The sequence below is a fragment of the Actinoalloteichus hoggarensis genome, assembly GCF_002234535.1.
GTDB lineage: Bacteria > Actinomycetota > Actinomycetes > Mycobacteriales > Pseudonocardiaceae > Actinoalloteichus_A > Actinoalloteichus_A hoggarensis.
This window is the reverse complement of record NZ_CP022521.1, coordinates 3051390-3109060: the sequence shown is the minus strand read 5'-3', so window position 1 is coordinate 3109060 and position 57671 is coordinate 3051390. Positions and strand designations below refer to the sequence as shown.

Here is a 57671-nt window from a genome sequence, read left to right as displayed (position 1 = left end):
ATGAGCAGGATGATGTTCTTCGGCCCGTCGACCTGGGCCGCGGCAGGACCCGCCACGGCCAGCGTCAGACCGACCATGGTGATGCCTGCGCCTGCCAGGGACAGCAGGCGTCTGGGAGTGCGTTTCGTCATCGTCTCGTTCCTGTCGGAAGCCTCCGAGGGGCCCGCACCCGGTGGGTGCCGGCCGGAACAGAGCCAATCGGCCGAACCGAGCGAGGACGTGAACCCTCGAAGACGCGGATGAGAAATCGGGGCGACTTTCCCTTCCTGACTACCCGATCACCAGGGCGAAGGGAACACCGCGCTGCCGTTCGGCCACGGTCCGTCGAGACGCGACCAGTATTCCCGCCGAGACGTCAATGTCGTGTCAAGACAGGCGGACCAGACCGGCCGGGCCTCGAATTCGGCCGGAGCGCGGTTCGGGCGGGGTGAGCCCGAGGCCCCGACGGCGCGGCGAACAGTGCCGCACCGCCGGATCGATCCGCCGCGAACGGCGCCGCCCGGCTCGACGACGTCCGCGGGCGGCGGACGGTGAGACCGGGCGAGGCCGATCGTCCGTGTCGGGAACGCCCGACGCCGAGGCCTGCGGCCGTACCTCTGGACTCAGCCCCCGAACATGGACGTCTCGGACCGCGTGAGCCCGGGGACGACAGCCGGTCTGGGCGTGCCCACGCCCTCGGGTCTCCCGCCCCAGAAGCCGAACATCGTGCCTGCGACGTCGACGTTGTCCAGATAGGCGCCGCGCACCGGGTCGACCCCGGTGGCCGAGGCGGCGAGGACCTCGGAGCCCGCGCCCTTGGCGAACAGCGGAACCAGCTGGTTGGTGTGGTCGATGGAGAACCACTTCTGATCGGGGAGCTGCCCCTGCTCACCGGTGATGGGAGTCCACGTCGGATTCGAACGGCTGCCGTCGAGGTACCCGGTCTCGTGGTCGGCGGTCACGATGACGAGGGTCTCGTCCCAGCTGCTCTCGGTCTCCACCCAGTCCACGACGGTCTCGACCGTCCGGTTGAAGTCGACGGTCTCCTCGATGTCGCGGGCGATCTGGTTCGCGTGTCCCGCCCAGTCGATCGCGCCGCCCTCGACCATCAGGAAGAGGCCGTCCTCGTTCTGCGACAGGACGTTGAGCGCGCCCTGGGTCAGCGTCGGCAGGTCCGGGACGTCGTTGGCCGGGACCTCGAACGGCAGCACCCCGTCCACATCGCCCGACCGAGCCTGCTGGAGGGTGAAGGCGACCTGCGTCAGGCCGAGGTACTTCTCCGGCAGCCGCTCGCCCGACGCGACCGCCTCGAAGTCGGCCTTGTCCTCGATCAGCTCGAAGGCGGTCTCGCCGTCACGCAGCCGATCCCAGCTGGCCGCGCTCAGATACAGGTGTCGCGGCTCGTCGAGGAGCTCGTTGTCATCACCGTACAGCGGATGGCCCGCGCCGACGATCACGTCGAGCGAGCTGTCGATCATCTGATCGGAGATCGCATGCAGATCGCCGCGATCGGCGCTGTGCGCTCCCCAGGCCGCGGGAGTGGCATCGGAGAACATCACCGACGTCACCACCCCGGTGGCCTTGCCGATCTCGGCCGCCCGCTCCGCGACATTGGTCACGACGGAGCCGTCGGGGGCGAGCCCCACCGTGCCGTTGTTCGTCTTCACGCCCGTGGCCAGCGCTGTGCCCGCCGCGGCCGAGTCGGTCGCCCCCGAGGCGACCCAGTCGAAGTCCGACCAGGCGGCCACGGGGTCGTACTCCGCGCGCCCGTTGGCGGAGTGCGTGGACATCGCGACCTGGACGGGGAACGACTCGAACACCTGCGACGCGGTGCCGGGCAGGTGTTCGACGGAGCCCGTCGCCGGGTCCACAACCACCTGATGGTTGCTCGTGCCGTGCTCGTAGAGGCTCGCGGCATCGACATGGTTGTAACCCATGCCGTCACCGATGAGCAGGATGATGTTCTTCGGCCCGTCGACCTGGGCCGCGGCAGGACCCGCCACGCTCAGCGTCAGACCGGTCATGAGGACACCCGCCGCCGCGAGGGCGGGCAGACGTCGGAACACTCGATTCGTCATCGTCTCGTTTCTGTCGACAAGGCCCCCACGAGACGAGCGTCCGCCGCCGCACCGACCCAGCGGGCCGGGATCGAGCACGAGCGCCGTCCCCGAGGGCACGGGCGGACGGTGTCGGTGACTTCTCGATCATCACTACCGGCTCGCGGTGCGAAAGGGAACAGTGCACGTCCGGCACCGCTACGCGGAACCGCCCGCCCCGACGACGACGACGGCCGCTGACCAGCGAGCACGCGGCGACGGCGCGCCGGTTCGGATCGCCGACGCGGTCGGCGTCTCCGGTGTGAACGACCGTCACCGGAGTACACGGGGATGCCTCGGCGTCCGTCTGGTCGTCTCGCGACCGCGACGCGAATCAGGGCGACGCCCGGGTTCGGCGGGCGGCGTGCCGCCACGGTGTTCGACAGGGCCGCGTACGTCCCCGGCGCCGCGCCTAGCCCGCGCCCAAGCGGAGGCGGCCGAGCGCCCGACACCGTGCGCTCAGCGCCTCCACCCGCGCGGTCAGGCTGCCGACGTCCTGACCGGACCCCGCGTCCGTCTTCGTGATCTCGCCGAGCAGCTCCGTGTAGTCCGACGCCACCTGCCGGTACCGCTGGGCGAACTCGCGACGCACGGCCGCGGTCCGCCGAGACATCCGGGCACCGCGGCGCCCGGTCCTCGTCGTGACGAGCGAGTACTTCCCGTCGAGCGCGATGATCTGCTGTGCGAGCACGCCTGCGGCGGCGCTCAGCTCGATCCGGGCGTCGTCGAGCGTGTCCCGTTCGGCACGTCGAACGGCGGTCGACCGGCCTGCCCGATAGGCGGTCACGTACATCAACGACGAACCGGCGACCACGGCCAGCAGCGCCGCGCCCGCGATGAGGTAGCGGGGCAGCGACGGGCTGATGGTGCGGGCCCCGTCGGGCACGGTCCCCGCCTTCACCAGTCCGTCGTAGTTGATCGCGATCAGCTTCATCGCCTCCAGCGGCTGATCGACGAACGGGTCGATGCCGCTGCCGATGACCGTCTCCGCGACGGCGGCCCGGCCGAAGTTCTCGTCGTCGGCACCGGGCAGCAGCGCGCAGCCGTAGGTGTCGAACTCGGCTCCGTTTCTGCTGATCATCAACGCCACGGTGCCGTCGGCGGCCCGGCGCACCCCGTCGCAGCCGCTTCGCAGATCCGCGCCGGGTTCGAGGAACGCCACGGTCACCCGGCGATTGCCGATGATCCGTTCCGCCGCCGCCTCGTCGAGCTCGACGCCGGGAGCCGCGTAGACGGCGGACGTACGGAGGTCCCTGGCCACCGGGCCGTCCAGGATGCCCGCGGAGAACGACGCCCAGCCCGCGAGGATCAGGCAGCCCAGGACGGCACGGCCGAAGGGCGAGGTGAACAACGACCGTAGAAGCCTCATGCCTGCCTGCCCTGGAGACGGAGGTGGGGGCGGTAGTCGGCTCGACCCATCGCCGAGGCCGTGGCGTCGAGTTCGGCCTCGGCCTCGTCCAGCAGTTCGTGGACGTGGGCGGCGGGCAGGTTTCGCCACAACGCCGAACGGGCGGCCTGCAGACCACTGATCGCTCTGGTCAGCCCGGGATCGCTCGTCTCGTCGGTGAGCGCGGACATCTCCACGGCCAACGAGGTCAGGCCCGCCAGCCTGCCGGGCGGTGCCGTGTGCCGGACTCGGCCGCCCCCGGCGGACTCGACCGAGGGCGGGCGCAGCAGCGACCGCGTCGACAGCGCCAGGAAGGCCAGGACGCAGGCGGCGAAGAGCCACGGCAGAGCGGGCAGCGCGACGCGCAGCGGGTCGAAGGGCAGGTATGGCAGCGGACGTTCGAACAGTCCCGCATACCGCACGTCCGTCACCCGGTTGAGGTAGACGAAGAGGATGTTGTCCTGCGGGTACGCATAGGTGCCGATGCGTTCTTGGAACCGGCTGTAGACGCTCGTCGCGACCACCTCGGCGAAGTTCTCCGCACCAGGGCCGTGGTATTCGATCCAGTAGCCGTACATCACCACGATCGAGGTGTCCGGGAACAGCTCGGCGAGAGCGGGTCCGTACCGCACCATCGGCTCGCCGAACGGCTGCCGCGGCAGGGCGACGTACAGCGCGCCGTCCGGGAACGCCGACGCGGCGGCCTCCTGCGGGACGTCGGTCAGCGTCGCGCCCTCGGCCACGTGGACACCGGTCTCCCGCAGATCGGCCACCACCTCGGTCAGTTCCGCCTCATCGGGACCACGCCGCGCGAGCGGGCCGTCGGCATCCTCGAGATCCGAGTCCTCGAGACCCGACTGCTCGGGATCCGGTTCCTCCCGTAACGCGGCGATCAGGGCGGTCAGCATTTCCGTCACGTCGCCGGTGGCGAACCGCGCCTGCCATTCCGGAAGGGTGGTGCTCGACACGCCGTAGAACCCGCCGCTCACCTCGGTGCCGACCACCCGGATCGTCGCGCCTTCGACGTCGCGTACCCGGTCGCGCTCCTCCTCATCGAGGCCGGGTGGCGCCACGAGAATGCGGACGTCGGAGTCGCCGATCGCCTCCTGCACGCGATCCTCGTCCCACTCCGCGATCGCGCCGGGCAGGCGCACCACCGGATCGGCTGCCACCAGCGCCGCCATCTCCTCGACCGACGGCACGCTCGCCTCGGCGAGTTCACCCGCCGAACCCTCCGGTACGCCGGTCGTCGCGGCGGGCGACCGTCCGTAGCTGACGTCGATGCTCTGCCGCTGCGCGAGAAGGAAGATCAGCAGGATGATCGCGGCCACGGCGAGCGCTCCCCATCGGAGCCATTGGTACCACCGGGAGATCAGGCGTTCGATCAAGGCCGTGCCTCCCGCCACAACCGGTCCGCACGCCGAGCCTGTTCGGTCGCCGCCGCGGCCGCCGCCACGCCACCGCGCGCCCCCGCGGTCAGTTCCGCACGAGCCAGCAGTTCCGCCGCCTCCGGAACGTCGGCGACACAGGCGTCTCGACTGACCGAGGCGGCGGCGATCGCCGCCCGCGCGGTGGACCAGGCAAGCAGCCGCCGCCGCCTCCTCGCCCGTGCCCGCGGCAGCAACGCCGAGAGGAAGCCGGCCACGACGAGCACCGCTCCCCCGACCGGCCAGACCCACCAGTTCACGTCATCCACCCCAGGAATCCGGCAGCGCAACGCGGTGCGTCCGCGCCCGATCGATCTCGCGATCGGCCCGACGTCCTCCGCGGAGGACGACAGGCGGTTCGCACGCCGACGACGCCCGAGTCGTGGCGGAGCGCGGCACCTGACCTGCGCTCAGGCAGGAGAATGCCACGGGCCGCCTGTCGAGCACCTCGTCTCGAACCGAATCGATGGCGGCCCGTGTCCTTGCGCGCTGTCAGCGGGCGGTTCGCAGGCCCTGGGGAGGCGCGTCGGCCGGGTCGCCCACCGTCGGAGCCGTCGCGCGGAGCCGCGCACGCCGCCTCACGCGACGTCGACACGTCGACGCCCGATGAGCGCGCCGGGAGCCGGTCGTCCGCGGATCGGTGGAGCGGCGATCAGCGGCCCGTACACGCCTGAACCGCGCCGGTCATCCCTCGGCCGCCATCGACGACGGCCGGCGGCCGGGGAAGTCGTCCACCGACCGAACGGCCGGCAGGAGTCCGTCGAGCAGCCGCAGCCGGTGGGCGTCAGCGCTCTCCGGTGCGGCGGTGAAGGCCATCAACACCGGCCCGGGACGACCGGGCAGCGGATAGGCGTCCCAGTCCAGGGTCAGGCGGCCGACCATCGGATGTCGAAAGGTCTTGACGCCGCTGGTCTTCTCCCGGACGTCGTGCCGAGCCCACAGCCGTCGGAAGTCCTGGCTGCGGACGCTGAGCTCGCCGACGAGGCTGCGCGCCCTCGGGTGATCCGGCTCCGCGGCGACCGAGGCCCGCAGCATCCCGATGTACTCGATGGCACTGGCCTCCCAGTCCGGACAGAGCTCCCGCGCGTCCGGATGGTGGAACAACGCCGACAGCACGTTCCGCTCGTGGTCCTCAAGATCGTCCAGGCCGCCGAAGAGCACTCCGGCCTGCCGATTCCAGGCGAGGACGTCGAGGTGGCGGCCCAGGACCATCGCGGGCCCGCTCAGGGTGTGCAGCAGCCTGCGGGTCGTCTCGGGGACCCGCTCCGGCGTGGCACCCCGACCCTTCGGACGACTCGGGCGTCGGACGGCGCGGGCGAGGGTGTGCAGGTGCCGAGTCTCGTCCCCGGTCAGGGCCAGTGCCCTGGCCAACCCGTCGAGCACCTCGTCGGAGGGACGCAGATGACGCCCCTGCTCCATGCGCTGGTAGTAGTCGGTGCTCACCCCGGCCAGCAGGGCCAGCTCCTCACGACGCAGGCCCGTGACCTTTCGACGCGAGCCCGGTTCCAGCCCGACGTCCTCCGGGCGCAGCCGGGCGCGCCGCGCCCGAAGGAACTCCGCGAACTCACGGGAATGACTGTCGTCCACCGCACCAGTCTGCGCCGAGCGGCACCCGGTGGGTAGGTCTGGGATTCCCAGGCAACACGTGACGACCCGGATTCACCGACCAGCTCGCAGAGTCGACGTCGAGGCCGCGAACCGCTCTCGGTCTGTCCGTTCACCTCATATCAATGGAGACTGTCGTGACTCTTCCCCCGCTCGCCGCCCCGCGACCCCGTCCCGCGTTCCTCGATGAGGGCCCGCTCGGGCTGTTCATCGGCGGACGCCTGCGGCAGGCACAGGACCAGGCGACTCTCGCGACGATCGATCCCACCACCGAGACGATTCTGACCGAGGTCGCGGCCGCGGGCGTCGCCGACGTGGACGCCGCCGTCGCGTCGGCACGGGCCGCCTTCGAAGCCCCGTCGTGGTCCGAGATCAGTCCCCAGGCACGCGCCGGCCTGCTGTACCAGGTCGCCGACGTCGTCGAAGCCCACCGTGAGGAGCTGGCGACGCTGGACACCCTCGACATGGGCGCCCCGCTCGCGGGAAGCCGGTTGATGGTGGACCACGCGGTCGAGGTCTTCCGGCACTACGCGGGCTGGCCCACCAAGATCTACGGCCAGACGGGACCGAGCGACGGTTCCCGGCTGGACTACGTTCTTCGCGAGCCGCTCGGGGTCGTGGGGGCGATCATCGCGTGGAACGGCCCCATGCTCCAGGCGTCGTGGAAGCTCGCGGCCGCGTTGGCCACCGGCAACACCGTGGTCCTGAAGCCCGCCGAGCAGAGCCCGTTGAGCGCGCTGCGGCTCGCCTCGCTGCTCGCCGAGACGGACCTGCCCGCCGGCGTGATCAACGTCGTGACCGGCACGGGCCCCGTCACCGGTGCTGCCCTGGCCGGGCACCCCGACGTGAACAAGGTGTCCTTCACGGGATCCGGACGGATCGGCAGGCGTGTCCTGCGCGGCTCGGCCGACACCCTGGCCCGGGTCACCCTCGAACTCGGCGGGAAGTCGCCGACCATCGTGTTCGCCGACGCGGATCTCCCCGCCGCCGCGGCGGCCGCGGCGGCGGCCTTCTGCGCGGGCAGCGGACAGGGCTGTGTCGCGGGGACCCGCATCCTCGTCCAGGAGTCGATCCGCGAGGAGTTCGGTGCGCTCCTGACCGCGGAGCTGAGTCGATACGTGCCCGGCGATCCCTTCCACCCGCACACCGTCATGGGACCGCTGGCCTACCGGGAGCATTTCGACCGGGTCCTCTCCTATCTCGACGTGGCTCGCGAGGAAGGCGCCGAGATCATGCTCGGCGGCAGGCCACTCGGCGACAGCGGGTTGTTCGTGCCGCCGACGCTGATCGACAACGTCACCAACGACATGCGCATCGCGCAGGAGGAGGTGTTCGGCCCGGTGGCGGCGATCATGTCCTTCACCGACGTCGAGGATGCCGTCCGGCTGGGTGACGACACGGTGTACGGGCTCGCCGCATCCGTCTGGACCAGAGACGTGTCCACCGCCCACCGCACCGCCGCCGCGCTGCGCGCGGGCACGGTATGGGTGAACACCTGGGGAGAGATGAGCAGCGGGACACTGCCCTTCGGCGGTGTCAAGGAGTCCGGCATCGGTCGTGAACACGGCACCGACGTCCTGGACGCCTACACCGAGGCGAAGACGGTGATGGTCCGCCTCTAGAAGGCTCTGGCGCTGAAACGGCTCGACGCCCGAACGGATCGGCCGGGTGGGGCGGAACCCGTACCGGTCTCCGCTTCCATCAACCGCCATCGCGCGGGTCCGTTCGGCGGTCCGGCGACGCTGCGCCGTCCACCCCATGGGGACAGGCGGCTCCCTGGTCGAGAAGGTCAGGGGGCCGCGGGCGTACCGGGTTTCATGTCCCGCGCGGCCTGCGCGGGCGCGGGGCGGGTCCCGTCGTTGAGTCGTCGATCCCACTGGGCGTCGACCTGCCGTCGTATCGAGTCCTCGTTCTCGACGGGCAGCACATGCCGGTAGCGGGTGTCCTCGCCCAGCAGCACGCGCACCGTCGCCTCGAACACCGGCTCCGGGTCGAACTGCTCGTGAGGGAAGGCCAACGTCGAGTGGTCCACCAGCCGGTCCGACGGATCGTCACGCCAGGTCTTCCATGCCTCGAACATCGTGTCGTTGAACCCGGTGAGGAACGGCCCCGGGTTGATCGTCGCCACGGTGACGCCGAACTCCGCGAGTTCCTGATCGAGTGCATCGGCGAAGGCCTCGAGAGCGTGCTTCGACCCGGAGTACGCTCCGGTGAACGGATCGGTCATCAGCCCGGCGACCGAGGACATGAAGACGATCCGACCACCGCCCTTCCGAGCCATCCGCTTGGCGATGCCCTGGGTGAGCAGGACGGGCCCGAAGACGTTGACCTCGAACTGTCTGCGTAGGCGTTCGGCCGGGATGTCCACCGTCGCGCCGCCTTCCGCGATGCCCGCGTTGTTGAGCAGCACGTCGACATCGAACCGCACCGCGCGTTCCCGATCCCCGGGATCGGTCACGTCCAGGCGCTCCACCCGCAGTGCCACGCCGCGATCCCGCGCGGCGTCGCGCAGGGCCGCGACCTGCGCGACGATCTCCACTCCGGCGATCACGTCATGGCCGCCCGCCGCCAGCCGCAGGGCGACCTCTCTGCCGAAGCCGGTGCCCGCACCGGTCACGAGGATGGTGTCCGTCATCGTGCTGCTCCTCTCGGTGTTCCTGCCTGGGTACTCGTCGGTTCGCGTACTCGTCCGGTTCGCGAGGTCCACGCGGCGCCCGCATGCGTCGACGGTCGCGACCGCGCCGAGCCGACGCCGCCGAGAAGCCCGCGGACGGGTGGTGGACGCGGGGCGACGACCAGACACTCCGGCGCCCCGCGTCGTCGGTCACGGCTGGAACAGCACCTTGACGGCACCGTCCTGCTTCTTCTGAAACATCTCGTAGGCCTGTGGTGCGGCGGCGAGCGGAACGTGATGCGTCGCGAAGGAGTCGACGCCGAGCGGATCGTCGTCGTCGAGCAGCGGCAGCAGATCCTCGACCCAGCGATGGACGTTGGCCTGCCCCATGTGCAGTCGGATCTGCTTGTCGAACAAGGTCAGCATCGGCATCGGGTCGGCCATCCCGCCGTAGACGCCCGACAACGAGATCGTCCCGCCCCGTCGCACGACGTCCACGGCCTGATAGAGCGCGTGCATCCGGTCCAGCCCGGCGGTCTGCATCAGCTTCTGCGCCACCGGAGCGGGCAGTCGGCCCACGAGACGCTGGGCGATCCCGGCCACGGGCGAGCCGTGCGCCTCCATCCCCACCGCGTCGATCACCGAGTCCGGCCCGCGCCCGTCGGTCAGATCCCGCACGGCGTCGGCGAGGTCGTCGTCGTGATCGCGCAGGTCGATGGTGTGCACTCCCCTGCCGCGTGCCCTGGCCAGCCGGACGGGCACCCGGTCCACGCCGATGACCAGCCCCGCCCCGCGATGCAGCGCGATCCGGGCGGCCATGTCTCCGATCGGGCCGAGCCCGAGTACGACGACGCTGCCGCCGTCGGGGATGTCCGCGTACTCGACGGCCTGCCAGGCGGTCGGCAACACGTCCGACAGGAAGAGGAAACGGTCGTCGGCAGGGCCTTGCGGCACCGGGATCGGCAGAGCGTTGCCGAAAGGAACGCGCAGGTACTCGGCCTGCCCACCGGGGACCTGACCGTACAGCTTCGTGTAGCCGAACAACGACCCGCCCATCCCCGCCCCGCGCACCTGGGTGGTCTCGCACTGAGAGTGCAGGCCGCCCGCGCACATGTGACAGGTGCCGCACGAGACGTTGAAGGGCACCACCACCCGGTCGCCGGGTCGCACCGCCGTGACGCCGGAGCCGACCTCCTCGACCACGCCCATCGGCTCGTGTCCCAGGATGTCACCGGGTTCCAGGAACGGGCCGAGCACCTCGTACAGATGCAGGTCCGAGCCGCACAGGCCGGTGGAGGTGACGCGCACGATCACGTCGTCCGGCTCACGCAGCACCGGGTCGGGCACCGTCTCGACTCGCACGTCTCGTCTGCCGTGCCAGGTCACTGCCTTCATGGCGCTCCTCCGTTCTCGGGTCCGGACCCCGACGTCACCGGCGACGGCGTATCGGGCTCGACGGCGGCGATCCTGGCCGCCGCCAGCTTGAAGACGGGTTGCTTGGACACCGGGTCCCAGTCGGTGCGGGTCAGCTCGTTGGCCGCCCGGTGGCCGCCCTCGGGCTCCGACACGTCCCAGTAGCCGTAGTGGAAGGGGAGGCGGACGCCGGGACGGATCTCGCCGATCCGGACGGTCGCGCGGGCCATGCCCCGAGGGGTGGTGATCTCGGCGAGCCGTCCGTCGTCGAAGCCGAAGGCGGCCGCGTCGGAGGCCGCGACCCCCACCCAGACGTCCGGAGCGGCCCGGTCCAGTTCGGGCACGCGGGCGGTCTTGGTGCGGGTGTGGAACTGGTAGAGGCTGCGTCCGGTGATCAACGAGAACGGGTGGTCGGCCGACGCGCCCTCCGGGGCGGAGACGTACGGCCTCGCACGGATCATCGCCCGTCCGTCCGAGTTGTACGCCCGGTGACGTTCGACTTCGATCGGCGTCCCGCTGATCAGGTCGTGGCCGTAGTTCTCGCAGTGCTCCGGTCGCGCGGAGAATCGCCCGTCGGCGTCCAGCCGTTCCGTGCCGTCGGGGTGTCTGTCGTCGCAAAACCACTGCACCGGGCCGGTGGACCGGAGCCGCTCGTGTGTGAGCCCGGTGTAGTCGCACGGCCGTCCCGCGCCGGCCGCCTTCCAGGCCTCGAAGGCCGACTCGGAGTCATGCCAGTCGGGGAAGGGATCGCCCGCCTGGTCACGCAGGTCCAGCCTGCGGACGAAGTCGAGGAGGATGTCCAGGTCCGACCGGGCCGAACCGGGCGGTTCCACCGCCTTGCCGGAGAAGTGGACCGTACGGGCGGCGTTGGTGAAGACTCCGGTCTTCTCATCCCACAACGCGGCGGGCAGGACCACGTCGGCGAGGTCGGCGGTCTCGGTGGGGAAGCCGTCCTGGACCACCAGGGACAGGCTCTCGCCTCGGAGTATCCGGCGGACCCGCCGCGGCTCCGGAAGCGAGACCGCCGGGTTCGTGGCCGAGACCCACAACAGGCCGAGCGTGCCCTCCTCGGCGTACTGCGACATCTTCATCGCGTGGGCGGGGGGCTTGCCGTGATCGAGCTTCGCCCGGTCCATCTTCCACAGTGCGGCCAGCTCGTCGATGTGCTTCGGATTCGCCCAGCCGCGGAAGCCGGTGAGATCACCGTCGGCGCCGCACTCCCTCGCGTTCTGGGCGGTCGGCTGGCCGTTCATCTGCAGTACGCCCGCTCCCGGTCTGCCGAGCGTCCCGCGAATGAGATGGAGAGTGTTCACCTGGACCGCCAGTGTCGCGGCCTTGGCGGCGGGGGTCGTCCTGGGGTCGACGCACAGCAGCGCCGGGGGATTCGGCCCGGCCAGTCGGTCCAGGATGCGCGACCACAACACCGCCTGCGTCGCCGCGACATTATGCCCGAACAGCGCGATCGTGTCCGCATGGTCGACGTCGGTGTAGGAGCCCGGCTGCCCGTCACAGCCGAACGACTCCTTCACGGAAGCCGCCGTGGCCGTGCACGGCCTGGTGATGTTGCCGTCAAGGTGACTCGTGCCCGGTCCACCCCGTGCGATCGCCGCCAGTGTGTAGTACTCCTCGGCGAAGAGCTGACCGCTGGTGTGGAAACCGATCGCGCTCGGGCCGCGCTCGGCGAGCAGTTCGGTGGTGCGCCGCACGATGCGATCCATGGCCTCGTCCCAGGTGGCCTCCACGAGTTCGCCCGCCTCACGGACGAGTGGAACGGTGAGTCGGTCGCGGGAGCCGTTGGCCTGCCAGCCGTAGAGGCCCTTCGGGTCGAGCCTGCCGTGGTTGACGCGGTCGTCGGCGCGCCCTCGGACACCGACGATGCGACCGCGGGCGACTCCCAGCTGCATTCCGTCGCCGTTGGAGTGCAGGACGGCGACGGTCGGAATCCACCGCTCCACGTGCTCCTGCCGCACCCCGTCGACGAGATGGGCGTCCACGCGGACAGGCCACCGCTCGCCCGGACCGTACGGGGTCCGTTCGCCCCACGACTGATCGATCCCTGCCTGGCCGGCCATCGATCTCCCCTCGTCGTCGCGGCGGCGCCATCCGACACGCGAGCTGATCAGCACTGGGCCTACCCGGCGTCCCACCGACCAAACCCGCGGCGCGGGACGGATCTCGGGCGTGGCCGGACCGGCGGACGACGGCGGACAAGTCGATCGGAGGGCCCGCCGGGCGGTTGTCGACCGAGTCAGGCTCGCCACCAGCGGTTCGGTGACGCGGCTGCCTCGAGGCGGAGCGCCGAGCACCGGCACGGTCACAGGGTCCGATGTCGTGCCGTGCCCGGACCGGTGCGGATCAGGAACGACGTCTGCGCAGTGCCTGCGGTCGGTGCACGGCGTCCCGGCCGCTCTTGGCGCTGCGAACGCGATACTGGGGCTCCTCCGCCGAGGCACGGACGGTGCGCCCCGCCGCCTCGGTGTCGTGGGTGATCTTCTCCCGCACCTCTCCTCGGGCGGTGCTGCCGTGGCTGCTCCACTCGACGGCGTCGCCGGGTGTGAACTCTTCTCGTGCCATCATCCGTCCTTCCTCGATCACCTCGACGCCCGCTCGACGCCGCCGGTCGGCGGCGTCGGGTGTATCCGGACGCCGCGGTGCCGTGGCGGGTCGCCTGCCCTGGCGGCAGGGGGCGCGTCGACGGGACTCTGCCGGCGGGACCGGTCAGCGCGCCGTCGCGCCCTCGTCATGCACCGGATGTATGCCCTCGGCGAACTCCTCGACGATCTTCGCGCAGAAGGCGGGCAGGTCGCCGGGGCTCCGGCTGGAGACCAGGCCCTGGTCCGTCGCCACCTCTCGATCGACGACGACCGCACCGGCATTCCGCAGGTCGGTGCGAATGCTCGGGAATGAGGTGAGCGTGCGGCCGCGTGCGACGTCGGCCTCGATCAGGGTGATCGGACCGTGGCAGATCACGCCGACCGGCTTGCCCGCCCGGAAGAAGTCCCGCACGAATCCGACGGCGGCCTCGTCCTGCCGCAGCTTGTCCGGATTCACCGTGCCACCGGGCAGGATCAAGGCGTCGTAGTCGTCGGCGGTCGCCGTGCTGACCACGCGGTCCACCGCGAATGTGTCGGCGGGCTCGATGTCGGAGTTCATCGCCTGGATCTCGCCGGAGGCCACCGAGAGCAACGTGGTCCGCGCGCCCTCCGCCTCGACCGCCTCTCGGGGCTGCACGAGCTCGACCTGTTCGACTCCGTCCGCGGCGAGAATGGCGACCCGATGTCCGTCCAGTCGTCGTCCCATAGTCCTTCCTTCTCCGTTCGGGTGAACTGTCGTCCTCTCGGCGTACCCGGCGCGCGCGGCGACGAATCAGAACCCCACGCCGCCGGGCGGCCGCCGACACACCGCTGTCCTGACGGCCGACGTCTGCCGCCGGACGCGGTTTCCGGCGCGGCCCGGGGAGGCGAGCCTCTGGAGAAGGCGGAGACGAGCCGGGGAGCCGGAGTCTGCAGAGTCCGGGTATGAAGAGTCGGAGTCCGGCGAGACCGGAACCGGACGTCCGCCCGCCGGTTCTCGGCGGCCGTGCCACGGCACGGCACGGCGACGGAGCCGTATCCGAAGAAGAAACACATCTGACATCACCCGGTCGAATCCCCCGACCGAGGGATGACACGACATCAGCGCGACGACTAACTTGTGCATTGCCTGACTTACGCATGGGGAAGCCCATTAATCGAAGACATCTTTCATTCTAGTATCGCCGTTCTTCCGAGGAGCGATCGCCGTGTCACCGGCCTCGACCGCCGGGACGACACGGCCGCCTTCGCGGTCCGAGCGCGATGCCGTGCTGCCCGGTCGCCCACCATGACGTGCGCCGATCCGCGAGCACTTGCCCGGAACACCCGGAGTGTCCAGCCGAACCGACAGCGGCGACCAGGGCCGCCTTTGCACGCCATCTCTCCGTTCCCGGATGTCAGGCGCCACCGAATCGGCGGCTCGACGCATTCACCGCCGTGCCGAGCATGCACGGAGACCGCCGCCCGACCGCGCACAAAGAAAGGCACACCCGTGTCCGATTCATCGACCGGCATTTACTCGGCACAGACCACCCTCCCCAGCCCTCGCACCGTCGCCCCGGTCCGCCCGCTCCCGCCGGACGACGTGTTGGACGGCCACGAGATCTGGCGACATATCCAGCGCGGACTGATCCACCCGTCGCCGTACGCCCTGTTCGCCACCTTCTGGCGGCAGGCGGGCGGCGTCCCGATCAGCCGGGCGCTGCTGTCCAGGGTGATGTCCTCGATCCAGGAGACGATCCAGGAGCGTCATGCCGACGCCAACACGACCGCGGTCGTCGGCGTCGGCTTCCCGCTGTGGCGTGAGATCTGCGAACAGGAGGGCATCGCGCTACCGACGGGCATGGCCCTCCTCTTCCCGGCGGAGTCGGCCGAGGACCCGGCTGCCGGGCTGGTCTCCGCGGTGTTCGAGCGCTCCCATGGCACCTTCGCCGACTCGCAGGCCGATCTGTGGTTCCACCTGAAGTCGGACCGCGACGGCGACTGTCGGGCGGTGTTCGACCTCTTGTCGGAACTGCTGGCGGCGGAGGACTGCGTCGACGCCTCACGGACGGTCTCCCAGGACGCGGCGACCAAGTCGGTGCGCCCGGACAAGCTGGGCGGCAAGGTGCTCGGCTGTCGATTCTCCGAGAACCTCAACAACCCGACGGACCCGGTGACCATCGAGGGTCACACGATCGTCGGCAACGAAGACCCTCCGTACGCGGGCTCCTCCTTCGTCCTGGCCCAGCGCTTCGCCTTCAACTGGGAACACATCCTCAACATGGGCCCGGACCAGATCGAGGACCTGGTGGGGCGTACGGCCGAGGACGTCATCGTGCCGTCCAGGGACGAGCGCAGCCACATCAAGTGCTCGCGGGCGCAGGACGACGCGGGCGACACGATGCGCATCCTGCGGCTCGGTCTGCCCTACGGCACGTCGAGCGCCGTCCACAGCGACGATCTCCGGCACAAGGGCGCGAGCCTGCGCGACGAGCAGGGCGTCTACTTCGCCGGATACGCCAAGAACGTCCGGGTCCTGGAGTCGGTCATGGCCACGCAGGTGGGCGACCGGCCCGGATACATGGCCGATCGGCTGCTCACCTCCGCACACGCCGACATCGGCGGCTTCTATTTCGTTCCCAACCAGACCATGCTGGAGCTGGAGCCGACCACGCTGGCGAACCTCGCCGACGTGGGCTGGGACGAGGTCCCCGGAATGGACTGGAACCGTCTCGATCGCCACTTCACCGAGCGTTCCGGCAACGGCTACCAGTACTACAACCATCGCGACTATCTGTTCCACATGGCGACGATGTCGGGTGCGGAACGCCTGCGGTCCCTGCCGCCGTCCAAGCGGGTGCTCCGCCTGCTGAGCAAGACCTTCTCCCGTTGGCAGGACAACTGGTACTTCGACCGGGTTCAGCCGGAGCCGGGTCATCTCGCCGAACTCCTGGAACGCGAGTTCGATCGTGAACGCGCGATGGAGATCATGAGTCGGCCCGTGATGGAGCGCATGGGCTGGGCCGTGAAGCTCAGTCTCGGCAGCGTGTTCGCCTCCACGGAGTACGGCTTCCGTGGGCGTCGGCGTGATGCCGAGGGCAACTGGGTCAACGGAGCCGACACCTACCACCTCGATCCCCTGGAGATCATCGTCGGCGGCATGCCCAGTCTGGGTCTCGGCCAGGGCAAGTACGTCGTCGACTACACCCGCGACGACGAGAAGCTCGGTCACTTCTTCCAGAATCTCAGCCACGCCTCCGGCGTCGGCCATGTGGTCCCCGACTATCAACGACTGCTCGACCACGGCATCAGCGGCCTCATCGACGACGTCGCGGGCCGACTGGCGGCCGCCGCCGACGAGCAGAAGCGGCAGTTCTATCTGGCCACTCGGCTGGCTCTGGAGGGGGTCCAGGCGCACTGCCTCGCCTTCGCCGACCTGGCGGCCGACACGGCGGCCGGGCTTCCCGCGTCATCGGAGGTCGAGCAGCGCAATCTAGCCGATGTCGAGGCGAGGATGCGCAAGCTGGCGGACGGCCCGCCCGAGACCCTCGCCGAGGCGACGCAGTTGATCTTCACTCTGCACTCGTGCCTGCACCTGATCGGCGAGCCGACGGCGATCGGCAGGCTCGACCAGCTTCTTCAGCCCTTCTACGATCGCGATCTCGCGCTCGGCGAGATCGACGACGACCAGGCGCAGGAGATCATCGACTGCCTGTGGGTCAAGCTCGGCGAGAACGTGTTGTGGAACCGGGGTTTCGTCGATGACAACCAGCCCTTCGGCAACATGGCGATGGGCGGGGCGAGCGGCAGCTATCCGCAGGGTGGGTCCAACAATCAATGGGTGCAGCAGATCACCGTCGGCGGCACGGTCGCCGACGACACGCCCGGCAGCGGCAGGCCTGCCTACAACCGCCTGACCATGCTCTGCCTTCGGGCTGCCCGCAGGCTGCCCTTGAACGCCCCGTGCCTCTCGCTACGGGTACGACCGGACATCCCGCAGGAGTACCTGGACGAGTCGGCACGCGCCCTCCTCAGCGGTGGCGCCCATCCGATCCTGATCAACGACGAGAAGGTCATCCCCGGGCTCGTTCGCAGTGGTGAGGACATCGGCTCGGGCAGCGGACCGACGGAATTCACGCCGGTCGCGGAGAAAGCAGGTGAGCGGTGGCGCAGCACCGTGCCGCTCAGCGTAGCCCGCGACTACGCATGTGACGGCTGTTACGAGCCGCAGTTCGTCGGGAAGAACTGGTTCACCCTCGGCAACGTCAACACGCTCCAGGTGTTGGAGGCCACGCTCAATCAGGGGAAGTCCTGGCTGACGGCGGGACCGATGTACTTCCGGGGCCAACGAGTGTCGTTCACCTCCCCTAAACCGACCCGGATCTCCTCTTTCGACGAGGTGCAGGACCTGTTCTTCACGCACCTGTCCTGGATGTACGCCAAGCAGGCCGACGGCGTGCTGGGGCTGTACGGGAGGATGAGCGAGGTGTGCCCGTCGCCGCTGTTGTCGGTCTTCGTCGACGACTGCGTCGAGAAGGGCATGGACTACTACGCGGGCGGCGCCCGGTACAACGTCCTCGCGCCGTGCTTCACGGGTCTGTCCAACACCATCAACTCGCTGTACGCCGTGCGTCACCTCGTCTTCGATCCGGCCACGGCGGTGACCTCCCTTCCGGAGCTGGTCGAGGCGTTGATGTGCGACTGGGGCGAGTCGATGGTGGAGCCGTTCACGAGCAGCCTGGCGGGCGCGGGCCGGGTCGCCGCCCGCGCCGAGCGCTTCCGTGACCTGCGCGAGGCCGCGCTGGCGCTGCCGAAGTACGGGCGGGGCCACCCCGAGATCGACGCCTTCGGGAACGACTTCCTGCAACGGATGTCCACCACGGTGCTCAGCGTGTTCACCGATCCCGCCGCTCCGACCGCACGCACCATGGTGGAACTGGCCCGGCGATACGGCACCGCGGAACACCCGTTCGGTCTGCAGCTGCAACCAGGAGTCGGCACCTTCGAGAACTACCTGGAGTTCGGTGCCCAGGTGGGCGCGTCGGCGGAGGGACGCCGATCGGGTGAACCGCTGGCCACCGACCTCAGCCCCACACCCAGTCCGGGCGACCGGCCCGTCGATCACCAGGAGGTCGACTTCCTGGCAGCCTTGCGGAGCCTCAGCGGCGCGGGCACGGCCGACTTCTGGGATACCGCGCCCACCGACTTCAACATCCGGGAGGAGTTCGATTTCACCGCGCTCACCGAGATACTCCGGGCCTTCTGTCAGGGTGCCGGATCGAATCTGCTGACGGTGACGTGCGCGAACCCGGAGACGTTCGCGGCGGCTTGCCGTGATCCGGAGAAATACGATCTGCTCCGGGTCCGTATGGGCGGCTGGTCGGAGTTCTTCATCTCGATGTTCCCGGGCCACCAGCGCACTCACGAACGCAGGCCCTTCAGCGTCGAGCCGAAGCGGTAGCCGAGGGGCGGTGTTCGCACGGACACCGCCCCTCGGAACTCCCGTCAGCTCACTCGTCAGCCGCGACGAGCTGGCCGGCGCCGCGGACCCGGGCAGCTCGGCTGACGCATCGGGCCGAACGAGACGACGGGAGCACCGTGGGCGTGATCCGAGCACCAGGCCGAACCGGCGGTAGGGCGGCGACGAACGGCCGAGCGGCTACGACCGGGCGTACGGCCGTCGGGCACGGCCGTCGGGCAGTCGCCTGGCCGGTCACATGGTGCGGCACCGCCTGCGCCGGAGCCGGATCGGGTGCCCGGCATCGGAGGTGGCGATCGGCGCCACGACCATCTCGTCCGCCGTCAGATTCGAGCGCGCAGCTCGGCGACCAACGCGTCGTTGAAGTCAGACCACGCACGGACCGCCCACCGGCCGAAGACGCGGTCGGTCAGGGCGATGCAGGAGACCTTCAGGACGGGGTCCACCCAGAGGAACGTGCCGGACTGGCCGAAATGACCGAAGGTCGACGGAGAGGTGAGTGTCCCGGTCCAGTGCGGCTCCTTGCCGTCGCGGAGTTCGAAGCCGAGGCCCCAGTCGTTGGGACGCTGCATTCCATAGCCGGGCAGCACGCCGTCCCGGTCGGGGAACGCCACGGTGGTCGCCTCGCGCAGCAGCTCGGGTGACATCAGCCGCGGTGTCTGCAGCTCGGCGGCGAACCGGACGAGATCGGCGCCGCTGGCGACGGCTCCCGCCGCCGGGCTGCCCTCAAGCCTCGTGTTCGACATTCCCAGCGGATCCAGCACCGCCTCGGTCAGGTAGGTCGGGAAGGAGATCCCGGACGCCTCTTCCAGCGTCGCCGTGAGCAGATCGAAACCGCCGTTGGAGTAGACCCGCTTGGCACCGACCTCGGCGACGGTCGAGCCGCCGTCGAACGCGAGCCCCGAGGTGTGGGCGATCAGATGCCGCAGCGTCGAGCCCGCCGGCCCCGCCGGACGGTCCCACTCCACCGCGCCCTCCTCGACGGCGATCAGCACCGCGTAGGACGTCAGCAGTTTGGTGACCGAGGCGAGCGCGTAGACACGATCGAGGTCGCCGTGTTGCCCCAGCAGCGTGCCGTCGGCGCCGACCACCGCGATCGCCGCGTGTTCCACCGGCCACTCGGCCGCGATCTTCGGGCTCGTCAACTGCTCCACGCGACAGACCCTACGAGACCCGATCGGCTTCGACCGGCCGACCCCCGACGGCCGTGCGCACCACACGACCGCTCCCCCTCCGGAATCTCCGGATCTCCGGACCGCCGCCCGGTGCGGCGTGCGGATCGGCGGGCTCGGCGTGAGCCCGCCGACGACGGATGCCCGGCCGCACGACGGAGCGGGCCCCCGCTGGTCCTGCGTCCTCCTACCCGACACCGTTTCGATGTGGCGCCGCCGACAGGTCGTCTTCCGTCGTCGCCGGGGCGAACACCTGCGCGGCGCCGCCGGTCACCCGCGACACCGGTTCCTCGTCGACGGCGTTCGAGGCGGGAACGTCCTGCTCCGTCGGTGTCGCGAGCCGGTCATCCGGTCGGGATCGCGTCAGCGCGGCCGACTCTGTCAGAACCGGCCGTCCTCGCCACCGAGGCAGAGGCGGTCCTCGTGCCCGCCCGTCACGCGCGTAGCGGGCACCGCCGCGCCGCCGGGCAGCGAGGGAGCGACATGGTCCGTGCCGTCGGGCCCGAGCCGGCGACGCGCCGCACGGCCCTCCGCCTGGTGTGTGGGAACGGATCAGGCCGTCTCCGTCGAGCGTCGCGCCCCCTCGGCGCACCGATGCGGGTAGCCGCCCGTTTGGGGGCGCTGATTCGGCGAACGGCCGACGGTCAGCCGAACCACCCGTCGAGGAGATCGTTGCGGAACCGCCGCGTCGGATCGTGCTTCTCGAGCAGCGCACGGAAGTCGTCCCACCGCGCGTATCGGCCGCGCAGCACCTCCGGGGACGCCGCGAACAGCTTCCCCCAATGCGGGCGCGGTGCCCACGGGGCGAGTGCTTCCTCGATGCGCAGCACGGCCGCCCCCACCGCTGCGGCGTCGGGCCGCCAGGTGAAGTGCACCGCCACGCTCGGACGTCGGTACGTCGGGCTCAGCCAGTGCTCGTCGGCGTCGATGGTCCGAATCTCCGAGGTCAGCAGCACCGGGGCGAGATCGTCGCGCAGCCCGGCCAACGCCCGCAGCGCCTCGGCGGCGTGCTCACGGGCGACGAAGTACTCCGACTGGAGTTCCGCTCCCACACTGGGGGTGAAGTCAGCGCGGAAGTGCGGCAGCCGTTCGTGCCACGGTCCGGGCTCCCCCAGCTGCGTGGTGCAGTGGTGTGCGGGCTGGCCGGGCACGGGGTGCCGTGCGGTCGTCGCCGTGCGGGCACCGGTCCAGCTCAGGTCCGCGGCCGGAGCGTCGGTGCGGCCCTTCGTCCAGACTTCGGCGGTGCCCTGCCAGGTGGTGAAGACGCTGACGCTGTAGGCACAGGTGAGCACCGCGTCGAGGTTCGCCGTCACCGCGTCCCACGGCATGTCCTGGAAGACGCGCTGCGTCACGTCGAACGTCGGGCACACCGCCAGCTCCATCGCCACGACGACACCCAGCGCGCCGAAGGACACCACCGCGCCCGTGAGGTCCTCGTGCGACGTGTCCAACCGCAGCACCGAGCCGTCGGCCGTGACGACGTCCAGTGATCGAACCAGGCCCGCGAGCGAGCCGATCGTCGCACCGGAGCCGTGCGTCGCGGTGGCGCAGGCGCCCGCCACGGTGATGTGCGGCAGGGAAGGCAGCGCGGGCAGCGCCAGGCCGCGGGCGTGCAGGCGGGAGGCCAGCTCGGCGAGCCGCATGCCCCCGCCCACGCGCACGGTGTCGGCGCGGAGATCGAAGACCGTCGGCAGGCTGTCGAGCGAGATCAACGTCCCGAAGGTGTCGGCGATCCGGTTGAACGAGTGTCCCGCGCCCACCACATGTGCCGAGCGGGAGGTGAGCACCAGCTCCCGGACCTGGTCGACGGAACGAGGCGATAAGACCCGGTCGGCGGCGAAGGTGACGCTGCCGGACCAGTTGGTGCGCGGGGTGAGGGTCACCGCCGTGATTGTGCCGGGTGGCGGGCGGCCGGTCGAGAGGCGCAGGCCAGCGGGAACGGCGACGGCTCGCCGGTCCAGGCAAGGAGCAGGCGGTCGCGCGGTCGCGTGCAGATCAAAGGCAGCAGGCTCGGTCCTCGATCCGCGTCCGCCTGCCGAGGCCGCGACGAGCCGGTCCATGCCGGGCACGATGACGGACGCCGACGGCCACGACTCGATCCCGCTACTCCGCACTCGCGATCAGCGCGGGTCTGGCCACGTTCTCCACCGCCGACCGGAACGACGTCTCGAAGTCATGTCCGATCGCGTGCCCGGCGGCCTCGTACTCGGCGAACCCGGCGGCCAGCGAGTTCACCGAGATCCAGAGCGGGACGGGATCCACCGCGGGTTCGGACGTCCGGCAGGCACGCTCCACGACCAGAAAGGGATGCAGGGTCGCCACGTCTCGGCCCGCGGCGAGCCGAATCACCGGCACCGCGTTCGGGTGCGCGCGGTAGGCGCGGTACAGCGCGCGGGCCTGGGCGATGACCGTCTCGTACGGCGATCGCTCGGCCTCGGCGAGTCGGGCCTCGCTCAAGACGATCTCGGCGACGCCGTCGACGAGATCCTGTCGGTCGGCCACGTGGTTGTACAACGCCATCGGTGTGACGCCCAGCCGCGCGGCCAGGCGCCGTACGCCCAGCGCCGAGGCGCCCTCGGCGTCGATCAGTCGCAGCGCCTCGGTGAGAACTCGCCGTCGAGAGAGAGTCGGTCGGCCCACTGTCATATGTACACTGTATATATGAGCGTGCTGAACGAGCTGCTTGCGGTCGAGAAGCGACTTGCCCACGGCAGCGGCGATGACTACGCCGAGGTCCTCCATGACGACGCACTCGTGATCGTCCCCGGCGCCGTGCTCGACAGAGCACAGTGCATCGCGGCGATGAACTCCTCGCCGGGTTGGGACGAGACGGCCTTCTCCGACACACGGCTGATCGAGACCGTGCATACCGCCACCGTCGCCTACACCTTCACCGGGCGACGCGACGATGCGACCTACTCCGCCACGCTGGCCAGCACCTACCTGCGGCGGGACGGCGACTGGCGCCTGCTCGTCCACCAGCAGACACCCCGCTGAGCCGTCAACCCCGGCCCGCCACGCCGCGAGGACCAGGTGTGGCGGCGACGCAGGGGCCGTCTCGGCCCGAAGGCGGCTGACGAGGTCGACAGGGCGGCAGGATCGCCCACGCGACTCGCGTCGCGTGGTAGAGCGAACCGCTGGTTCGGCGCTCGCGGAGGCACGACCACGCCGCACCTCGCAGGCGGCTCCGCGAACCCCGCGCTTCCCGTCGGCATGGCCGGTGCCGCCCACGGCCGGTCATCACGATCGAGGCGTGCCGATCCGGCAGGCCAGGCCGGCGACCTCACGGCGGCACGGCCCGTGACGACATTCGCCCTCCCGCGCCGCGTCGCGGGCAGTGCGCCGTGCTCGGCCTGTCCGCGACGCCGCGATGGCGAAGCCGGCACGCCGTGGTGGGGGGCCGCGTCGAGGAGGTTCGTCTGCCGTCGGCGGCGGCCATGCCCAGTGCCCGACGCGCGACGATGAGCCCCGCCGCCGGGACGCCGGGACGCCGACGCACCGAGTGACCGGTCGATGATCTCCGACACGGGCGTTCCACCGCGACCGCCCGCACGCCGCTGCGTGCGCTCGCCGGGACGTCGGCGTCTCCAGCCGCCGCGGTCTGGCGGTGTGGACCGGTCCGTGGTCAGCGGACGGCTGCCGTCCGGTCAATGTGACGAACCCCGGCTCGCGCGATCACGGAGACCGCCCGAACCGGGGATTCATCGTCGAGACGCGTCGGCCTCGCACCGGTACGGTCCGAGGGAAGGCGCGCTCAGCCCCGGCCGACGAGCCCCGGTGCGTCGGCGATGAAGACGTCCAGCACGCCGTCGGCGATCTTGATCGACCCCTGCGGTCGGGTCGTGCCGGGAATGGTCTGGATCGCCGCCGCCTCATCGGCCAGTTCCGCCGCGTGGGCGAACGCACGGTCGGCGCCCGCCGGATCGTCCTCGGCCTTGTCGATGCCGTCGACCGCGGCCTCCAGCGCACGGCCCCACAGAGCCAGCGCGTCGAGCCAGGGCCTGGTCTGCGCGGCGAACTCCGGATCGTCGACTCCGGCGCGGATCTGCTCCGACGCGGCGGCCAGCAGCGTCGCGCGTTCCCGGAGCCGGTCGAGCGGCTCACCGTGCGGCTGCCCCCGCACCGCGTCGATCTCGGCGGCCAGCGCGGGCGACTGCGGCTGCCACGGCGCCTCCCCGAAGGTCGGCGCCAGGTGCGAGGTGTCGAAGAACGCGAGCAGCGCACGGGTGGTGGCCGGGTCGCCGGCTGCCAGGTAGTCGGCGGCCGCCCGCCAGGCGGTGTCGGCGTCGTAGCCCCGGCTGTTCCAGGCGAATGCCGCACCGCCGAACAACGCGACCTTGCTCGGGGCCGCCTGGTTCATCGGGTTGAGCACCACGCCGCTGAGCGCCGAGTCCAGCCCGGCCTCCCGCTTGTCGTAGGGCGCGAGAAGCAGCCTGCCCGTGGTCTGGCCGAAGTCGTTCACCGGGTAGTTGTCCCAGAGGTACACCTTGCGGCCCCAGACCCGCGCGGCCTGTTCCGCGTCCGCCACGCTGATCGAGGACGGCACGACGTCGGTGCCGGTCCACTGGATGACGATCCGCTCGTCGAGCGTCTCGCGCAGGACTCGCTTGTACGGCGAGTCCTCGACGTCGGAGTACTCGGTGGGCACCATCTGCAGCGGCCTGGCGTCGGGCAGGGTGTCGAGATATCCGCGTTGGACGGCGTTGAGCAGCTCCGCCTGCGCTCGACCTGCCGCCTCCCGGCCGGGCTCGCCGTAGTGCTCCCGATCACCGGCGCAGTTCCACTCGGTGTAGTCGATGTCGTCGAAGGCGACGTAGAAGCTGCGGACGCCGCGCTGATAGAGCGAGTCCAGCTTGTCGGTGAGGCTCCGGAGGTCGGCCGGATCGCTGTAGCAGACGGACAGTCCCGGCGAGAGGGCGTAGGTGAACTGCACGTGGTGGGTGGTCGCCGCGGTGACGAGTTCCTCAAGCTGGTCCAGTTCCGCGGCCGGGTACGGCTCACGCCACCGTTCCCGGAGGTAGAGGTCGTCCTTCGGCGTGTAGACGTAGGTGTTCGCCTTGACGTCGCCGTAGAAGGCCAGCTGATCGAGGCGGTCCTCGTGGGACCACGGAGCGCCGTAGAAGCCCTCGATGCTCCCGCGTAAGGCCATCGAGGGGTGGTCGACGACGGACACGGCCGCGAGCGCCCCGTCCAGGCCGAGCTGGCGGAAGGTCTGCGCGGCGTAGTACACGCCGTCGCCGTCGTTGCCCGCCAAGGCGACGAGTCCGCCGCGCCCGCGAGCCGTGCTCGCCAGCGAATAGCCCTCGGGGACGAGTTCGTCGGGCCGTTCGCCGCCCGCGTCCGTCAGGGCCCTGGCGACCACCGGCTCGTCGATCCCGCCGACCACCACGGTCAGCGCGCCGCGACCATCGGTGCGGATCTGACGGGCTCCGGCCTTCCGGAGGGTGTCGCGCACGATGTCCTCGGTCGGCTGGTCGACGTCGGCGCCGAGGACGAGCGACACCGTGTGCGGCACGGAGACGTCGCGTCCGTTGGGCGTGATCTGCTGAGGCGTCGGAGTCACGATCGGCACGGTGGACACGGGGGCCTCCTCACCCGCCGTCGCCGCTGCGGACGCGGACAGTCCGAAGGCGGACAGCAGCGCGAACAGGGCGACGGTACGAGACGAACGTGGGAACACGGGACCTCCTGGAGAGTTGGTCCAGACCAAACTCCAGATCAGCACAGCCGCTCGTTCCGGGTCAAGAGCACGTCCTTCAGCCTCGTTCGATGCGGTCGCCCCGTGCTCCCGTTCCGACGGTGGCGACGGCCGTCGCCCGACCGCGCGACATCGGCGCCGTGGACGGCCCCGAACGGTTCGGCGCGCCGTCCTGTCCTTCACCGGACGGCGTGTGGGCAGCGTCGTCACCGCGCCCACGTCACCACCGTCGCCGGCACCGCTGCGCGCGATTCGACGGTGACTTCAGCGGACGGCGCCACCGGTCGAATCGGGCTGCCACAGGCGGACGGACCCGCGGCGGAGAAAGCGGTTCGGCTCGAACCCGCCGGGGATGACAGGATCGGCCGATGTCGACGACCCGAGCCGAGCTGCTGCGCTGGCAGTTCGATCTGACCTGGGCGCTCACCGAATTCCATCTGACCCGGCTGACCTCGGAGGACTTCGACTGGGAACCCGCACAACCCTGCTGGACGGTCCGGCGTGGAGCGGACGGCCGGTGGGTGGCGGACTTCGCCGAGGTCGAGCCCGATCCGGTGCCCGCGCTGACGATCGCGTGGCTCACCTGGCATGTGGGCTGGTGGTGGAGCGTGACGATCGATCACGTTCGGGGCAGACGGCCGCGGGAACGCACCGAGATCGAATGGCCCGGCCCGGGGGAGCCGACGATCGCCTGGCTGCGTGCGCTGCGCGACGAGTGGGCCGTCGTCTCGGCGGAGCTCACCGACGCCGACCTGGACGGCCGAGCGCCGTTTCCCTGGCCGGACAGTCCGGAGTTGACGGTCGCCCACATGCTCGCCTGGGTCAACACCGAGCTGATGAAGAACGTCGCCGAGATCGGTCAGCTTCGGATGCTGCGGGCGGTGGCAGGCGCGGCGCCCGCGGCAGCCGGCTCGTCGAGTCCGCCGCGGTGACGCGGGCGGCCTCGCTCCACGACGGGCGACACTGCCCGCGGGATGCGCGGCGCCCGCGCCACCGGATTCCACGCGCGCGTCGGCCACGATCGACGTCCGACCCGGTCGACACCGGTCAGGACCCGGCGGGACGGAGCCGACGGCGCACCGGCGGTGCCGTTCCGAGCACCGCCGGGCAGGCCGGGCGGGCGGATCAGCAGACGTTGTATCCGCTGTTGACCCGGGTGATGTTGCGGAAGACGATGTTGCGGCCGTTGCAGGGGTTCTCCGTGACGGCGGAGTTCGTCACGGTCAGGTTCTGGATCGTGATGTCGGAGTTGGGGGCGAACTGGGTCCGCGCCGCGAGTCGGATGTCGCCGGGCCCGCGCACGCTGCCGCTCTGGGCGGCGATGGTCACGTTGTGGCAGTTCTCGATCAGGATGGCGTTGTTGCCGGTGTCGGCGATGTCCACGCGGTCGATGACCGCTCCGCCGCTCTCGGAGACACAGAAGATCCCCCGGCCGCCGCCGCGCGCGACGACCTCGCCGACGCGGATGTTCGTCGGGTATCCGCCGTTGACGAAGCCGTTCCGGTTGGCCATCCGGAAGGCCGCGTATCCGGTGCCCGTCCCGGCGCCCTGGCCGTCCACTCTGCCCACGGTGGCGTTGATGGTGTCGTTGAGCAGCAGCCCGGACCCGCCGGTGTCACGGGCCGTGACGGTGCCGATGGTCAGGCCGTCGACGCCGTAGGTCTCGACGGCGTGCGTGCCTGCCCCGGAGACGAAGACGTCGTCGATCCGGATGTTCCTGCTACGCACGCTGGTGTCGCCGCGGTTGTCGATGCGGATGCCGAGGCCGCCGGACAGGCGCATGTCGATCTGGCGGAGGTGGACGTTGGTGACGTTACGCATGAAGACGCCGTACAACGGCGAGCCGGTGACGCTCAGGTTCTGCACCTCCACATCGGTGGTGCCCCTGGAGTAGACGGGCGCCTGGTCGCCCGATCCAGAGCCGGAGACGTGGATGGTGCCGCAGACGTCGAGCGTCGTGTAGCTGGGCAGCGAGATCCGGGTTCCGGCGCTGATCGTTCCGGAACTCCACACCACGACGCGCTCCTTGGTGGTGCGTCCCGGGGAGAGGCTGCCGATGGCCGCCTGCACGGCGGCCCGCATGTCGTTGCCGGTGTAGACGGTGGAGCCGGCCCGGCGCGCGACCCAGTTGCCGCCGTCCAGGTAGGCCTCGGCGTGGAACGAGCCGCCGCCGCACTGGGTGGGGACGTTCCCACTCGGATCCGCTGCGGCGGCGGAAGCCGGTGCGGCGGCCGAGGCCGAGGGCGGTGTGAGCATCGGGCCCACGCCTGCGAGAGTCGCCGTCGCGACCATGGCGGCACCGAGGAGAAGGCGCAGCCTGCGTGATGTCGTCGGTCTGGTCATGGGGTCTCCTTCGCGTGTCGAGTCCGCCGAGGACCCGTGGACGGGCGGCGGATCGGGCGGAGAACTGTCGTCGTGGATCCGGCCGGCCGGGCGTCCGGCCGGATGTCGACGAAAGGCGCGGCCTCGGGACGGGCCTCGCCGAGCGGCGGGCCTGCCGGCGCCGCCACGTGATGTCACCGGAGGGCCGCTGCGGACAGGGCCTCCGTCAGGCGGTCGTGCTCGGTGCGGGTGATCGGCAGGACCGTGCCGTGTCGGGGCGAAGCAGGCAGCTCGTAGCCGCTGGACATCGTCCATCGGCCCTCGGCGAGGTCGGTGGTCTCGAAGGGCACGTAGCCTCGACCGCCGAACTCGTCGATGAACAGGTACCACCTGTCCTCGGTGTTCGACTTGAACACGGTCGGTCCCTCGCCCCGTTCGATGCCGGGGCCGTCCGGAGTCGGCCGCCCGATGCATTCGGCGACCAGTTCCCAGGCCGGGTCGAGAAGGTCCTGGGCGCGTTCGGCGACGAGGTACTCCCCGCACGGGCTGCCCGCGCTCGCGTCGCGCTCGTCCTTGGTGAACCGGTAGTACGTGCCATGGTGTTCGATCAGCGTGGAGTCGATCACCGAGTGTCCTGGGTCCACCCACACCGCGGGTTCGCTGAACTCGACGAAGTCTCGCGTCGTGGCGTAGAGCATCCGGTGGTGGCTGTCACCGACGTGGTCCGGGTCGTCCACCGAATAGAGTTTCGACGCCCAGAAGACGAAGTAGACCTCTCGAACGGGGTCCCAGATCGCCTCGGGCGCCCAGGTGTTGCCCGCCGTCGGCGGGGAGACCTCCACCATCCGTTGATCGGACCAGGTCACCAGGTCCTCGGACTCCCAGATCATGATCGACCGGCTGCCGTGTCGTTGGGCGCGGTCCCAGTCCCCGTCGGCGTGTATCCGGAGGTCCGTCGCGATCAGGAAGAATCGATCGCCTGCGGGCGATCGGATGAGGAAGGGATCACGGACGCCCTGCTCGCCGAGGCCCGAGGTCAGCACCGGTCGACCGCCGCCCAGTTCGTCGAAGGCGAGCGGATCGTCGCCTCGACTCGCCGCGAGGTAGACCTGTTCCCCGTCCGCGGTGTCCTCTCCCGTGAAGTACACGAAGACGTAGCCCGCGTAAGGCTCTTCGGTCGCCGTCGTGGCGGGGGCGGCCGGCGCGAGCACGCCGGTTCCGGTGGCGAGTACGGCGGCCGCCGCGACGGCGGCTCCCCGCCCTCGCCGTGTGCGGCGCGTCGTCGCTGACGAACCGGACATCACAGGTCCCTTCCGCCGACGTCCGCCCACCGAGGGCCGGCTGCTCGACGTCGGCTGTGAATCGTGATCGTGGTCGTGCCTACCGCACACCGTGCGGAGCGGCGTGTACAGCCTCCGGCGGCCTGCCGAGGCCGCCCGAGCGCGAGCCGCCGTACCGACAGCTCGGGGCAGGTGCCGTACCGCTGATCCGGACCGCGCACCGGATCGGGTGCCTCGGTCGATTCGCGGGGTCGTCGCCGGAACCGGTGCGGTGAGCGACGGAACGGCCTGCCGAGGTCGCAGGCGCCGCCGGTTGGATCGGCCCGTCGCGGTCCCGGGGCGTACGAGGGTCGACGACGCGGACCGTGGTCCTCCTCGCCGCACACGGACCAGACGGCGCCCCGCCGATCCGGCCGGGACCCGGGATGCGGCGGCGCCGAGTCACACCGGACACAGGGTCGTCCGTCCACCGGTCGCGGGGCGGGGTCATCCATGACGTCCGAGGCACCGTTGCCTCCCTTTGACGTTCGGTATGTCGAATTTTGATCCTACGGAAAGCGCTTCCAGAAACCGTAATAGGAGAGGGAACATCCGTCAACCATCGGCATCGACCGTTGACAGTCGCCCTGTACAGCGCGGAGAACAGTCGATGCCACACCCTTACTCATCGACCAGTAGAAAATCACCTGCGACGTCACTATTCGATATTTCGAATCGAATTCGCTATCTCGCTGTTTCGGGACGCCCCTCGATGCCGTGCCCCTTCTCCCTCCCGGCTGTCTCAGGCCAGCAGCGCGACGGTCAGGAACAGCACGGGCAGGCTCAAGATCGTCGTGGTGAGCGCGGACTCCCTCGCCAAGGTGACGCCCTGATCGAAACGCACGGCATACCCGAACACGTTCTGCGCCGAAGGCAGCGCCGCACAGACCACGACGGCCAGCAGCGCGTGGCCCTCCAGCCCCAGCAGCAGCCCCAGCAGTAGTGCCAGCAGCGGATGGACGATGTTCTTGATCAGCACCACGGCAGCCAGCGACGGGATGGTCTCCTTGGACCGCCCAGGCAGGGCTGCCCCGTGCAACGAGATGCCGAAGGCCAGCAGCATCCCCGGCACGGCGAGATTCGCCAGCAGCTCGATCGGCGCCAGCACCGCGGCAGGCGGGACCACGCCGGTCGCCGACACGATCAGCCCCGCGGCGGTGGCGACCGCGATCGGGTTCCGCAGCGGCGCGGTCATCGTGCGCAGCAGCGGCGGCCGCGTGCCTTCGGCCCGTTCCGAGAGGATGTCCAGGACGGTGGTGAAGACCGGCGTGAGCACGCCGAGCTGGAACAGCAGGATCGGCGCCATCTCCGCCGCGTCGCCGAGCGCGTAGGCGGCGATCGGCAGGCCGAGGTTGCCTGCGTTGACGTAACCCGCGGCCATCGACCCGATCGCGGTCTCACCGGCGGGCCTGCGCCGCAGCATGCCGACCGGGATGTAGAGCAGACAGGCCAGAGAGCTGGTCACGCCCGTCACGAGCAGCGCGGAGGAGAGCACGGCGCCGACGTCGGCATGAGCCAGTGTGACGAAGAGGAGCGCGGGAGTCGCGACGAAGAACGCCGTCCTGGAGAGCACCTGAGTGGCCGACGGTCCGAGTACGCCGGTCCGCCCGACGAGATAGCCCACCAGGATGACGGCTCCGATGACGAAGAAGCCCTCGATCACGCCGTTCATGCGACAGTCACGTCATGCCACCGTAGGACTGTGACCCCCGTTAAACCGAGTCGGGTGTCCCGTCCAGGAAAACCGTTCACTGAGTGAGCTGAACACGGCCCGGTGCGACCAGCCCCCCCGGCCTCATGCGCTGCCGGACATCGCGGCGGCAATCTGGCGGGCCGCGGAGCCGAGGCGGAAGCCGCCGCGGCGAGCCGCCGGTCACGTCGGCCACGACACCGACGAAAGCCGACCTCTCGGGGTCCGCGTCTGCGGCCGGCGACGACTCGGTTCCGGGACGGCGCCCGAGAGAGCGGGCGACCGGGCTGGACCGCGACCTGCCCCTGTCCGGGCGACCTCCCGTCCACGCCGTCGTGCCGGCGCGGGTGTCCGCCCCACGCCGACGCTCAGTGGTGGAAGGCCGTCTCCGTGGCGTGCCCGCAGTCGGGTGCGGAGCGCAGCTCGGCGAGCACCCGACGCAGCTCCTCGAAGAACAGGTCGGCGAGATCCTGCGTGAAGCCGTTGCGGCAGACGATCCGCAGGACCGAGAGGTCCTGTCGTTCCGCCGGGAAGCTGTAGGCGGGGACCTGCCAACCACGCTCCCGCAGCCGCCGAGAGACGTCGAAGACCGTGAAGCCCTCGGCACGCTCGTTCGTGGTGAAGGCGAACACCGGCAGTTCGTCGCCTCGGGTGAGCAGCCGGAACGGCCCGAGCTCCTCGATCCGGTCCGCCAGCCGAGTGGCCACGTCCCTCGCGGCCTGCTGAACCGCGCGGAATCCCTCCCGGCCCAGTCGGGCGAAGGTGTAGTACTGCGCCGCCACCTCCGCGCCGGGCCGCGAGAAGTTGAGGGCGAAGGTCGGCATGTCGCCGCCGAGATAGTTCACGGAGAACACCAGTTCAGCGGGCAACAGCTCTCGATGCCGCCACAACACCCAGCCCACTCCGGGGTAGACCAGGCCGTACTTGTGGCCGGAGGTGTTGATCGACGCCACTCGCGGCAGCCGGAAGTCCCAGGTCAGTCCCGGATCGAGAAAGGGAGCGATCATGGCGCCGGAGGCCCCGTCGACGTGCACCGGGATGTCGAGGCCGGTGCGTCGTCGTAGGCCGTCCAGCGCCGCGGTGATCTCGGCGACGGGCTCGTAACCGCCGTCGAAGGTGGACCCGAGGATGGCGACGACGCCGATGGTGTTCTCGTCGCACCGCGCGACGGCCTCCTCAGCGGTGAGGTGGAAGCGCTCCCCCGACATCGGCACCAGGCGGGGTTCGACCTCCCAGTATTCACAGAACTTCTCCCAGCAGATCTGGACGTTCGAGCCCATCACCAGATTGGGCCGCCCCGGCCCGTGCCATCGGCGCTTGAGAGCCATGCCCGCGAGCATGCAGGCCTCCGAGGAGCCGGTGGTCGAGCAGCCGATGACATCGGCGGGCTCCGGTGCGTGCCACAGGTCGGCCAGGATGTTCACACAGCGGCGTTCCAGCTCGGCCGTCTGCGGATACTCGTCCTTGTCGATCATGTTCTTGGCCACGCAGTCGTTCATCAGCGCGCGAGCCTGGGGTTCCATCCACGTGGTCACGAACGTCGCGAGATTGAGTCGGGCGCTGCCGTCGAGCTCCAGCTCGTCCCGTACGAGTTGGAGCGCGGCGTCCGGCGGCAGGGGGCCGTCCCGCAGACGCAGGTGGGGTAGCGTGATCTCGGAGCCCGGGTCGGGATCGGCCAAGCCGTGGAACGGATTGCCCGCCCCCTGCGGAGCGGGGTCCCGGCGACGGCCCGAATGCAGCACCATCCCCCGAGCGTAAGTCCGCGAACCGCACCTCGCCGGGGGCATCGCGACCGGTGTCCACGACCGCGGTACGTCCGGTGCGGTGCGGGTTCGATACCGGTGACTTCGACGCTGGTGTGTTCGACTCCGGTGAGTTCGGCTCCGACGATCTCGACCGGCGGGTCGACGCCGACGCGGGCACGCGGCCAGGACCGCGTCCGGTACGCCGGTGGTCGGGGCCGGCTCGCGCGACGAACCCGAGGCGGTCGGTGCGCCGTCATAGGGTCTTCGAGGCAGCGGACACCGGCGGCCGACAACCGCCGGCGGGCAGCGACTCGACGGGCCGTGCCGACCGCGACGCGGGGCCTGCACCGGCTGCGCCCGACTCGCTCGGCAGAATGGTCTCTCATGTCGGCACTCCCGAACGATCTGACGTCCGCGCTCGACGGCGTGCTGACGCGCTTTCCCCGTCCGGTGCTGGGACGATCGGTCGAGCGACTCATCGGTCACTATCGGGAGGGCACCCCGCCCGCGCGGCCGATCCTCGGCTCGGACGTGGACGTCGCGGCCTACGCCTGTTATCGGATGCCCGCCACGTATGCGGCGGTCCGCTCGGTGTTCGACCAGGTCAGCACCGTCGCCCCCGGATTCGCGCCCCGTACCCACGTCGACGTCGGGGGCGGCACCGGAGCCGACGTCTGGGCGGCGGCCGACGCGTGGCCCTCGCTCGCCGACGTCACCGTGCTGGAACAGTCCGCCCCGGCGATCGCCCTCGGCCGCCGCCTCGCCGAGTCGGCGGCGTCGACGGCGGTCCGGCGGTCCACGTGGACGCACGGCGTCATCGACACCTCCGTCGACTCGCCTGCCGCCGATCTGATCACCCTGTCCTATGTGCTGGGCGAACTGGCGGAACGGGACAGAGCCGACGTCGTGCGATGGCTGTCGCGCCGCACCGGCATGCTGGTGATCATCGAACCGGGCACGCCTGCCGGCTACGAGCGCATCGCCGCCGCGCGCGACCTGCTCCGCGACCTCGGTCTGCGGCTGGTCGCGCCCTGCCCGCACGAGGGCGCCTGCCCCATCCCCCGCGGTCGGGACTGGTGCCACTTCTCGGCGCGGCTGCCCCGCAGCTCGGCCCACCGCCATCTCAAGGACGGCGCGCTGAGCTTCGAGGACGAGAAGTTCTCCTACATCGTCGCCTCGCCGCACGACTGGCGGCGGGCCGCCGGGCGAGTTCTGCGGCATCCCCGCAAGCCCCGAGGACAGGTGGCCCTGCGGCTCTGTTCGGACGACGGGACGCTGGCGGACGTCACGGTCTCCCGACGGCAGGGAGCTCGGTACAGGGCGGCCCGGGACGTGCGCTGGGGCGGTGAGTGGCCGCCCGCCGACGACGACCTGATCGACCTCGATTGATCCGGCCCGCCCGCAGACGGCGGCTCCAGCCGGACCAGCACCGAGCCGGGCCGATCCGACTCCGCCCGAACGCGCACCGACCGGCCCGGTCCGTCCGACGAGCCGACGACCGTCCTGGCGGCGCAGGGAGGTCAGTCTCGCGAACGGCCGACCGTCACCGGGGAGGATGATCGACGACGGCTCACCCGGAAGACCGCCACGGAGATCAGTGCCACGGCCAGGCCGGTCAGGCTCAAGGCCACGCCGACCCACGCCGTGGACGCGTAGCCCCATCCCGCCGTGATGGCCAGGCCGCCGAGCCACGCCCCGGCGGCGTTGGCGATGTTGAGCGCCGAGTGGTTCGAGGCCGAGGCCAGCGACGGCGCGTCGGGCGAGGCGTCCATGAGATGCACCTGGAGCGCGCCCGCCAGCACCTGGGAGGTGAAACCGATCAGGAACACCGAGGCGACGGCGGGCACCGGCAGGGTGGCCGTGAGACCGAACAGAGCCAACACGAGTGCGGATGCGATCAGCGAGCCGATGACGGACCCCGGCACGGATCGGTCCACGAAGCGACCGCCGACGAGGGCGCCCACGGTCTGTCCGAGCCCGAAGACCGCGAGCATCCACGGCACCGCGGACTCGGGCAGGCCGGTGACCTCGGTGGTGGTCGGCGAGATGTACGAGTAGACGGCGAACATGCCGCCGAAGCCGATCATCCCCGTGAACAGCGCGAACCACACCTGAATCCTGCCGAAGGCACGCAGTTCGCCGAGGACGCCCGCGTCACGCGTCGCGGCGATCCTCGGCACGTGACGGTGCACCGCCAGCGCCGTGATCACCGCGATCACCGTCACCGCCCAGTAGGCGCTGCGCCAGCCCGCCTGCTGTCCCACCGCCGTCGCGATCGGGACCCCGCCGAGGTTGGCGACGGTCAGGCCGATCATGATCTTGGCGACCGCCCTGCCGCGTCGGCCCGGCGGGACGAGGGCCGCCGCCACGACGGCGGCGATGCCGAAGTACGCGCCGTGTGGCAGGCCCGCCAGGAACCGGGCGGCCACGAGCAGTCCGGCGCTCGGCGCCACCGCCGACAGCGCGTTGCCTGCGGCGAGCGCGACCATCAGCCCGATCATCAGTCCCTTACGGGGCAGGCGAGCCGCCAGACTGACGATCAGCGGCGCTCCCACGACGACACCGAGCGCGTAGAAGGTGATGGCGTGCCCGGTCGCCGGGATCGAGACGTCGAAGGAGGCGGCGATCTGCGGGACCAGGCCCATCGTCGCGAATTCGGTGACCCCGATTCCGAAGCCGCCCAGCGCCAAGGCGGCCAAGGCCTTGGTGGCAGCCCGGCGATCTCGGTTCGAGGTCGCCCCGGAGTAGGCGGGCGGCGTCATGGCGGCGTTCCTCCACGGATCGGTTGCGGCTTCGAGGGGTTCGACGAGCGATCCGCACAGCACTGTCACCGATCAGCACCCCGCACCCTAGCCGCGGCGGCGACCGGCTGCCCAGGAGATTCGCCTCACGCGACGCCGGCCCACGCCGTTCGATCCGTGCACATGGCAGGTCGGCGCAGGTGGTGCGAAGCGTGCCGCGGCATGCGTCCCCTCCGGCGGCACCGCGGCGGCGAACCGATCGAGAGGGGCTGCCCGACGGTGCGGGTGCGCTCGACGAACACGGTGAACCGATGACGGACGTGGCCGTACCCGGGGGAACGGTCCCGAGGGCCTCGGTCCCGCACGGTCACCGTCGAACCCGGCGAGGCGGTGTGGTGGCCGCGGCCTTCTCGCGCGACACCATGATCGACCCCACGCGGGTGACGCGGCAGGCCACCACGTTGGAGGCCACCGCCGGACGGCGGCGCACCGCAGCCCGTGTCGCCCGGCGGCGGGATCGATCTCGGCGACGCCGGCGCCCTGACGACCGTTCCTCGGCGTCTGCGATACACAGCAGTCGGGGCCGCCTGCCTCCCGCCGACCCGGTCGCGGCGATCCGACATCGGCGGCCGTCGGTCGACACGGCGGGCCCGAGACCCGCTTCTGTCCTGCCGGCGAGATCGAGCGCCCGGTCGCCGGATGCCGCCGCCCGACTCCGCACCGCCCACCGTCCGGGCCGCCGCGACTCCCGGGCCGGGTCACGATCTCGTGGCGCGTCTCGACGACGCGCGTGTACGGCCCACGCGGACGAACCTGCCCGAGCAGGTCGAGTCGGGCCTTCGTCGGGGCGAGCGGGAGCCGGACGGGGCGTGTTCGTGCTCCGCGGGCGTCCTCGCGGACGATCGTGGTGAGGCGGTCGGCGGGGCCGCCTCCTCGTTCCCGCCGCCGCGAGGGTCCCCCGCCGCCGAGCTGCTCGACAGGCTCCGCACCACCGCGCTGGTATGGGGCAGTCTCTTCACGACCGCTTCTCGGGCTCGTTCGGACGAGGCGCGCGGCATGCCCGCCAGGGCCGGCGGGAAGCACTCAGACCCTCCGCCGTCCGAAATTCCAGATGATGACAGCATATGCTTAAGGCATAAGTCATCGCTCGTATCACCCACAGGGAGCTCGAACCATGCCCGTCATCGATCCGAACACGGCCGCAGGCGGCGCCGTCGACATCCTCGATCCCGAACTGCTGCGCGACCCGGTGAGCGGCTACTCCCGGATCCGGGAGCAGGCACCACTGGCCTGGGCGGATGTGCCCGGTCTCGGCCCGATGCACCTCGCCACGCGGTATGCCGACGTCCGGCTCGTCTTGAACGACCCGCGCTTCGTGATGGCCGTCCCGCCATCGCCGGACGGCGGCCCGGACCCCATGGAGCTGCAACTGCGAGCACGCGGCGTCCCCCCGGAGTGTCTGCCGTACCTGCGTGCGGGACTCACCGACACCGACGGGGCCGATCACGCTCGGCTGCGCGCGCTCGTCTCCCGCGGCTTCACCGCCCGCCGCGTCGCCGCACTGCGGCCGCGGGTGGAGGAGATCACCGAGGAGCTGCTCGACCGACTCGTCGAGACCGCGCGAGACTCCGAGGACGGCGTCGTGGACCTGCTCACCCACTTCGCCTATCCGCTGCCGATCATCGTGATCTGCGAACTGGTCGGCATTCCCGCGGCTGACCGGTCCCGGTGGCGTCGCTGGAGCGAGCTGCTCGTGACGGGCAGCGGCCCGGAGTTCGGCGCGGCGCTGCTGGAGATGATCGACTGGACGCGAGCACTGATCGCCCTGCGACGCGACGCGCCCGAGGACGACCTGATCTCGGCTCTGATCCACGCGCAGGACGCCGACGGAGACCGGTTGAGCGACGTGGAGATGGTCTCCCTGATCCTCAGCCTGATCATCGCCGGACACGAGACGACGGCTCACCTGATCGCCAACGGCACCGCCGCACTGCTCACCCATCCCGAGCAGTACGCCCTGCTGCGCTCGGACCCGACGATCGCCCCGCGCGCGGTGCACGAGCTGCTGCGGTGGTGCGGCCCGGCGCTGGCGGCCCGGATGCGGTACGCCACCGAGGACCTGAAGCTCGCCGGCACCGTGGTCCGTCGAGGCGAGGCGGTGATGCCCATGCTCGTCGGAGCCAACCATGATCCGCGGATGTTCCCCGGGGCCGATCGGCTCGACATCACCAGGACGGCGGAGCGCGGCAGGCGCGAGACCCACCTCGCCTTCGCGCACGGGCCGCACTACTGCCTCGGGGCCGCGCTCGCCCGTCAGGAGGGCGAGGTGGCCTTCGTCGCGCTGGCGGGGAGGTTTCCCGCACTCGCGCTCGCCGTCGACCCGGCCGAGCTGGAGCGACCGATGGCACCGGGTGCGCTGCGGTTGACGGCGTTGCCGGTGACGCTCTGATCGCGGTGGTGGTCGCCGACCAACCGGCGACCATCACCGCACGCCATGCCCTGCGCGCCGGATCGGACGGCTCCGGTCTCGACACCCCGCCAGGTTCGCCACGATGGCGCACACCGAGGCGCGGCCCGTGCCCGAGGACGCTCGTGGTCGTTCAGGCGTGTCAGCGCGGTCGTCGATCATGGCCTCGGCCGTCGAGTTTGGCAGCCCCGTGGGTGACGCCGGCGGGCGGGCAACGGGATCAGCGGCGGACCTCCAGCAGAGTCTTGCCCACCGTCGCCCGCGCCTCGATCGCCGCGTGGGCGGCGGCGGCCTCGGCGAGCGGGAATCGCTGTCCGATGATCGGCCGCAGGGTTCCGGCTTCGGCCTGAGCCAGGGCCTGTTCGGTGAAGCGGCGCACCGACGCCGGAGTCATGGTCGGCCGCACCAGCCGCACGCCTCGCGCGACGGCGGACTCCTCGGAGATCCCCGCCCACTCACCGGAGGCGAGCCCGTGGCTGATCATCCGGCCGCCCTCGCCGAGCAGCGTGAAGGCCGCCCGGCCGATGTCGCCGCCGACCCCGTCGAACACGACGTCCACACCACCGACCTCGGCCCGCACCCGTTCCGGCCACTCGGGCTCCAGGTAGTCGACGACCGTCCGCGCGCCGAGCCGGGCGGCCTGCTCGGTCTTGGCCGGTCCGCCCGCCGCCGCCACCACGCCCGCGCCCGCCGCGCTCGCCAGTTGCACGAGGAGCGTGCCGACGCCGCCCGCCGCCGCCTCGACGAGCACGCGCTCTCCCGGCCGGGGCCGGGCGGCGTCGATCAGCCAGTTCGCGGTGCGGCCGTCGGCCAGCAGCGCCACCGCGTCGTCCAGCGCCACCGACTCGGGCACCGCGAACAGGGCCGCGGCGTCGACGGCCGCCTGCTCGGCGTAGCCGCCCTGTCCCCCCGCGCTCGCGACGACCCGCCTGCCGATCCACCCGGGCTCGACGTCCGGTCCGACCGAGGTCACCACCCCGCTCACCCCGTTGCCGGGAATCAGCGGCAGTGTGGCGGGCTCGGCCCTGCGCGGTCCGCGGCCCGCGCGGAACTGCGTCTCCACGAACGTGATGCCTGCGAAGGCCACCGCGATCACGACCTGCCCGGGACCCGCCGTCGGGTCGGGCGCCCGACCCGCCACGAGGACCTCCGGACCGCCCCATTCCCGTAACCACACCGCGCGCATTCCCGAGTCCCTGTCCGTCGTGAGCACCGATCAGGAGATCCTGCGACCTCAAGAGGAGTTGAGGTCAAGGAGGCCACCCGGTCCGGCCGGGGAGGAGTCGCCGCCGGCCGCGTGGGCGCTCGTTCGACGGACGCGCGTCGAATCCGCCGGCCGCCGTCGACGACGACGAACACATTCATTCACATCTCCTATTCTGCGACGCGGAGATAATCTTCGCGAATCGAATGCAGCCTCGGTCGATCATCGGCCGATTTGCTCCGGACGGCGCATTCATGAATCGAGGGCAGGACCCTATGCTGGGTGGGGACAATTCCTCCGACGATGTGGGGATGACATGTCCACCCATACTCTGCTGCCCCGAGCCGCCGCCGTGAAGGTGCTGGCCGTCGCGGGCGTCGTGGTGCTGTTCCTGTCGACGTTGTGGGCGGGCTCCGCCTTCGGACACGGCTCGACGATCGATCCGCCGTCCCGGAACTACGGCTGTTGGCAACGCTGGGGACACGATTTCCAGAATCCCGACATGGCAACCCAGGACCCCATGTGCTATCAGGCCTGGCAGGCCGACACGAACGCCATGTGGAACTGGAACGGTCTTTATCGAGAAGGGGTCGGCGGCGATCACCAGGGCGCCATTCCCGATGGGACGCTGTGCAGCGCGGGTCGCACGGGCGGCACCCGCTACGCCGCATTGGACGAGCCGGGGCCCTGGAGGGCCGTCGAGGTGGGCACCAGCTTCACCGCGACCGTCCACGATCAGGCGCTGCACGGCGCCGACTACTACCGGATCTATGTGACGCGGCAGGGCTTCGATCCGCTGACCGACGAACTCGGATGGGACGATCTCGAACTCGCCGGCGAGACCGGTCGGGTCGCTCCCGGCGAGGGGACGCCCAGCGGTGAGCCCTCACTCGGCGGTGTCTCGGTGGACATCGAGGTGAACGCTCCCGGGCGCTCCGGCCGACACATCGTCTACATGATCTGGCAGGCCGGCCACTTCGATCAGACGTTCTACGGGTGCAGCGACGTGATCTTCCGCTAGTCGCCCGACCGCCACCGCCACCGCCGCCGGATCGACGGGGTGCGGTGGCGGACGTCCCCTCGGTCGCCGGACCCGGCCCCCGCACGTCGCCGTCGGAGCCGGTTCGGCGGCCGGGCGCGTGCAGGCTCGAGCGAGTCCTCCGGCCGCGAGGACCAGGTCCCCGGTGCGGGCAGCGGGCGACGCCTGGGCGCTCCCGCACGGAGTCCCCCTGCGACCCGATGAGGCGAGCCGTCACCGGTCGACGTGGCCCGCACCGCCGTACCGCTCCCAGTCCGACCTGGTCAGGGCATATTCGACCTCACCGTGCTCGGCACCGTCGATCGGATCGTCGAAGTCCTCGTGGAAGGTCCGGAACAGGGTCAGGCCTGCCTTGGCCAGCACACGTCGGGAGGCGAGGTTGACCGCCATCGTCGTGGCGAAGACGCGGCGCAGTCCGGCGCGTTCGAAGCCCAGCCGGATCAGCGCCGCCGCCCCCTCGGTGGCATGGCCGACGCCCCAGGCCCGACGACGCAGGCGATAGCCCAGCTCCGCCTCGCCCACGACATCGGTCGCCCGCAGCTCGAACCAGCCGAGGAACTCGCCGTCGATCCGGGAGTCGTCCGCCGTGTGTGTGAAGGCCGCCCAGTAGCCGAGGACGTCTCCTCGGTCGGACGCCGTCAGCATCGCGGGCAGGATCCGTCCGCGGACGACGTCTCGCGGAGTGGGTCGGCCGCCGGTGAGGAAGCGCATCACCGCCGGGTCGGCGTCGAGTTCGACCAGCAGGTCGACGTCCGCCTCGGTGAGGCGCCGCAGCACCATCCGCTCGGTCCGCAGGATCGCTTCGGCGCGGCCACCGGGCACGGCCGGGGGCCCGTGTGTCGAGTCGCCGGTCATGACGGGTCGACGCCCGGACGCGCGGAACAGGCCGGGCGGAGGGGGCTCCGCTCCCCCGGCGACGGACCGACGGCAGTCTGCATCAGCCGACTGTAAGCCGACGGAGGTCCGTGTCGGGCCGGTTCGGACCGGTTCGGGGGCGGGATCAGGCGACTTGGAAGGACCGCTTGGAGAGCCCCATCATGTAGCCGTCGATGGTGGTGGTCACGGGCCTGCCCGGGTCGTCGGACGCGCCGAGCGTCACGAAGAGCGGGATGTAGTGGTCGACGGTCGGGTGCGCGAACGGCATGCCGGGCGCGGCCGAGCGATAGGCGGCCAGGGTCTCGACGTCACCCCTGGCCAGCGCGTCGGCGGCCCAGGCGTCGAAGTCGGCCGACCAGCCGGGGACCAGGCCTTGCGTGATGATCTCCCTGGTCAGGTGGGGCAGGCCGTGCGTCATGAAGCCGGAGCCGACCACCAGCACGCCCTCGGCGCGCAGCGCCCGCAGTCGCCGCCCGATGTCGAGCAGCCGATCCGGGTCGTGGGTGGGGATGCTGAGCTGAAGAACCGGCACGTCGGCCAGCGGGTACATCACCTTCAGCGGCACCCACGCCCCGTGGTCCAGGCCCCGACCGCGATGCCGGTGCACCGGCTCCGTGTCCGACATCGCGGCGGCGACCCGGTCCGCCAGCGCGCCCGCGTCCGGCGTCGGGTAGGTCATCTCGTAGTACCGACGGGCGAACCCTCCGAAGTCGTAGACGAGCGGGGTGCGCGCGGCCGTGGCGGACAGGCTGAGCGGCGCCTCCTCCCAGTGCGCACTGACGATCAGGATGCTGCGCGGCTTGGGCAGCGAGAGCGACCACGCGAGCAGCTGCCGCATCCACGGCCCGTCGTCGAAGAGCGGCGGCGCCCCGTGACTGAGGTAGAGGGCGGGCAGCGGTCCGTCCTGCTCGGTCCAGCGGCGGTGTGCCCTGGCGGCGGGCAGCGCGTCGAGAAGGAAGTCGTCGAAGGCGCCTGCGGGCACCTGCGGGTCGAAGATCGAGCTCATGCGTGTCTGTCCTTCCTCGCAGAGGATGCCCGCGGCGGCTCGACGACGATGCCCGGACGGCCTGCCGAGTCGTGTGCGAACGGGCACGACACAGATTATATTGAAGCTTCAAGGAACATGTCGGCGGGAATCGAATGAGACTCGACCAGGCTTTGTAAGCTGGGATGATGACCGGGGCGGTGGCGTGGCTGAGCCCACGCGAGCAGGAGATCTGGCGCTCCTGCCTCCATGCACAGCAGACGCTGCATGAGGCACTGGATCAGCAGCTCCGTCGGGACGCCGGCATCCCGCACGCCTACTACCACATCCTGGTCGCCCTCTCCGAGTGCGACGGGCGACGCACGTCGATGACGAAGCTGGCCGCCGAGGTCGGCTCCTCCCCCAGCAGGCTCTCGCATGCCGTGAGCAGACTCGAGGCACGCGGCTGGGTGGCCCGGCGACGAGACCGCCGCAACCGCCGCGTCGTGCTGGCAAGCCTGACCGACCAGGGCTTCGCGGCTTTGGCCGCCGCCGCGCCCGGCCACGTCCGCGAAGTACGGCGCATGCTGTTCGACCGGCTGAGCCCCGAGCAGCTCGACGCGCTCGCCGACGTCACCTCGGCGTTGGACCCCCGGCCCGGCCCGTCCTGAGCCCGACCCCTGCCCCGGCACGCACCGCATCGGCCACAGGGGTACGGCACAGGCGATGACGGTCACCGTCGATCGGGCCGCCCGACCAGACCGGTTGCGCCGCAGGCACGCCGGCGACGTCGCGCGCCGGGCCGACCGATTCCGACGCCCGGCGGGGCGCGGCATCAGGCCGACCGCACGGACCCGCGATCGTGTCGTAGGCCGCCTCGTCGAGGCGCTACCGACACACCTGCCCAGCCGGGCGAGGTGGTGGCCCGCGACGAGCAGCCGCTCCTCCTCGCGACGCACCGGGGCCGTCGCCTCGGCGCCCTCCAGCGTGTTCGAGTCCGTCGGCGATCAGCCGGTCGGCCACGATGTCCTGCCAGTTCCGCAGGCGCGCTGGATGTCGGGGCCCGCCCGAGGATCTCCAGCGCCATGGCGGTGACCGGGCAGCCGTCGGCCCAGTACGGCACACCGTCGCCATGTCAGGCCGACGTGCTTGTCTCTACGACATGTACGCACCGACACCGGCCCTGTCCGGCCTGGTCCGCCGCTGGCAGCTCGGGTGGGGCATCGCACGGGATCTGCCGCCCGCCGACGAGGCACGCGGCGGACTGCACGTCCGGCACGGCGAGCCGGACCGGCACACCGAGATCATCGCGCTGCACGCCGACGAGGACCTCGACTCCGTCCGTGCGCTGGCCGAGGAGACGGCCTACTCACCGAACCGAGACTGGCTTACCGTGCCCACCCGACACCCCGAGGCGGTCGCGGCCGTCCTCGCCGACGCAGGACTGGCGATGGACGCGGGCAACGAGACGTTCATGACGACGCGACTCGACGGGGCCCGCCACGAACACACCGTCCCCGAGCCTTACACGAGCGCGGTGTCACTGACCGGCTCGGTGATCGAGGCGACCGTCCGGCATCCGTCGCGGACGACGGCCGCCCGAGGACTCATGGCATTGACCGGTGGCGACGCCGTGGCGCATGCCGTCGAGACCCGCCCTGCGCATCGACGACGGGGACTGGCTTCGACCGTGATGACGGCCCTGAGCCGAGAGGCCGCCGCCCGCGGCGCCACGATCGGCCTGCTCGTGGCGAGCCCGGACGGCGAGGCCCTCTATTCCACCCTCGGCTGGTCGGCCCACGCCGCGGTCCTCATCGCCAGGAACGGCGGCCCGAGCCGGGCTCGAGACGTCGTGGGCGGCGGCCGTTCGGCGAAGGTCGACCTCCGCGAGCACGGCTCACCCCGGCGTGCGCGGCCGACCCGGATCTGAGCACGTCGGCGTCGCCCGTGCCGGACGGTCAGTCACCGCTCGGCGCCGTCAGCGCCAGTTCGATGCCGAGGTCCCGGATGCCCGCGGCCGCGGCCTCGGCCAGGCCGTCGTCGGTGATGATCGCGTCGAAGTCCCGCAGGCCCGCGATGCGATACATCCCGTAGGTGCCGTACTTCGGGCTGCCCGCCACGAGCACCGAGCCGGAGGCCGACGCCATCGCCGCACGCTTGACCTCCACCTTCGCCGACGAGGGCGTGGTGACACCCCGCTGGAGATCCCACGAGCTCGTCGAGACGAACGCCAGGTCCAGCGAGAGCTGCTCCAGCGTCCCGGCCGCCAGCCGTCCGACGCTGGAGCGGTTGGCATGCTCGATCCGACCGCCGACGTGGATCAGTTCGACCTCGGGGCGGCCCACCAGCGCGTCGACCACGGAGAAGTCGTTGGTCACCACCGTCATGCCCGTGTGCTCCAGAACGTGCGGCACCATCGCCAGCATGGTCGTCCCCGCGTCCAGATACACGGTGGCGTCGTCCCGCAGCAACCGCGCCGCCTCGCCGGCCATCGCGAGCTTCTGCGGTCGTTCGGTCATGGACTTGTCGATGAAGCTCGGCTCCTGCCGGACCTGACTGGCGATCCGCACGCCGCCGGGAACGGAGAAGGCACGACCCTCCCGTTCCAGCGCGGCGATGTCGCGACGCACCGTCATGTGCGACACCCCGAGGATCTCGGTGAGCTGGTGCACGCTCAGCACCATCTGACCTCGTAGGTGTTTGAGCAGCAGTTCACGTCGTTGATCCGGGATCAACGGCGTCTCCTCGGCCATGATCGAGACCTCCCTCGCGTGCCTGACGGTACAGGGATCATCAGACCGCTCCCAGAGCCAGCAGGACGTTCAGCACGATGAACCCGGTGATCCCCGAGAGCACCGAGGCGACGCCGATCGACTTGATCCCCTGGCCCACGGTCATGTTCGACAACGTGGTGGTGACCCAGAAACCGGAGGAGTTGGCGTGCTTCATGATCTGAGCGCCGGTGGCGCAGGCCAGGTAGACCGCCAGGGGCGAGAGGCCGAGGGTCTCGATCAACGGCTGCATGATGGCCGCCGCCGTCATGACGCCGAGAATGTTCGATCCGGTGATCGTGCAGACCGCCGCCGCGACGAGGAACGGCACGAAGATCGGCGAGATGCCCACCGTCTCGATGCCGCCCGCGACGCTCTCCGCGACGCCGGTGGCCCGGATGATCTGAGCCAGCGCCCCGCCGATGCCGGTGACCGCGATCGGCATGGCCGCGAGCTTGAGGCCCTGCTCGAAGACGTCGGAGAGCACCTCCTTGCGATGCCAGCGACGCCCGAACAGCGGGAGCGCGGAGACACAGCCCAGGAACAGCGCGACGACGGGCTCGCCGAGGAAGCCGAGCACCTGTCCGCCGGTCGACTCCTCGCCCAGCACCGGCACCAGGAACGACGCCAGGATGATGACGCTGATCGGGAACAGGACGGGGATCAGCGACAGCGTCAGGCTGGTCTTCGGCCTGGTGTCGACGCCGTCGCCGGTGCCGCCCGCGCCCGAGGAGCCGAGTCCCAGGTCGGCGATGTACTCGGGCTTGGGGTCCACGTGGGTCTTCGTGCGCAGCAGGTAGAAGGTGGCGACGAGGATGCCGGGGAAGCCGACGACGAAGCCCCACAGCAGCGCCTGGCCGATCTCGACGCCGAGCAGCGACGTCGCGGCGAGCGGGCCGGGGCCGGGCGGCATCGTGGAGGTGAAGACGTAGGCGCCGAGGTAGAGGATCGGACCGAGCTTCATCATCGAGATGCCGGTCCGGTGCGCCATCACCGACACGATCGGGATGAGCATGAGTACCACGGTGTCGGCGATCAACGGAATTCCGATGACCATCGAGGCCAGCGCGATGCCCCACGGCAGCTTCTTGCCGGGAAGCAGCCGTTCGGCCTCCTCGGTGATGCGCAGCGCGGCGCCGCCGAGCTCGAGCATCTTGCCGAGCACGCAGCCGAAGATCACCAGCAGTCCGACGCTGGCCAACGTCGAGCCGAAGCCCTCGGTGATGATCTCGATGGTACCGAGGCCGCCCATGCCCAGCGCAAGGCCGAGCGCGGTGACGATGACGAACAGAGTCGGCACCGGGTGGACCTTGAACCGGGCGATCATCAGCACCAACAACAGGATCGCGGTGCCGAACGCCACGAGCGTGTAGACGTCGGACATGGGTCGCCTTTCGACTGTGTCGGTGCTGGACCCCGGAGAGGGCGGAGCACGCGACGGAGATGCGGTGATGGGGTCGGCCCGGGGTGAGCCGGCCGGTGGACGGACGTGGCCGGTCTCCCGCGCTCGCCTTCGATCAGCCGCGGCCGGAACAGGCCCCGGCGGCGGGGCGACGGTCTCGCCGCGGTCGCCGACGGACCGGTCGCCGCGGGGTGCTCAGCGGCCGCTGACGGCCAGTCCGTCGTGCCAGGCCGCGAGGAGGCCCTCGTCGTGGCCGGTCAGGTCGTCGAGCGTGATCAGCTCGCCCTCGGCGACGTCGCGGGAGAGGGTCGCCCCCGCCGCGAGGTAGAGGGGCGCGGTGGCGGCCGGCGTCCGGTCGGCGGGGAGCAGCACTGCGGCCACGCCGTCGACGTCGTGGTGGTGCCCGCCCATGGTGAGGACGGTGCCCGCCGTCAGAGGGCGGCGGGCCCGACCCGCGAGCACGGCGTGCTGCCGCGGTGCGGCTCCGCCGGAGGGCCGGCCGTGCAGGACGGCCGAGAGCAGGGTGATGGGCGTCTCGACGCCCATCAGGTGATAGGGCAGGTAGACGCAGGCGTAGCGCCCGTTCCGGCTGAGGACGTGGCCCTTCTGCGCCAGGGTGGCCCAGGTGACCGGATCGTGGGTCCGGACGACAGCGAACACGCCGCCCGCGAAGCTGGCCTCGCCGGGCAGGCGGAGGGCGCTGAAGACGTCGACCACGCCCGATCGACGCAGGACGCCGCCATCCTCGCGCGACGCGTAGACGTCGGCGAGTTCGGCGATGCGGACGACGGGGTAGTGCAGCGTCTCGACGTCGGGGACGCAGCCGGTGCTGTTGGCGACCACGGCCATCTCACACGGGTCGGCGGTGGCGCTGCGCTGGAGCCCGGCCACCGCCTCGGCCCTGGCCGCCAGGGTCGCGGGGACGTCCTCGCCCAGGGTCAGCAGGTCGCCGAGGGCCGGGGCGTCGACGGTCTCGTCGAGCTGGGTGACGCGCCCGGTGGCGGGGTCGAAGACGAGGTCGTACTCGCCGGACTTGCCGATGGCCACGATCTCGAGGCCCAGCACCCGTGCCCAGCTGTGCAGTCCGATGAGGTTGGCGGGCTGGTCGCCGTCGGCGGTGGTGTAGACGAGGCCGTTACGCTCGGCGAGCGCCGCGAGCGAGACGCCTGCCACCGAGTCGACCTCCTTGCTGACCATGGCGACGTGCCTGCCGTCGACGAGGGCGGCCCTGGCCGCCGCGTGGCCGACGGCGGGGTTGCCGGTGGCCTCCACGAGGATGTCGTACCGGGCGGCGGTGAGCAGCGCGACGTCGGCGACCAGCGCCACCGCGCCTCGGGACACCGCGGCGGCGACCTCGGCGGGGGTCTCGGCGACCACGAGGTCCGCCTCGTCGAAGCCCAGTTCCCGACACAGCGCCCGCAGCCCCGGCACGTCCAGGTCGCACAGCACCGCGGGGGTGAGCCCCGGCATCACGCGGGACTGGGCCAGCAGGGTGCGGGCGAAGCCGCCTTTGGCCCCGGTGAGGGCGAAGGTGACGGTCCTCTCGACCGTCGCCGCGAACAGCAGCTCGTGATTCATGGGTTCTCCTGTGCTTGCCCGGTCGCCGTGACCCGAGTGCGAGTGGAACTTCGCGGCGTGCACAGACCCGTGAGACTGCTGCCACGACGCAACAACGAACGCAAACTAACCTCGGATTCACAGCGAAGTCAACATGTGTATCATTTCTTCACATCCAGGCGAGGTCACGTGCGACACCCCGACCCGCCCACACTCACGAGAAGAACCAAGGAGGTCGCATGCCCGTGCTGGGCGGCATCGCCGACGACTTCACCGGCGCGACCGACCTCGCCACCAATCTCGTCGCACGCGGGCTGCGCACGGTGGTGACACTCGGCGTCCCCGCGCGAGAGGACGTGCCCGCCGACGTCGACGCCGTGGTGATCGCGGTGAAGACCCGCACGGCCGAGGTCGCCGAGGCGGTGACCACCGCGCGGGCGGCGCTGCGGACCCTGCTCGACCTCGGCTGCGAACGGATCTACGACAAGTACTGCTCGACCTTCGACTCCACCGCGCAGGGCAACATCGGCCCCGTCATGGACGCCCTGCTGGCCGATCTCGACACGCCCGGCACCGTCGTCGTACCGGCCTTTCCGGCCACCGGACGCACCGTCTACCAGGGACGCCTGTTCGTCGGCTCCGACCTGCTCGACGAGAGCTCCATGCGACATCACCCGCTGACCCCGATGACCGAGTCTCGCGTGCGCCTGCTGCTCGAACCGCAGACTCGGCACGCCGTCGGCGAGGTGTTCCACCAGACCGTCCGGCGCGGACCCGACGCGCTGCGGGCCGCCCTCGACGCCGAGTTCGCCGACGGCGGACCGCTGGTGGTCGTCGACGCGATCGATGACGCCGACCTCCGGGTCATCGCCGAGGCGACCCGCGACCTGCCGCTGATCACCGGCGGTTCCGGCCTGGCGCTGGGCCTGGGGACGGCGACGAGCGCCGACGCGCCCGTCGAGCGGGCCGAGCTGATCCCCGTCGTCGGCGGTCACCGCGCCGTCCTCGCGGGCAGTGCCTCGGCGGCGACCCGCGCGCAGGTGGCCCACGCCAGGAACCGGCTGCCGTGGTGGAAGCTGGACCTGGAGGCGCTGCGGACCGACCTGGACGCCGAGGTCGCCGCCGTCGTCGAGTGGGCGCGGGCCCGCTGGGCCGAGGACGCCGCACGCCCGGTGCTGGTCTATGCCGTGGACTCGCTCGCCGACGTCGAACCGCCGCGCGCCGACGGCGGCGAGGCCGCCTCCGTGCTGGTCGAACGCGCGCTGGGCCGCTGCGCCGCCCGGTTCGCCGAACACGGCATGGGCGGACTCGTCGTCGCGGGCGGCGAGACGTCCGGAACGGTGCTCACCGCGCTGGAGGTCACCCGACTGCGGCTCGGCGCGAGCCTGTCCCCCGGCGTCTCGTGGGCGGCGGGGACCACCCGCGCTGGCGCCGTCGTCAATCTCGCGCTGAAGTCCGGGAACTTCGGCGACGAGGACATCTTCACCTCGAGCTGGGAGCGACTCGCGTGACCGACCACCGCCACGCCCTCGTCGACGCCGGACGCCGGCTGGACGCACTCGGCCTGAGCCCCGGAACCTCCGGCAACCTCAGCGTCCGCGACGGCGACCGGGTCCACATGAGCCCGACCGGCGTCTCACTCGGCGCGCTGTCGGTGGAGGAGCTGTCCGTGCTGGACCTGGAGTGCCCGGCGGATCGGGCCCATGTGTCCGGGCCGAAGTCCTCCAAGGAGTTTCCGCTACACCAGGCCCTCTACCGCCGCGACCCCGAGGTGCGGGCCGTGGTCCACCTGCACTCGACGCATGCCGCCGCCTACTCCTGCCTGCCCGCCTGGTCGCGGCACAGCGCGATGCCGCCCGTCACGCCCTACTTCGTGATGAACGTCGGCCAGCTCCCGTTGATCCCCTATGCCGCACCGGGCGACCAGGATCAGGCACGGGGCATCGAGTCGCTCGACTTCCCGTTCCGCGCCGTGCTGCTGCAGAACCACGGCCCGGTCGTCGGCGGCGCGAGCATGGACCGCGCGGTCGCGATGGCCGTCGAGATCGAGGAGACCGCGCGGCTGCTGCTCGCGCTGGGCGGCCGACGGCCTCGAACACTGACTCCCGCCGAGGTTCGCGAGCTGACCGAACGCTACCGGTCGCCGTGGACCCACCTCGGAGTCGACGACCAGTCGGCGGGCGCGCCCGCGGTCTGAGTCCCGAGGCTCGCGGCCGACGCCCGCGCGAGCGGTCAGCCGGGTGCGGACGCCGGGTCGGGTGTCCGCACCCACAGGCTGATCATGAAGGCAGCCAGGGTGAGACCGCCCAGCACCACGCCGACACCCGGATATCCCGCCAGACCGAGACCCGCGCCGCCGAGGGCCGCGCCCACGAACACGCCCATGCTCATCCCGGCCGCGTTGATCGTGAGCGCCGTGCCGCGCAGCGTGGGGCACCGCCGGACCAGCAGACTCACCACGCACGCCGCGACGACCGCGTGCGCCGCGCCGAGAAGTCCGGTCAACAGCAGCGCCACGGGCAGCGACCAGGTCAGATAGAAGCCCGAGATCGCCAGGAACGCCGCCAGCAGTCCCCCCGCGAGCAGCCGCTCAGCGGGAAGCCGCGAGCCGATCCGGTTCGCCAGCCTGCCGGTGAACAGGTTCCCCACGAAGAACGCGGCGCCGCTGAGCGTCCAGACGAACGCGAACGGGCCCGGCTCCAAGGCGAACCGCTCGGAGTAGAACGGTGCCAGGTACGCCAGGTAGCCCATGAAGGCCGCCGTGCGGAGTGCGGCGATGAGCAGCAGGGGCACGGCCCCCGGCAGGGCTGCCAGCGCGCGGAAGGAGGCCAGGTAGCCGAGCCTCGGTCCGACCTCCGCCGGCGGTCTGCTCCGGCGCGATCGCACGAGGAACAGACCGGCCAGCAGCATCGAGACGACGGCGACGGCCAGCAGATTGCCCTGCCAGCCCCAGATCAGGCCGGGCGCCACGATCAGCGGCGCCGCGAGCATCGCGGCGAGCGACTGGGTCGCGGTCACCAGCGTCGCCGCCCGCCCGGAGGCGGCGTCGGAGGTGAACCGATCGGCCGCCGCGGTGGCGAGCGCGGGGCTCAGCACGGAGGTCGCCGCCCCGATCAGGAAGCAGAAGGCCGACAGCGCGAGGAAGTGGCCGACCGCACCGAGCGCCGCGGACAGGCCCAGCAGGGCGAGCGCACCCGCCGCCGCGAGCTCCCGAGGCACCCGGTCGATCAGGGGCGCGAGCAGGGCGCCGACCACCAGCGAGGCCAGTCCGCCGAGACCGCGCAGCCCGCCCATGGCCGCCACGCTGCTGTCCGAATGCGCGGCGATGGCCACCAGGTAGGTGCTGAACACCGTGAAGGGCAGCAGGCTGACGGCCGAGGCGACCAACACCGGCCACAGCAGTCCGGCCATCCGCAGATCACCGGGGACCGGGGAGGACTCCGACTTCGTCTGCCCGGCGGGAAGCGTCTCGGCCGGGGATGTCGTCTCGGGAACCGTCCGGTCCGAGGTCACCCCGTCGAGGTTCGTCCGTGCGGCGGCCGTCTCTTCGGGGGCCGCCTTCTCGAAGGCCGAGCCGACGGGGGCAGTCCCCTCGGGAGGCTTCGCCGCGTCCTCGACCGCCCTTCCCGTGTCCGCCTGCCGGGCGGGGGTGGCGGATGTACCGGCCGTCAGCACCCTGTCACCTCTTTCCCGTCCGAATCGGAACCCGTCATCACCGCTGTTCCGCCTTTCTCCGCTGTCCATGACACGGTGTCACAGGTCTTATTGAGGTGTCATATGCAGAACCCGCGATATCGACGCCGCTGCCGGCTCGCGAATACACACCGTCGCCACCGCCTGTCCTACGGACGTGGCAGGCTCGCCGGGACGCCCGGCAGGCGACGTCCCCGACAACCGAGGCCACGCCTGCCGAAACCCGTGGTAGATCCGGCATTCGGGCACGCCGACTCCCGCCGGACCCGATAGGACACCCACTGATCACCATCGACAGCGCGAACGGCCGCGCCGCGAGAGGCGGCCTTCAATTCAGGAATTGCCATCACCGCATACGAATTCCCCGAATCGGCGTGTGAAACCGGAATGCCGCCGTCGGGTCACCGAAACGGGAAGGCCTTCTCCGCCCCCGCCGATCCCGCGCGCGGCGGAAGCCGACAGACCGATGCCTCGCCGCGGGTGCGTCCGCGATCCGCGGGCGGCGTGATCGGCTCGGGCCGCCTCGCGGTGCGATCCGGCTCCGCCGCGAGGTCACCGTGCGGCGGCAACGCCTGCGCGTCCCGTCCCGTCTCGCTCGGCGCCGTCTCGTCGGCGCCGAGCCGCTGACCGCGTCCACCCGGACGAAGTAGTCGGGGCGGGGGCACCGGCGACAGTAGCGAACACACATCGTGACCACCGCCGCCGCCGACTCCACGCTCGTGCCAATTCGACAGCCGGGCGTTGACTTCGCCTCTCAGTTACATAATCGTTGCAATAAGTGACGGTCCGGCTCGGCGGTTCGTCATTCGAGATCCAGGAGTCCGCGCGCGACGCCAGGTCACCTCGGCAGGACGCCCGAGGCGCGGCTCCGATCCGACGGGGACCGCGTGCCCGGGTGTCGACAGGCCTGTGACCTGGTCGCCGCCTGCCGTACCGGTCCGGCTCATACCGCGGCCGTGGCGTGGTCGTGCCGACGTCGGAGTGCCGGATGCCGTCATTCACCCACTAGGATTGCGAGGAGCCTCATGGCAGACCAGGGCATAGACCTCTCTCACTGGAACGCCGTCGACGACTGGAGCGCGGTACACGACGACGGAGTGGTCTTCTGTTCACACAAGGTCACCGAGGGAACCGGGCACGTCGACTCGCAGGCGGCGAAGACCGTCCCGCATGCCCGTGACGCGGGGGTCGCCACCGGCGGGTATCACTTCGCCCGTCCGGGCGACGTCCCCGGACAGGTCGCCCACTTCGTGCACCATCTCCGCGAGAACGGGTTGCTGGAGAAGGGCTCGTTACTGCCCATGCTGGACGTGGAGGCCGCGGAACTGCGCGACGACGCCGACGCGCTCACCCGCGACTTCATCGCCGAGTTCCGCAAGGCGTCCGACGTCCGGCCGATCCTGGTGTACTCCAGCCTCGACTGGTTCCAGAACGTGCTGCGGCCGGACGACTGGGCCGATGAGGAGGTGTTCCTGTGGATCGCCCGCTTCAACGACGCCCCCCGGCGATCCCGGCTGGTCGCATGATCGGCTGGCGCTGCATCAGTACACGAACCAGGGCAGCGTGGCGGGCATCCCGGGCGGCGTCGATCGCAATGTCACCCTCGGCGACGTCGGCGTCGGAGACCTGACGCTGGGCTAGACAGGCCCGGGCCCGCGGCACGGTGGGCGACGCGAGGTCCGCCGGTCGGCGGAGATCGTCCGGCCGTTGTTCCGCGGTGGCGTCGAATGCCGGCCGTCGGTCACGACGCAGGTCGCGCCCGCCTGCCGAGCCGCGGCAGGCAATGGTGAAACCGCCGTCGCACAGAGACCCGAACCAGACCCGGCCGTACTTCGCCGACGCGGTACGCGGATACGTGAACCGACTCGCGAGGGCGGTCCCGTCAGGCCTCAGAGTTCCTGTTCGGCGCGTTCCATGAACTGTTCGACCGCGTCGTCGATGGACAGTCGTCCGAAGCCGATCACCGAGTTGAGTCGCTGCCATTCTCGTTTGAGCGCGCTGTTGCCCGGTGGCGGGGCGGACGGGGGTTCCTCGAGTTCGTCGGCGAGGGCTTCCTCGTAGTCGTAGACGAGTTGGTCGGGGCCGTCGAGTTCGGCTCCGACGGCTGCTCGGACGTCGTCGTTGACGGGCATGCCTCGGGAGGTGCCGAGGATGAGTCCGGCGTCGACGTCGTTGAGCAGGAAGTCGACCAGGGCGGCCGACTCCTCGGGGTGATCACTGTTCGCCGCGATGCTGATCAGCGTGCCCGGCTTGGCGAACTGCCCGATGCGCTCACCACCCTCCGTCCTGGGCATGGGCGCCAGGTCGACGCCCTCGGGCATCACCGAGAAGAACGTGGTCGTCGCCGAGTCCCAGGCGAACTCGGAGTAGGCGTCCGACATGGCCAGCGGGGAGTTGGTGATGGCGCCGTCGATCTCGGAGGTGATGGTGGCGGGGGTGGCGGCCTCGGTGGTGCGGAACTCGTCGAGGAGTTCGAGGTAGGTGCGCAGGTCGTCGGAGGTGAAGCCGATCTCGCCCGCGTCGGTGTAGAGGTCCTTGTCCTGCTGACGCAGCCAGACCTGGTAGGTCTCCCAGGACCAGCCGAAGTCGGTGGTCCCGTAGCGCTCGCCGTCGGTGGACTCGGTGAGCGCCTGACTGCTGCTCAGCAGGTCCTCCCACGTCCAGCCCGCCTCGGGCAGCGGCACCCCGGACTCCGTCCAGGCCTGCTCGTCATACGCCCACGCATGCGTGTTCTGCGCCATCGGCAGCGCGTACAGACTCCCGTCGATCTCCCCGGACCGCGCCAGCAACGGCGTGATCCCCTCGGTGCCCAGCTGATCCTCGTCGAACTCGTGCAGATCGGCAAGGACACCCCGATCCCCGTACTCCCGCAGATAGGCGTAGTCCATCTGGATCACGTCCGGAGCGTTGTTGCCCGCGACCTCGGTCGCCAACCGCTCGAAGTACCCCGAGAACGCCGCATACGACGTGTTCACCGTGATGTTCGGATGCCGCTCCTCGAACAACGCGATCGCCTCCTCGGTGACCCGTGCCCGTTCGTCATCACCCCACCAGGTGAACCGCAGCTCGACTCGGCCGTCGGTCGCATCACCACCGCACGCGGTGAGCAGCATCGCCGCCACCAGCATCGTCGCGGCCGCGCGGCCGCGCGTGGTCGGCGGCTGTCGTCGCACACTCATCTTCCGTCCTCTCCCGGCCCGGACTGGGCACGTCGACTCCGACGGGGCGAGCGATCGCCGACGACACGACACGACGCGGAAGGGCGTGATGGGCGACGTCGACGTGCTCGCTCCGCCGAGGCATGGTCAGAGAGCGGGGGCGAGTCCCTCCCACCGCACCGTCCAGCGGCCGTCGTCGGGGAAGCCGGGCGCGGCGCCGGCGGGCCCGTCGCCCCAGCCCGCACACATCATCGCGACGGCGTACAGCAGGCCGCCCGCACCGGGGAAGTAGGGCGAGGGCACCCCGGACTTCCCGCTGGCGGGCAGGCCGGTCTCGGTGAACCCGAAGCGCTCGTGCAGCAGGAAGTCCACCGCACGCCGCGGGTCGCCCAGTCGCGCGGCGTTCATCGCCAGCAGCGGGAAGTCCCAGCTGTAGAGGTCGTCGACCGGCCAGGTCCGATACACCTGTTCGGCGGTGGCGCGCATGATCTCCACGTCGACGCCGTCGCCGGGCAGCATCCCGAAGGGCGCGATCGGGTCGGGGTGATTCGTGTTGTGGACGGTCCACATGTCCTCGACGCCCTCGTAGAGGACGTACAGGCCGTCCTGCACCGGCAGCGGGGCCAGGTTGGCGAGGACGTCGTCCCAGTGCGGCTCGCGGCCGAGGCCGAGTCGCTCCCGCCACTGCTGAGCCACCCGCAGCCCGAAGCGCCAGTAGGAGAGCTCGAAGGCCGGATTGGACGTGGTGGCGGAGTCGTTGCGTTCATTGGCGGTCATCACCGGCGGTCCGAGGACGTAGCGGCCTCCCTCGGACTCCTGGTGGGCGAAGGAGGCCATGAACTCGGCGGTGGCGAACAGCACCTCCTGCCATTTCCGCAGGGTGTCGCGTCGAGGATGTGCCTGATAGTCCAGTTCGGCCAGGAACATGACGTGCGGCTGCTGCCAGATCAGCAGCGCGGTGGGGATGTTGGGCGACTCCCGTCCCTCGGCGGTGGTCATCTTGGGCCAGCGGGCGCCCGCGAAGCCCTGCTCGGCCGCCCGGTCCCGCGCCGACGGGAGCAGCCGTTCGTAGATGTCGGTGCTGCGGTCCAGCAGCGGCCACCGGTTCCACAGGGCGTAGTGGGTCGCGTGCCACCAGTACATCTCCGTGTGAAACTTCCCGTACCAGCCGTTGTTGACCAGGCCCGACTCCTGCGGCGGTTCGCCGCCCGCCTCGTTGACGGCCAGGTGGTACTGACTCAGCACGATGCGCCGTTCCAGTTCCCGCCACCGCTGGTCGGCGGAGCCCGCGAGGTCGACCGCCCCGCCGGACCGCCAGAACCTCGGCCACCAGTGGGCGCTCGCCCGCTCCACCGCGTCCGCCGTCGGCGGGGGCGCCGTGGCGGGCTCCGGTGTGAACAGGACGGTGGCGGCGAGCGTCTCCGACCGTCCACCCGCCAGGTGATACCGGTGTAGCCGGTCGTCATCCCTGGTCAGCCGGGCGGCGCCTCGCCAGGCGACGTCGACGGCATAGACGGTCTCATCGAGTCGGTGGGTGATGACGGCACGGCGGGCGCCTCGGCGACGCAGCTCGGTGGTGTGGTCGTCCGGACGGTCCCAGAAGCCCACGTAGGGGGCCGAGAACTTGTCCTGTCCCGCGGCGGTGGAGTAGGGGAAGTCCAGGAAGACGGCGAGCCTGCCGAGTCGGATCAGTGGCGAGGTGACACGCACCGCCACCGCGTCGGTCTCGGGATCGCAGGTCGTCTCGACCTCGACGGGACGGCCGTCGAAGAGGAACCGGCTGCGGAGCCGCCCGGTCCACAGTTCCAGGTGCTGCCGTGTCTCGGTGAGGTCGTCCGGGGACGCGGGCGTCCCGTCGGCCCTGGTGAGGGTCAGCCCGATGCGGCCGAGGTTGACGCGGTGCGGATTCTCCCGCAACCAGTGGTGCAGTTCGGGCTGGTCCTCGTCCCCGGTCCAGTAGTAGACCGGCCTGCCGTAGGTGTCCCAGATCGTGCCGCGATAGTCCTCGACGCGCCTTCCATGCGGCAGGGGGTCGGAATGCCAGCCCCAGTCGGCCATCGTGGCGAACGGTGCGAAGGTCTGGAGCCCGGTGATGTCGGCGCCGAAGGCGAAGCGACCGTTGCCGACCTGGACGGGCAGTTCGGTGTCGTCGCTGGTGCGGTGCAGGTCGTGGCGCGAGACGAGGGCCTGCCGGTCGATGCGCTCCACGCCGTCCGCGCCGTTCTCGGCCGTGGCGACTCGGCCCTCCGATTCGGCCGCCAGCACCCGCGCCGCGAGCGGGGCCGCCAGTGTGCCGCCCATACCGTGCAGTACCGATCTCCGGTTGACCATGCGATCTCCCTCGGTGCGCGTGATCGGCGGGACGTCGTCGTCCCCCGTCGTGCTGCCCTGCCTGGTGACAGTAGGAAGACGCCGACGTGACGACCACCACTCTGACCGGATGCGGCCGAGAGTGGTCGCGATCACATCACCCGCGATCGGCGCCGAGGTCGGGGCCGCTCGACCGCGGGCCCGGCGTCCACTCCGGCCCGATCATTCGGGCCGGTTCTCGCTGAGCAGGACGGCCGCGGCCGGGCGGAAGGAGCCCGCCCGGCCGTGATCGCGTCTCCCGTCGGACCTCGGCATGCCGGCGGAGGCGCCCCGCCGCGGCCGCCGAGGGCCGGCCTCAGCCGACGGGCCGGGCCTCGTCCAGTTCGGCCTGTTCGCCGCCGGTCTGGTCGAACTGGGTGCGGTGCAGCTCCTCGTATCGGCCGCCCGCGGCGAGCAGCTCGGTGTGGGTGCCGCGCTCGACCACGCGGCCGTCCTCGATGACCAGGATGAGATCGGCGGCACGGACCGTGGAGAGTCGGTGAGCGATCACCACGGACGTCCGGCCCGCCAAGGCCTCGGTCAGCGCCTCCTGCACGGCCTGTTCCGATGTGGAGTCCAGGTGCGCGGTGGCCTCGTCGAGGACCACCACCTTGGGGCGAGCGAGCAGGAGGCGGGCGATGGTCAGTCGTTGGCGCTCACCGCCGGAGAGCCGATAGCCGCGTTCGCCGACGATCGTGTCCAGTCCGTCCGGGAGCGTCGCCACCAGCTCCTCCAGCCGTGCCCGCCGCAGCACCTCCCACAGTTCGGCCTCCTCGGCCTCGGGCCGGGCCAACAGCAGGTTCGCGCGGATCGACTCGTGGAAGAGGTGTCCGTCCTGGGTGACCAGTCCGAGGGTCTGTCGGATCCCGGCGGCGGTCAGATCGCGGACGTCGACGCCCGCCAGCCGGACCGCGCCCTCGTCGACGTCGTACAGGCGGGGCAGCAGCGA

General features: G+C 70.9%; 42 protein-coding genes (2 of these 42 cut by a window edge). 12 read left to right on the top strand and 30 right to left on the bottom strand.

The features are described 5' to 3' along the window. From AHOG_RS13655 to AHOG_RS13630, 6 genes are all read right to left on the bottom strand, one after another. Positions 1–131, bottom strand: partial view of an alkaline phosphatase gene (locus AHOG_RS13655; protein ID WP_093941692.1) — the 5' portion only. The gene continues 1765 nt to the left of window position 1, outside the view; the window shows 131 of its 1896 coding nt (coding positions 1–131); its start codon is at positions 129–131; its stop codon lies off the left edge, out of view. 471 nt (positions 132–602) lie between these two features. Then, positions 603–2057, bottom strand: a complete 1455-nt coding sequence (locus tag AHOG_RS13650; protein WP_093941691.1) for an alkaline phosphatase — start codon at positions 2055–2057, stop codon at positions 603–605. 430 nt (positions 2058–2487) lie between these two features. Continuing rightward, positions 2488–3444 (bottom strand): hypothetical protein, encoded by a 957-nt coding sequence (locus AHOG_RS13645; RefSeq protein ID WP_157736806.1) that lies wholly within the window; start codon positions 3442–3444, stop codon positions 2488–2490. After that, entirely contained in the window at positions 3441–4850 is a 1410-nt protein-coding gene (locus AHOG_RS13640; protein ID WP_245856749.1) for a hypothetical protein, read from the bottom strand. Before AHOG_RS13640 ends, AHOG_RS13645 begins: the two co-directional genes overlap by 4 nt. After that, the gene (locus AHOG_RS13635; RefSeq protein WP_093941689.1) at positions 4847–5149 is read right to left on the bottom strand and encodes a DUF6403 family protein; all 303 of its coding nucleotides are present in this window, start codon (positions 5147–5149) and stop codon (positions 4847–4849) included. The genes AHOG_RS13640 and AHOG_RS13635 overlap by 4 nt, the downstream gene beginning before the upstream one ends. Positions 5150–5573: 424 nt before the next feature. Then, positions 5574–6476 (bottom strand): helix-turn-helix transcriptional regulator, encoded by a 903-nt coding sequence (locus tag AHOG_RS13630; RefSeq protein ID WP_093941688.1) that lies wholly within the window; start codon positions 6474–6476, stop codon positions 5574–5576. Positions 6477–6631: 155 nt separating this feature from the next. On the opposite strand from AHOG_RS13630, the gene AHOG_RS13625 reads away from it, so the two are divergent. Further along, entirely contained in the window at positions 6632–8116 is a 1485-nt protein-coding gene (locus AHOG_RS13625; RefSeq protein WP_245856748.1) for an aldehyde dehydrogenase family protein, read from the top strand. 167 nt (positions 8117–8283) lie between these two features. Here the strand turns inward: AHOG_RS13625 and AHOG_RS13620 are convergent, their stop codons facing one another. From AHOG_RS13620 to AHOG_RS13600, 5 genes are all read right to left on the bottom strand, one after another. Continuing rightward, positions 8284–9129, bottom strand: coding sequence for an SDR family oxidoreductase (locus AHOG_RS13620; RefSeq protein WP_093944439.1), 846 nt, complete (start codon positions 9127–9129; stop codon positions 8284–8286). Positions 9130–9318: 189 nt separating this feature from the next. Continuing rightward, positions 9319–10503 (bottom strand): alcohol dehydrogenase catalytic domain-containing protein, encoded by a 1185-nt coding sequence (locus AHOG_RS13615; RefSeq protein ID WP_093941686.1) that lies wholly within the window; start codon positions 10501–10503, stop codon positions 9319–9321. Then, the gene (locus tag AHOG_RS13610) at positions 10500–12515 is read right to left on the bottom strand and encodes a molybdopterin oxidoreductase family protein (RefSeq protein WP_245856746.1); all 2016 of its coding nucleotides are present in this window, start codon (positions 12513–12515) and stop codon (positions 10500–10502) included. Before AHOG_RS13610 ends, AHOG_RS13615 begins: the two co-directional genes overlap by 4 nt. Positions 12516–12876: 361 nt before the next feature. Then, the gene (locus AHOG_RS13605) at positions 12877–13098 is read right to left on the bottom strand and encodes a hypervirulence associated TUDOR domain-containing protein (RefSeq protein ID WP_245856744.1); all 222 of its coding nucleotides are present in this window, start codon (positions 13096–13098) and stop codon (positions 12877–12879) included. 141 nt (positions 13099–13239) lie between these two features. Beyond that, positions 13240–13821: a type 1 glutamine amidotransferase domain-containing protein gene (locus tag AHOG_RS13600; RefSeq protein WP_093941684.1), complete on the bottom strand. Its 582-nt coding sequence runs from the start codon at positions 13819–13821 to the stop codon at positions 13240–13242. A 765-nt stretch (positions 13822–14586) separates the two neighbouring features. Here AHOG_RS13600 and AHOG_RS13595 point away from each other — a divergent pair. Then, positions 14587–18537, top strand: a complete 3951-nt coding sequence (locus AHOG_RS13595) for a pyruvate formate lyase family protein (RefSeq protein WP_245856742.1) — start codon at positions 14587–14589, stop codon at positions 18535–18537. Between the two features lie 341 nt (positions 18538–18878). Here AHOG_RS13595 and AHOG_RS13590 read toward each other — a convergent pair whose 3' ends face one another. From AHOG_RS13590 to AHOG_RS13580, 3 genes are all read right to left on the bottom strand, one after another. After that, positions 18879–19700, bottom strand: a complete 822-nt coding sequence (locus AHOG_RS13590) for a serine hydrolase domain-containing protein (RefSeq protein ID WP_093944436.1) — start codon at positions 19698–19700, stop codon at positions 18879–18881. 671 nt (positions 19701–20371) lie between these two features. Next, positions 20372–21610, bottom strand: coding sequence for an FAD-binding protein (locus tag AHOG_RS13585; protein WP_245856741.1), 1239 nt, complete (start codon positions 21608–21610; stop codon positions 20372–20374). Between the two features lie 220 nt (positions 21611–21830). Further along, positions 21831–22373, bottom strand: a complete 543-nt coding sequence (locus tag AHOG_RS13580; RefSeq protein WP_157736805.1) for a TetR/AcrR family transcriptional regulator — start codon at positions 22371–22373, stop codon at positions 21831–21833. 15 nt (positions 22374–22388) lie between these two features. Here AHOG_RS13580 and AHOG_RS13575 point away from each other — a divergent pair, with 15 nt between their 5' ends. Beyond that, positions 22389–22724 carry a nuclear transport factor 2 family protein gene (locus tag AHOG_RS13575; protein ID WP_157736804.1) on the top strand — a complete coding sequence of 112 codons (336 nt, stop codon included), beginning with the start codon at positions 22389–22391 and terminating at the stop codon, positions 22722–22724. A 757-nt stretch (positions 22725–23481) separates the two neighbouring features. Here the strand turns inward: AHOG_RS13575 and AHOG_RS13570 are convergent. Then, positions 23482–25407 carry a glycoside hydrolase family 84 protein gene (locus AHOG_RS13570; protein ID WP_184451105.1) on the bottom strand — a complete coding sequence of 642 codons (1926 nt, stop codon included), beginning with the start codon at positions 25405–25407 and terminating at the stop codon, positions 23482–23484. A gap of 386 nt (positions 25408–25793) precedes the next feature. On the opposite strand from AHOG_RS13570, the gene AHOG_RS13565 reads away from it, so the two are divergent. Next, the gene (locus tag AHOG_RS13565; RefSeq protein ID WP_093941681.1) at positions 25794–26357 is read left to right on the top strand and encodes a DinB family protein; all 564 of its coding nucleotides are present in this window, start codon (positions 25794–25796) and stop codon (positions 26355–26357) included. A 193-nt stretch (positions 26358–26550) separates the two neighbouring features. On the opposite strand, the gene AHOG_RS13560 is transcribed toward AHOG_RS13565, so the two are convergent. From AHOG_RS13560 to gad, 4 genes are all read right to left on the bottom strand, one after another. Beyond that, complete coding sequence (locus AHOG_RS13560) at positions 26551–27768, bottom strand: hypothetical protein (RefSeq protein ID WP_093941680.1); 1218 nt, start codon at positions 27766–27768, stop codon at positions 26551–26553. Positions 27769–27941: 173 nt separating this feature from the next. Continuing rightward, positions 27942–29048: a glycoside hydrolase family 43 protein gene (locus tag AHOG_RS13555; protein WP_157736803.1), complete on the bottom strand. Its 1107-nt coding sequence runs from the start codon at positions 29046–29048 to the stop codon at positions 27942–27944. Positions 29049–29808: 760 nt separating this feature from the next. Further along, entirely contained in the window at positions 29809–30738 is a 930-nt protein-coding gene (locus AHOG_RS13545) for an AEC family transporter (protein WP_093941678.1), read from the bottom strand. Between the two features lie 386 nt (positions 30739–31124). Continuing rightward, positions 31125–32501 carry a glutamate decarboxylase gene (gene gad / locus AHOG_RS13540; RefSeq protein WP_093941677.1) on the bottom strand — a complete coding sequence of 459 codons (1377 nt, stop codon included), beginning with the start codon at positions 32499–32501 and terminating at the stop codon, positions 31125–31127. A 384-nt stretch (positions 32502–32885) separates the two neighbouring features. Between gad and AHOG_RS13535 the strand changes: the two genes are divergently transcribed. Beyond that, positions 32886–33890, top strand: a complete 1005-nt coding sequence (locus AHOG_RS13535) for a small ribosomal subunit Rsm22 family protein (RefSeq protein ID WP_093941676.1) — start codon at positions 32886–32888, stop codon at positions 33888–33890. A gap of 131 nt (positions 33891–34021) precedes the next feature. On the opposite strand, the gene AHOG_RS13530 is transcribed toward AHOG_RS13535, so the two are convergent. Next, complete coding sequence (locus tag AHOG_RS13530; RefSeq protein ID WP_093941675.1) at positions 34022–35263, bottom strand: MFS transporter; 1242 nt, start codon at positions 35261–35263, stop codon at positions 34022–34024. A 1153-nt stretch (positions 35264–36416) separates the two neighbouring features. Here AHOG_RS13530 and AHOG_RS13525 point away from each other — a divergent pair. Next, complete coding sequence (locus AHOG_RS13525) at positions 36417–37691, top strand: cytochrome P450 family protein (protein ID WP_093941674.1); 1275 nt, start codon at positions 36417–36419, stop codon at positions 37689–37691. 238 nt (positions 37692–37929) lie between these two features. Here AHOG_RS13525 and AHOG_RS13520 read toward each other — a convergent pair whose 3' ends face one another. Continuing rightward, positions 37930–38895, bottom strand: a complete 966-nt coding sequence (locus AHOG_RS13520; RefSeq protein WP_093941673.1) for a zinc-binding dehydrogenase — start codon at positions 38893–38895, stop codon at positions 37930–37932. 334 nt (positions 38896–39229) lie between these two features. Here AHOG_RS13520 and AHOG_RS13515 point away from each other — a divergent pair, with 334 nt between their 5' ends. Then, positions 39230–39934 (top strand): lytic polysaccharide monooxygenase auxiliary activity family 9 protein, encoded by a 705-nt coding sequence (locus tag AHOG_RS13515; RefSeq protein WP_093941672.1) that lies wholly within the window; start codon positions 39230–39232, stop codon positions 39932–39934. A 231-nt stretch (positions 39935–40165) separates the two neighbouring features. Here the strand turns inward: AHOG_RS13515 and AHOG_RS13510 are convergent, their stop codons facing one another. Together AHOG_RS13510 and AHOG_RS13505 are read right to left on the bottom strand one after the other, a co-directional pair. After that, positions 40166–40807 carry a GNAT family N-acetyltransferase gene (locus AHOG_RS13510; protein WP_093941671.1) on the bottom strand — a complete coding sequence of 214 codons (642 nt, stop codon included), beginning with the start codon at positions 40805–40807 and terminating at the stop codon, positions 40166–40168. A 145-nt stretch (positions 40808–40952) separates the two neighbouring features. Beyond that, positions 40953–41921: a dioxygenase family protein gene (locus AHOG_RS13505; protein ID WP_245856740.1), complete on the bottom strand. Its 969-nt coding sequence runs from the start codon at positions 41919–41921 to the stop codon at positions 40953–40955. 77 nt (positions 41922–41998) lie between these two features. On the opposite strand from AHOG_RS13505, the gene AHOG_RS13500 reads away from it, so the two are divergent. Both AHOG_RS13500 and AHOG_RS13495 read left to right on the top strand, forming a co-directional pair. Continuing rightward, positions 41999–42463, top strand: coding sequence for a MarR family winged helix-turn-helix transcriptional regulator (locus AHOG_RS13500; protein ID WP_245856738.1), 465 nt, complete (start codon positions 41999–42001; stop codon positions 42461–42463). 491 nt (positions 42464–42954) lie between these two features. Then, a complete protein-coding gene (locus AHOG_RS13495) occupies positions 42955–43722 on the top strand; it encodes a GNAT family N-acetyltransferase (protein WP_093941669.1) in 768 nt (255 codons plus the stop codon). A gap of 28 nt (positions 43723–43750) precedes the next feature. Here the strand turns inward: AHOG_RS13495 and AHOG_RS13490 are convergent, their stop codons facing one another. The 3 genes from AHOG_RS13490 to AHOG_RS13480 form a co-directional block, all read right to left on the bottom strand. Then, positions 43751–44545, bottom strand: a complete 795-nt coding sequence (locus AHOG_RS13490) for a DeoR/GlpR family DNA-binding transcription regulator (RefSeq protein WP_093941668.1) — start codon at positions 44543–44545, stop codon at positions 43751–43753. A gap of 40 nt (positions 44546–44585) precedes the next feature. Beyond that, entirely contained in the window at positions 44586–45947 is a 1362-nt protein-coding gene (locus AHOG_RS13485) for a GntP family permease (RefSeq protein ID WP_093941667.1), read from the bottom strand. A 213-nt stretch (positions 45948–46160) separates the two neighbouring features. Then, a complete protein-coding gene (locus AHOG_RS13480) occupies positions 46161–47543 on the bottom strand; it encodes an NAD(P)H-dependent oxidoreductase (protein WP_093941666.1) in 1383 nt (460 codons plus the stop codon). Between the two features lie 218 nt (positions 47544–47761). Between AHOG_RS13480 and otnK the strand changes: the two genes are divergently transcribed. Both otnK and AHOG_RS13470 read left to right on the top strand, forming a co-directional pair. Further along, positions 47762–49033: a 3-oxo-tetronate kinase gene (otnK, locus tag AHOG_RS13475; protein ID WP_093941665.1), complete on the top strand. Its 1272-nt coding sequence runs from the start codon at positions 47762–47764 to the stop codon at positions 49031–49033. After that, positions 49030–49719, top strand: coding sequence for a class II aldolase/adducin family protein (locus tag AHOG_RS13470; RefSeq protein ID WP_093941664.1), 690 nt, complete (start codon positions 49030–49032; stop codon positions 49717–49719). Before otnK ends, AHOG_RS13470 begins: the two co-directional genes overlap by 4 nt. A 35-nt stretch (positions 49720–49754) precedes the next feature. Here the strand turns inward: AHOG_RS13470 and AHOG_RS13465 are convergent, their stop codons facing one another. Next, positions 49755–51197: an MFS transporter gene (locus AHOG_RS13465; protein WP_245856737.1), complete on the bottom strand. Its 1443-nt coding sequence runs from the start codon at positions 51195–51197 to the stop codon at positions 49755–49757. Between the two features lie 1043 nt (positions 51198–52240). Here AHOG_RS13465 and AHOG_RS13455 point away from each other — a divergent pair. Then, positions 52241–52741 carry a glycoside hydrolase family 25 protein gene (locus AHOG_RS13455; protein WP_093941662.1) on the top strand — a complete coding sequence of 167 codons (501 nt, stop codon included), beginning with the start codon at positions 52241–52243 and terminating at the stop codon, positions 52739–52741. A gap of 363 nt (positions 52742–53104) precedes the next feature. Here the strand turns inward: AHOG_RS13455 and AHOG_RS13450 are convergent, their stop codons facing one another. From AHOG_RS13450 to AHOG_RS13440, 3 genes are all read right to left on the bottom strand, one after another. Beyond that, complete coding sequence (locus AHOG_RS13450; RefSeq protein ID WP_245856735.1) at positions 53105–54394, bottom strand: ABC transporter substrate-binding protein; 1290 nt, start codon at positions 54392–54394, stop codon at positions 53105–53107. 126 nt (positions 54395–54520) lie between these two features. After that, positions 54521–56704: a glycoside hydrolase family 65 protein gene (locus tag AHOG_RS13445; protein ID WP_093941661.1), complete on the bottom strand. Its 2184-nt coding sequence runs from the start codon at positions 56702–56704 to the stop codon at positions 54521–54523. A gap of 334 nt (positions 56705–57038) precedes the next feature. After that, positions 57039–57671, bottom strand: partial view of an ABC transporter ATP-binding protein gene (locus AHOG_RS13440; protein WP_211290645.1) — the 3' end only. 1269 nt of this gene lie beyond the right edge of the window; only the last 633 of its 1902 coding nucleotides appear in the window; the start codon falls outside the window, past its right edge — the gene reads right to left on this strand; it ends in the stop codon at positions 57039–57041.

Bases quoted from the DNA above. Each gene is read 5' to 3' on its own strand.
- AHOG_RS13650 (WP_093941691.1), bottom strand. From the start codon at position 2,057: ATGACGAATCGAGTGTTCCGACGTCTGCCCGCCCTCGCGGCGGCGGGT.
- AHOG_RS13645 (WP_157736806.1), bottom strand. From the start codon at position 3,444: ATGAGGCTTCTACGGTCGTTGTTCACCTCGCCCTTCGGCCGTGCCGTC.
- AHOG_RS13620 (WP_093944439.1), bottom strand. From the start codon at position 9,129: ATGACGGACACCATCCTCGTGACCGGTGCGGGCACCGGCTTCGGCAGA.
- AHOG_RS13615 (WP_093941686.1), bottom strand. From the start codon at position 10,503: ATGAAGGCAGTGACCTGGCACGGCAGACGAGACGTGCGAGTCGAGACG.
- AHOG_RS13605 (WP_245856744.1), bottom strand. From the start codon at position 13,098: ATGATGGCACGAGAAGAGTTCACACCCGGCGACGCCGTCGAGTGGAGC.
- AHOG_RS13600 (WP_093941684.1), bottom strand. From the start codon at position 13,821: ATGGGACGACGACTGGACGGACATCGGGTCGCCATTCTCGCCGCGGAC.
- AHOG_RS13580 (WP_157736805.1), bottom strand. From the start codon at position 22,373: ATGACAGTGGGCCGACCGACTCTCTCTCGACGGCGAGTTCTCACCGAG.
- AHOG_RS13575 (WP_157736804.1), top strand. From the start codon at position 22,389: ATGAGCGTGCTGAACGAGCTGCTTGCGGTCGAGAAGCGACTTGCCCAC.
- AHOG_RS13565 (WP_093941681.1), top strand. From the start codon at position 25,794: ATGTCGACGACCCGAGCCGAGCTGCTGCGCTGGCAGTTCGATCTGACC.
- AHOG_RS13560 (WP_093941680.1), bottom strand. From the start codon at position 27,768: ATGACCAGACCGACGACATCACGCAGGCTGCGCCTTCTCCTCGGTGCC.
- AHOG_RS13555 (WP_157736803.1), bottom strand. From the start codon at position 29,048: ATGTCCGGTTCGTCAGCGACGACGCGCCGCACACGGCGAGGGCGGGGA.
- AHOG_RS13545 (WP_093941678.1), bottom strand. From the start codon at position 30,738: ATGAACGGCGTGATCGAGGGCTTCTTCGTCATCGGAGCCGTCATCCTG.
- gad (WP_093941677.1), bottom strand. From the start codon at position 32,501: ATGGTGCTGCATTCGGGCCGTCGCCGGGACCCCGCTCCGCAGGGGGCG.
- AHOG_RS13535 (WP_093941676.1), top strand. From the start codon at position 32,886: ATGTCGGCACTCCCGAACGATCTGACGTCCGCGCTCGACGGCGTGCTG.
- AHOG_RS13530 (WP_093941675.1), bottom strand. From the start codon at position 35,263: ATGACGCCGCCCGCCTACTCCGGGGCGACCTCGAACCGAGATCGCCGG.
- AHOG_RS13525 (WP_093941674.1), top strand. From the start codon at position 36,417: ATGCCCGTCATCGATCCGAACACGGCCGCAGGCGGCGCCGTCGACATC.
- AHOG_RS13520 (WP_093941673.1), bottom strand. From the start codon at position 38,895: ATGCGCGCGGTGTGGTTACGGGAATGGGGCGGTCCGGAGGTCCTCGTG.
- AHOG_RS13515 (WP_093941672.1), top strand. From the start codon at position 39,230: ATGTCCACCCATACTCTGCTGCCCCGAGCCGCCGCCGTGAAGGTGCTG.
- AHOG_RS13510 (WP_093941671.1), bottom strand. From the start codon at position 40,807: ATGACCGGCGACTCGACACACGGGCCCCCGGCCGTGCCCGGTGGCCGC.
- AHOG_RS13500 (WP_245856738.1), top strand. From the start codon at position 41,999: ATGATGACCGGGGCGGTGGCGTGGCTGAGCCCACGCGAGCAGGAGATC.
- AHOG_RS13495 (WP_093941669.1), top strand. From the start codon at position 42,955: ATGTACGCACCGACACCGGCCCTGTCCGGCCTGGTCCGCCGCTGGCAG.
- AHOG_RS13490 (WP_093941668.1), bottom strand. From the start codon at position 44,545: ATGGCCGAGGAGACGCCGTTGATCCCGGATCAACGACGTGAACTGCTG.
- AHOG_RS13485 (WP_093941667.1), bottom strand. From the start codon at position 45,947: ATGTCCGACGTCTACACGCTCGTGGCGTTCGGCACCGCGATCCTGTTG.
- AHOG_RS13480 (WP_093941666.1), bottom strand. From the start codon at position 47,543: ATGAATCACGAGCTGCTGTTCGCGGCGACGGTCGAGAGGACCGTCACC.
- otnK (WP_093941665.1), top strand. From the start codon at position 47,762: ATGCCCGTGCTGGGCGGCATCGCCGACGACTTCACCGGCGCGACCGAC.
- AHOG_RS13455 (WP_093941662.1), top strand. From the start codon at position 52,241: ATGGCAGACCAGGGCATAGACCTCTCTCACTGGAACGCCGTCGACGAC.
- AHOG_RS13450 (WP_245856735.1), bottom strand. From the start codon at position 54,394: ATGAGTGTGCGACGACAGCCGCCGACCACGCGCGGCCGCGCGGCCGCG.
- AHOG_RS13445 (WP_093941661.1), bottom strand. From the start codon at position 56,704: ATGGTCAACCGGAGATCGGTACTGCACGGTATGGGCGGCACACTGGCG.